This window comes from Streptomyces sp. UF-297, from assembly GCF_058245575.1.
In genome coordinates, this window is sequence record NZ_JBSIBZ010000025.1 from 1 (window position 1) to 57,671 (window position 57,671).

Annotated in this window: 45 protein-coding genes (1 of these 45 running past the window's edge); 21 read left to right on the top strand and 24 right to left on the bottom strand. The window is 71.8% G+C overall.

Going from position 1 to position 57,671, the window contains the following annotated elements:
• Positions 1-241: 241 nt before the first annotated feature.
• From AC4IJH_RS16860 to AC4IJH_RS16880, 5 genes are all read right to left on the bottom strand, one after another.
• The gene (locus tag AC4IJH_RS16860; protein ID WP_490852533.1) at positions 242-1,141 is read right to left on the bottom strand and encodes a GNAT family N-acetyltransferase; all 900 of its coding nucleotides are present in this window, start codon (positions 1,139-1,141) and stop codon (positions 242-244) included.
• Between the two features lie 42 nt (positions 1,142-1,183).
• Positions 1,184-2,326, bottom strand: a complete 1,143-nt coding sequence (locus tag AC4IJH_RS16865; RefSeq protein WP_490852534.1) for an acyl-CoA dehydrogenase family protein — start codon at positions 2,324-2,326, stop codon at positions 1,184-1,186.
• Positions 2,327-2,433: 107 nt separating this feature from the next.
• Positions 2,434-3,180: a thioesterase II family protein gene (locus AC4IJH_RS16870; RefSeq protein ID WP_490852535.1), complete on the bottom strand. Its 747-nt coding sequence runs from the start codon at positions 3,178-3,180 to the stop codon at positions 2,434-2,436.
• Between the two features lie 5 nt (positions 3,181-3,185).
• A complete protein-coding gene (locus AC4IJH_RS16875; RefSeq protein WP_490852536.1) occupies positions 3,186-4,832 on the bottom strand; it encodes a GMC family oxidoreductase in 1,647 nt (548 codons plus the stop codon).
• A complete protein-coding gene (locus AC4IJH_RS16880; protein ID WP_490852537.1) occupies positions 4,829-8,254 on the bottom strand; it encodes a non-ribosomal peptide synthetase in 3,426 nt (1,141 codons plus the stop codon). The genes AC4IJH_RS16875 and AC4IJH_RS16880 overlap by 4 nt, the downstream gene beginning before the upstream one ends.
• 329 nt (positions 8,255-8,583) lie before the next feature.
• Between AC4IJH_RS16880 and AC4IJH_RS16885 the strand changes: the two genes are divergently transcribed.
• Positions 8,584-9,171, top strand: a complete 588-nt coding sequence (locus tag AC4IJH_RS16885) for a flavoprotein (RefSeq protein WP_490852538.1) — start codon at positions 8,584-8,586, stop codon at positions 9,169-9,171.
• A complete protein-coding gene (locus AC4IJH_RS16890; RefSeq protein WP_490852539.1) occupies positions 9,168-9,668 on the top strand; it encodes a group II truncated hemoglobin in 501 nt (166 codons plus the stop codon). The genes AC4IJH_RS16885 and AC4IJH_RS16890 overlap by 4 nt, the downstream gene beginning before the upstream one ends.
• 205 nt (positions 9,669-9,873) lie before the next feature.
• Here AC4IJH_RS16890 and AC4IJH_RS16895 read toward each other — a convergent pair whose 3' ends face one another.
• The 4 genes from AC4IJH_RS16895 to AC4IJH_RS16910 form a co-directional block, all read right to left on the bottom strand.
• On the bottom strand, positions 9,874-10,758 hold the full coding sequence (locus tag AC4IJH_RS16895) for a class I SAM-dependent methyltransferase (protein WP_490852540.1): 885 nt from the start codon (positions 10,756-10,758) through the stop codon (positions 9,874-9,876).
• 48 nt (positions 10,759-10,806) lie between these two features.
• Positions 10,807-11,139 carry a thioredoxin gene (trxA, locus tag AC4IJH_RS16900; protein ID WP_490852541.1) on the bottom strand — a complete coding sequence of 111 codons (333 nt, stop codon included), beginning with the start codon at positions 11,137-11,139 and terminating at the stop codon, positions 10,807-10,809.
• 131 nt (positions 11,140-11,270) lie between these two features.
• On the bottom strand, positions 11,271-12,728 hold the full coding sequence (locus AC4IJH_RS16905) for an MFS transporter (RefSeq protein ID WP_490852542.1): 1,458 nt from the start codon (positions 12,726-12,728) through the stop codon (positions 11,271-11,273).
• A 56-nt stretch (positions 12,729-12,784) separates the two neighbouring features.
• The gene (locus tag AC4IJH_RS16910; protein ID WP_490852543.1) at positions 12,785-13,750 is read right to left on the bottom strand and encodes an NAD(P)/FAD-dependent oxidoreductase; all 966 of its coding nucleotides are present in this window, start codon (positions 13,748-13,750) and stop codon (positions 12,785-12,787) included.
• A gap of 194 nt (positions 13,751-13,944) precedes the next feature.
• On the opposite strand from AC4IJH_RS16910, the gene AC4IJH_RS16915 reads away from it, so the two are divergent.
• Positions 13,945-14,544 (top strand): helix-turn-helix domain-containing protein, encoded by a 600-nt coding sequence (locus AC4IJH_RS16915; protein WP_490852544.1) that lies wholly within the window; start codon positions 13,945-13,947, stop codon positions 14,542-14,544.
• 7 nt (positions 14,545-14,551) lie between these two features.
• On the opposite strand, the gene AC4IJH_RS16920 is transcribed toward AC4IJH_RS16915, so the two are convergent.
• Both AC4IJH_RS16920 and AC4IJH_RS16925 read right to left on the bottom strand, forming a co-directional pair.
• Positions 14,552-17,434, bottom strand: a complete 2,883-nt coding sequence (locus AC4IJH_RS16920) for a BREX system ATP-binding domain-containing protein (RefSeq protein WP_490852545.1) — start codon at positions 17,432-17,434, stop codon at positions 14,552-14,554.
• Positions 17,435-17,643: 209 nt separating this feature from the next.
• Complete coding sequence (locus tag AC4IJH_RS16925) at positions 17,644-18,246, bottom strand: TetR family transcriptional regulator (protein WP_490852546.1); 603 nt, start codon at positions 18,244-18,246, stop codon at positions 17,644-17,646.
• A 227-nt stretch (positions 18,247-18,473) separates the two neighbouring features.
• Here AC4IJH_RS16925 and AC4IJH_RS16930 point away from each other — a divergent pair, with 227 nt between their 5' ends.
• The gene (locus tag AC4IJH_RS16930) at positions 18,474-19,724 is read left to right on the top strand and encodes an IS701 family transposase (protein ID WP_490852547.1); all 1,251 of its coding nucleotides are present in this window, start codon (positions 18,474-18,476) and stop codon (positions 19,722-19,724) included.
• Between the two features lie 47 nt (positions 19,725-19,771).
• Here the strand turns inward: AC4IJH_RS16930 and AC4IJH_RS16935 are convergent, their stop codons facing one another.
• Entirely contained in the window at positions 19,772-20,401 is a 630-nt protein-coding gene (locus AC4IJH_RS16935) for a ScbR family autoregulator-binding transcription factor (RefSeq protein WP_490852548.1), read from the bottom strand.
• Between the two features lie 333 nt (positions 20,402-20,734).
• Between AC4IJH_RS16935 and AC4IJH_RS16940 the strand changes: the two genes are divergently transcribed.
• The 4 genes from AC4IJH_RS16940 to AC4IJH_RS16955 all read left to right on the top strand — a co-directional run bounded on the left by AC4IJH_RS16940 (position 20,735) and on the right by AC4IJH_RS16955 (position 24,281).
• A complete protein-coding gene (locus tag AC4IJH_RS16940; RefSeq protein WP_490852549.1) occupies positions 20,735-21,754 on the top strand; it encodes a ScbA/BarX family gamma-butyrolactone biosynthesis protein in 1,020 nt (339 codons plus the stop codon).
• 70 nt (positions 21,755-21,824) lie between these two features.
• On the top strand, positions 21,825-22,598 hold the full coding sequence (locus AC4IJH_RS16945) for an SDR family NAD(P)-dependent oxidoreductase (RefSeq protein ID WP_490852550.1): 774 nt from the start codon (positions 21,825-21,827) through the stop codon (positions 22,596-22,598).
• Positions 22,599-22,897: 299 nt separating this feature from the next.
• On the top strand, positions 22,898-23,470 hold the full coding sequence (locus AC4IJH_RS16950; protein WP_490852551.1) for an RNA polymerase sigma factor: 573 nt from the start codon (positions 22,898-22,900) through the stop codon (positions 23,468-23,470).
• Complete coding sequence (locus AC4IJH_RS16955) at positions 23,451-24,281, top strand: hypothetical protein (RefSeq protein ID WP_490852552.1); 831 nt, start codon at positions 23,451-23,453, stop codon at positions 24,279-24,281. Before AC4IJH_RS16950 ends, AC4IJH_RS16955 begins: the two co-directional genes overlap by 20 nt.
• A gap of 8 nt (positions 24,282-24,289) precedes the next feature.
• Here AC4IJH_RS16955 and AC4IJH_RS16960 read toward each other — a convergent pair whose 3' ends face one another.
• Entirely contained in the window at positions 24,290-25,504 is a 1,215-nt protein-coding gene (locus AC4IJH_RS16960) for a DUF1266 domain-containing protein (protein WP_490852553.1), read from the bottom strand.
• A 213-nt stretch (positions 25,505-25,717) separates the two neighbouring features.
• Between AC4IJH_RS16960 and recQ the strand changes: the two genes are divergently transcribed.
• A complete protein-coding gene (recQ, locus tag AC4IJH_RS16965; RefSeq protein ID WP_490852554.1) occupies positions 25,718-27,670 on the top strand; it encodes a DNA helicase RecQ in 1,953 nt (650 codons plus the stop codon).
• 243 nt (positions 27,671-27,913) lie between these two features.
• On the opposite strand, the gene AC4IJH_RS16970 is transcribed toward recQ, so the two are convergent.
• Both AC4IJH_RS16970 and AC4IJH_RS16975 read right to left on the bottom strand, forming a co-directional pair.
• A complete protein-coding gene (locus tag AC4IJH_RS16970; RefSeq protein ID WP_490852555.1) occupies positions 27,914-29,194 on the bottom strand; it encodes a sensor histidine kinase in 1,281 nt (426 codons plus the stop codon).
• Positions 29,191-29,901 carry a hypothetical protein gene (locus tag AC4IJH_RS16975; RefSeq protein WP_490852556.1) on the bottom strand — a complete coding sequence of 237 codons (711 nt, stop codon included), beginning with the start codon at positions 29,899-29,901 and terminating at the stop codon, positions 29,191-29,193. Before AC4IJH_RS16975 ends, AC4IJH_RS16970 begins: the two co-directional genes overlap by 4 nt.
• A 258-nt stretch (positions 29,902-30,159) precedes the next feature.
• On the opposite strand from AC4IJH_RS16975, the gene AC4IJH_RS16980 reads away from it, so the two are divergent.
• Together AC4IJH_RS16980 and AC4IJH_RS16985 are read left to right on the top strand one after the other, a co-directional pair.
• Positions 30,160-30,438 (top strand): hypothetical protein, encoded by a 279-nt coding sequence (locus AC4IJH_RS16980; RefSeq protein WP_490852557.1) that lies wholly within the window; start codon positions 30,160-30,162, stop codon positions 30,436-30,438.
• Positions 30,439-30,689: 251 nt separating this feature from the next.
• A complete protein-coding gene (locus AC4IJH_RS16985) occupies positions 30,690-31,505 on the top strand; it encodes a pentapeptide repeat-containing protein (RefSeq protein WP_490852607.1) in 816 nt (271 codons plus the stop codon).
• Between the two features lie 225 nt (positions 31,506-31,730).
• On the opposite strand, the gene AC4IJH_RS16990 is transcribed toward AC4IJH_RS16985, so the two are convergent.
• Together AC4IJH_RS16990 and AC4IJH_RS16995 are read right to left on the bottom strand one after the other, a co-directional pair.
• Positions 31,731-33,593 carry a DUF8823 domain-containing protein gene (locus AC4IJH_RS16990; protein ID WP_490852558.1) on the bottom strand — a complete coding sequence of 621 codons (1,863 nt, stop codon included), beginning with the start codon at positions 33,591-33,593 and terminating at the stop codon, positions 31,731-31,733.
• A gap of 177 nt (positions 33,594-33,770) precedes the next feature.
• Entirely contained in the window at positions 33,771-36,602 is a 2,832-nt protein-coding gene (locus AC4IJH_RS16995) for a serine hydrolase (RefSeq protein ID WP_490852559.1), read from the bottom strand.
• 254 nt (positions 36,603-36,856) lie between these two features.
• Here AC4IJH_RS16995 and AC4IJH_RS17000 point away from each other — a divergent pair, with 254 nt between their 5' ends.
• From AC4IJH_RS17000 to AC4IJH_RS17010, 3 genes are all read left to right on the top strand, one after another.
• Positions 36,857-37,636 carry a GOLPH3/VPS74 family protein gene (locus AC4IJH_RS17000; protein ID WP_490852560.1) on the top strand — a complete coding sequence of 260 codons (780 nt, stop codon included), beginning with the start codon at positions 36,857-36,859 and terminating at the stop codon, positions 37,634-37,636.
• 515 nt (positions 37,637-38,151) lie between these two features.
• On the top strand, positions 38,152-39,018 hold the full coding sequence (locus AC4IJH_RS17005) for a helix-turn-helix domain-containing protein (protein ID WP_490852561.1): 867 nt from the start codon (positions 38,152-38,154) through the stop codon (positions 39,016-39,018).
• Positions 39,019-39,209: 191 nt separating this feature from the next.
• Positions 39,210-39,419, top strand: a complete 210-nt coding sequence (locus tag AC4IJH_RS17010) for a DUF397 domain-containing protein (protein ID WP_490852562.1) — start codon at positions 39,210-39,212, stop codon at positions 39,417-39,419.
• A gap of 185 nt (positions 39,420-39,604) precedes the next feature.
• On the opposite strand, the gene AC4IJH_RS17015 is transcribed toward AC4IJH_RS17010, so the two are convergent.
• Complete coding sequence (locus AC4IJH_RS17015) at positions 39,605-40,480, bottom strand: hypothetical protein (RefSeq protein ID WP_490852563.1); 876 nt, start codon at positions 40,478-40,480, stop codon at positions 39,605-39,607.
• A gap of 161 nt (positions 40,481-40,641) precedes the next feature.
• Between AC4IJH_RS17015 and AC4IJH_RS17020 the strand changes: the two genes are divergently transcribed.
• The 4 genes from AC4IJH_RS17020 (at position 40,642) to AC4IJH_RS17035 (ending at position 44,948) form a co-directional block, all read left to right on the top strand.
• On the top strand, positions 40,642-41,856 hold the full coding sequence (locus AC4IJH_RS17020; protein ID WP_490852564.1) for an aminotransferase-like domain-containing protein: 1,215 nt from the start codon (positions 40,642-40,644) through the stop codon (positions 41,854-41,856).
• 121 nt (positions 41,857-41,977) lie between these two features.
• Positions 41,978-42,763 carry an SDR family oxidoreductase gene (locus AC4IJH_RS17025; RefSeq protein WP_490852565.1) on the top strand — a complete coding sequence of 262 codons (786 nt, stop codon included), beginning with the start codon at positions 41,978-41,980 and terminating at the stop codon, positions 42,761-42,763.
• Positions 42,764-42,840: 77 nt separating this feature from the next.
• A complete protein-coding gene (locus AC4IJH_RS17030; RefSeq protein ID WP_490852566.1) occupies positions 42,841-44,409 on the top strand; it encodes a sodium:solute symporter family protein in 1,569 nt (522 codons plus the stop codon).
• Positions 44,410-44,552: 143 nt separating this feature from the next.
• Positions 44,553-44,948, top strand: a complete 396-nt coding sequence (locus AC4IJH_RS17035; RefSeq protein WP_490852567.1) for a hypothetical protein — start codon at positions 44,553-44,555, stop codon at positions 44,946-44,948.
• 13 nt (positions 44,949-44,961) lie between these two features.
• Here AC4IJH_RS17035 and AC4IJH_RS17040 read toward each other — a convergent pair whose 3' ends face one another.
• The 6 genes from AC4IJH_RS17040 to AC4IJH_RS17065 all read right to left on the bottom strand — a co-directional run bounded on the left by AC4IJH_RS17040 (position 44,962) and on the right by AC4IJH_RS17065 (position 54,748).
• Positions 44,962-46,656, bottom strand: coding sequence for an ABC transporter family substrate-binding protein (locus AC4IJH_RS17040; RefSeq protein WP_490852568.1), 1,695 nt, complete (start codon positions 46,654-46,656; stop codon positions 44,962-44,964).
• Between the two features lie 113 nt (positions 46,657-46,769).
• Complete coding sequence (locus AC4IJH_RS17045; RefSeq protein ID WP_490852569.1) at positions 46,770-48,857, bottom strand: dipeptide ABC transporter ATP-binding protein; 2,088 nt, start codon at positions 48,855-48,857, stop codon at positions 46,770-46,772.
• Positions 48,854-49,927, bottom strand: coding sequence for an ABC transporter permease (locus AC4IJH_RS17050; protein ID WP_490852570.1), 1,074 nt, complete (start codon positions 49,925-49,927; stop codon positions 48,854-48,856). Before AC4IJH_RS17050 ends, AC4IJH_RS17045 begins: the two co-directional genes overlap by 4 nt.
• A 60-nt stretch (positions 49,928-49,987) precedes the next feature.
• Entirely contained in the window at positions 49,988-50,968 is a 981-nt protein-coding gene (locus AC4IJH_RS17055) for an ABC transporter permease (RefSeq protein WP_490852571.1), read from the bottom strand.
• A gap of 432 nt (positions 50,969-51,400) precedes the next feature.
• The gene (locus AC4IJH_RS17060; RefSeq protein WP_490852572.1) at positions 51,401-52,525 is read right to left on the bottom strand and encodes an ADP-ribosylglycohydrolase family protein; all 1,125 of its coding nucleotides are present in this window, start codon (positions 52,523-52,525) and stop codon (positions 51,401-51,403) included.
• 279 nt (positions 52,526-52,804) lie between these two features.
• Entirely contained in the window at positions 52,805-54,748 is a 1,944-nt protein-coding gene (locus AC4IJH_RS17065; protein ID WP_490852608.1) for an anthranilate synthase family protein, read from the bottom strand.
• A 366-nt stretch (positions 54,749-55,114) separates the two neighbouring features.
• Here AC4IJH_RS17065 and AC4IJH_RS17070 point away from each other — a divergent pair, with 366 nt between their 5' ends.
• The 3 genes from AC4IJH_RS17070 to AC4IJH_RS17080 all read left to right on the top strand — a co-directional run.
• Positions 55,115-56,323 (top strand): 3-deoxy-7-phosphoheptulonate synthase, encoded by a 1,209-nt coding sequence (locus AC4IJH_RS17070; protein ID WP_490852573.1) that lies wholly within the window; start codon positions 55,115-55,117, stop codon positions 56,321-56,323.
• 14 nt (positions 56,324-56,337) lie between these two features.
• A complete protein-coding gene (locus AC4IJH_RS17075) occupies positions 56,338-56,598 on the top strand; it encodes an acyl carrier protein (protein WP_490852574.1) in 261 nt (86 codons plus the stop codon).
• Between the two features lie 67 nt (positions 56,599-56,665).
• Positions 56,666-57,671, top strand: the 5' portion of a protein-coding gene (locus tag AC4IJH_RS17080) for an AMP-binding protein (protein WP_490852575.1). The gene runs 524 nt beyond the window's last position; the window shows 1,006 of its 1,530 coding nt (coding positions 1-1,006); it begins with the start codon at positions 56,666-56,668; its stop codon lies off the right edge, out of view.

Below are 57,671 nucleotides of genomic sequence, written 5' to 3' on the forward strand. Positions count from 1 at the left end.
ATGTCACCGCTCTTGGCGGCCCAGCCGAGCAGCGCGCCCAGGACGAGGCCGAGCAGGATCTGGGCCCAGAAGGGGACTTGGGGGATCGGCGTACGGGAGGACCGGGGCGCCTTCGGGGACGCGGGGGTCTTCTCGGCGGGCGGGGCCATGCGAGCACACTCCTGTGACTGGAACACCTCCCAGCGGCGGCTGGGGGACGGGAAGTTGGGGAGGGTGGGGACTCCGGGGCGGGCGGTGGGGGTCAGCCCAGTTCGAGGGTGGTGGTGGCGAACACCCGGTGGGCGTGGGTCTCGGGGACGGGGCCGGTGTACATCCGTACGGTGTGGAACTGCGGCACCAGACCGCGGGAGGTGAGCAGGGCGGCGGAGGCCGTCCGCGGCTCGGGGATGTCCAGGGAGACCTCGTCGTCGGGGCCGAGGTGGGCGGTGAGGCTGTCGAAGAGGGCCTCGGCGTCCTCGGGGGTGTCGGCGAAGAGGGGGCCGATGCGGTAGCCGCGGCCCGCCGGGCGCAGTACTCCGTAGCCGGTGATCTCGCCTTCGGCCAGGCGGGCGTAGGCGATCCGGTCGGGGGTGGTCAGCCAGCGGTGCACGAAGGCGGAGCGGTCGGCGGGGAAGCACTCCTGGTCGTAGGCGGCCAGGGCGGCGTGGTGGTCGGCGGTGACGCGTACGGTGCCGGCGGCGGTGTCCGTGGCGGCGGAAGGGGCGGCACTCGCCTCCGTGGCGGCCGGGCGCTGGGGGCGGCCCCCGTAGTGGACGGTGTTGTGGGCCGCCTTGAAGCCGTTCTTCTCGTAGTTGGCCTGCTGGGCGGGCATCGCGTCCAGGGCGACGGTGCGCGAGCCGGCGTGCGGGAAGGCCGCCTGCCAGGTCGCGTGGCCGTATCCCTTGCCGCGGTAGGCGGGGTCGGTGAGGTAGTGGCCCAGTACTGCGTATTCGGGCGAGTAGTTGACGATGGAGACGGCGGCGACCGGGCGCTCGCCGAGGCGGCCGATGAAGAAGCCGGACGGGTCGGTGGGGTGGAAGCAGGCGACATCGCCGCGGCCGACGTTCCAGCCTTCGCCGTCGGCCCACTGCGCCACCTCGTACCACTCGTCCAATGTGGCGGTGGAGACGGTGAATCGGTCGGCGGGGGGCGTCGCGTTCATGGGGAATTCCTTAGAGAGCACGGGTACGGGGGAAGGTGCGGATCACAGGCCCAGCGAGCGGCCGATCAGTTCCTTCATGATTTCGGTGGTGCCGCCGTAGATGGTCTGTACGCGGCTGTTGGCCCAGTCCTTGGAGATCGGGCTCTCCTTCAAGTAGCCGTATCCGCCGTACAGTTGCAGGGCGCGATTGGCCACCTCGACCTGGAGTTCCGTACTCCACCACTTGACCTTGGCGGCGCCGGGCACGGTCAGTCGTCCGGCGTTGAGTTCCGTGATGCAGTGGTCGAGGAACACCCGGGCGATGGTGATTTCGGTGTCCATCGTGGCGAGCTGGAATTTGTTGTGCTGGAAGCTGCCGATGGACTGGCCGAACGCCTGGCGGTCGCGGGCGTACTGGAGGACGTCGGCGAGCATGCGCTCGGCGGAGGCGACGGCCACGGTGGCGATGCTCAGGCGCTCGCGCGGCAGGCCCGACATGAGGTAGGCCATGCCGAGGTTTTCCCTGCCGATCAGGTTGGCGGCCGGGACGCGGCAGTCGTCGAAGAACAGCTCGCAGGTGTCGCTGGCCTGCCAGCCCAGCTTCTCCATCCGCTTGCCGCGGGAGAATCCGGGCGCTCCGCGCTCGACGACGATCAGGCTGATGCCCTGCCCGCCGCGCGGGTTGGGGGTCTTGGCGGCCACGACCACGACGTCGGAGTTCTCGCCGTTGGTGATGAAGGTCTTCTGGCCGTTGAGGACGTAGGAGTCGCCCTCGCGTACGGCGGTGGTGCGGATATCGGCGACATTGGAGCCCGCGTCCGGCTCGCTCATCGCGATGGCGGCGATGTGCTCGCCCGAGCACAGGCCAGGCAGCCAGCGCTCGCGCTGTTCGGGGGTGGCGCGCTCGTACAGATAGGAGGCGACCACGTCGTTGTGGGCGACGAATCCGGGGGCGGTGACCCCGGCCTTGATCAGCTCGTCGGCGAATATCGCGTGGTAGCGGAAGTCCGGTTCGCCGCCGCCGCCGTATTCGACCGGGACGCCGACGCCCAGCAGACCGGCGGCGCCGGCCTTCCGCCACAGTTCGCGGTCGACGATGCCGTCCTTTTCCCACTGGTCGTGGTACGGGACCGCCTCGCGGGCCAGGAAATCGCGGCACAGGTTACGGAAGTCCTCGTGCTGCGGCTCGTATTGCTCGTTCGCCATGTCACGGCTCTCTTTTGCTTCAAAGGGCCCCGTAAGCCGCGGGTACGGCGTTACGGGGCACACATCGGTGCGGTGGGAAAGGGGAAAGGGGCCGGCCGCCCACAGGGCTAGGCGGCGACGCCCGGCCACAGGTCCTCGGCCGCGAGGGCGAGGACCTGCTCCGGCTGCTGCACGGCCGCGAAGTGCCCGCCGGGGATCGCGACACGGCGGCTGGCGGCACTGCTGTGCCGCGACCACTGCCACACCTGGTCGGGGGTGGCGTGGGCGTCGTCCTCGGCGGCGACCAGCGTGAGCGGGTAGTCGACGCGCAGCGACGCGGCCTGGTGGAACTGCAGCTTGATCGCGTAGTCCTCGCGCATCAGCTGGACCAGGAGCTTGGCCATCGTCTCGTTGGACAGCAGGGCGGGTGCCGTGCCGCCGTCCGCGACGATCTTTTCCAGGAGTTCCCGGTCGGTGAAGTGCGCGGTGTTGTCCGCTGTCTGGAGGTGCGGGGGCAGCGCCGCGGAGAGTACGGCCGCGGCGGGCGCCTCCCCCATGGTGCGGGCCACGGCGGCGCCCACGGCCAGGCTCATCGTCGCGCCGAAGCTGTGCCCGAAGGTCGCGTACCGCACGTCCGGCTGCCGCTGCCGGGCCTTGTGCAGGTCGGCGATGACGAAGTCGGCCATGGAGTCGACCAGTTGGGAGAAGTCGCCGGTCTTGGGCTCCCGCAGGCGGGGGCCGCGCCCCGGCTGGTCGACGCCGACCAGCTGGAGCGGGAGTCCGTCCGGGGCCTTCCAGGAGCGGTACGCCAGGGAGGAGGCGCCGGCATGGGCGAAGAGGTAGAGCCGTACCGGCGGCTGCGAGGAGAACTGCACGGCGCTCAGCCCTCCTTGGCCTGGCTGGAGATGCGCTCGGCGAGCATGAGCGTGGTCATGTTCGTCGGCACGCTGGGGATGGCGGGGAAGACGGAGGCGTCGACGATGCGCAGGTTCTCGATGCCGTGGACGCGGCAGTCCTGGTCGACGACGGCCATCGGGTCACCGGCCGGGCCCATCTTGGCCGAACCGGTCGCGTGCCAGCCGGGGTTCATGATGTTGCGGACGCCGTTGCGCAGCACGGTGTCGTTGCCGATCATGCGGTCGGTCCAGAACTGGGTGCGGTCCATCCGGTCGGCGATGTCGCAGGAGCGCAGGATGCCCCAGGCCTTGCGGACCCCGTGCATCAGGCGGTCCACGTCCGCCTCTTCGGTGCCCAGCCCCAGCTCGATGACGGGCGCGCGGTGCGGGTCGGCGTCCTCGATGAAGACGCGGCCGGTGGACTCCGGGCGCAGCAGCATGATGGAGATGCCCACGACCATGGGCCAGCCCAGGCGGTCGACGAAGCCGGGGATGGTGGTGGCCTCGACGTTGTTGAGCAGGCCGATCTGTACGTCGACATCGTCGTCGTAACCGCTGGACATCCGGGCGGCGACCTGCCGCCAGGGCAGCCCCGGCTCGCACACGCCGGGCTTGGGCAGCGACCAGATGACCACGGAGGGGTGGTCGGCCAGGTTCTCGCCGACGCCGGGCAGGTCCACGACGGGGGTGATGCCCAGGGCCCGGGACAGCTCGGCACTGCCGACGCCGGAGCGCTGGAGGATGACCGGGGTGCCGATGGCGCCCGCGCTGAGCACGATGTTCTCGGCGCGTACGGTCTCGGTGCCGCCGTCCTGGAGCAGTTCGACGCCGACCGCACGCCGCCCCTCGAAGAGGACGCGGGTCACCCGGGAGCCGGTGCGCACCTGGAGGTTGGGCAGCTGCCGGGCCGCGGTGAGGTAGGCACTGGCCGCGTCCACCCGCTCGCCGTCCACGGCGTTGGCCGGTACGGGGCCGACTCCGGCCTCACCGCCGCCGTTGAGGTCCGGCAGGTCGTCCAGGCCCAGGCTGTTGCACTCCTTCCAAAAGGCGACCTCCAGCTCGTGCAGCTGCCCGGGGCCCGGCCTGCGGATGGGCAGCGGACCGCGGTCGCCGTGCGGGCCCTCGGGGTAGTCGGCGTCGTTCTCCAGCTGCTGGTAGTAGGGCAGCACGTCCTTGAAGGACCAGTCGGGGTTGCCGTGCGCCACCCAGGCGTCGAAGTCCCGCGGCAGGCCGCGCATGGCGATGGCACCGTTGACGGCGGAGGAGCCGCCGACGACCTTGCCGAGCTGGTAGGGGAAGCGGGTCCACAGGGCCCGGGAGCGGCGCGCGTCGGAGGCGGGGACCTCCTTCTCCTCGGCGCCGGCCTGCGGGTTCAGCAGGTCCGCGAGCCGGTCGCTGGAGCGCAGGTTGGCGCGGTAGTCCCAGTTGTAGCCCTCCAGGATCAGCCGGCTGGCGTCCCGCAGCGGGTTGTCCTGCGCCTCGGCGGACGGCTGGTCGGCGCCTGCCTCAAGGAGCAGTACGCGCTGGGTGCCGTCGGCCGCGAGGCGGGAGGCCATCACGGACCCGGCCGATCCGGCGCCGATGACGATGTGGTCCCACACGGTGTCGGTGGTGGTGTTCTGCTCGGTCATGCCGCCAGCTCCTTGGTGGACTCGACGATCTCGGCGAAGGTCGCGATGGTCGCGTTCATGAACAGGGCCTCGATGACTTCCTGTTCGGCGGCGGAGTCGATGCCGAACTCGGCGCGCAGGTGGCTGATGATGCCGACGGCGTGCAGCGAGTCGCCGCCGACGTCGAAGAAGCCGTCCTCGATGCCGAAGTCGCCGTGGCCCAGCTGCTCGGTCCACAGGGCCAGCAGCCGCTCCTCGGTGGCGCTCCTGGGGGCCGTACGGTCCGCGGGCTCGCTGTCCTGGCTCCAGGGCGAGGGCAGCGCCGCGCGGTCGATCTTCCCGTTGGGGGTCAGGGGCAGCGCGTCCAGGGCGAGGTAGTGCGTGGGCACCATGTAGCTCGGCAGCAGGTCCTCCACGGCCGTGCGCAGCACCTTGGGCTCCAGGGCGCCGGGCTCCTCGGGCACCAGGTAGGCGGTGATCTGCCGCTGTCCGGTACGGGGGTGGGCGGGGGCGGTGACCATCACCGTGCGCACACCGGGCTGCCGGGCCAGGGCGGCCTCGATCTCGCCGAGTTCGACCCGGTAGCCGTTGATCTTCACCTGGAAGTCCTCGCGGCCCAGGATCTCGATGTCGCCGCCGGGCAGGTAGCGGCCCAAGTCGCCGGTGCGGTACAGCCGTTCGCCGGTTGCCGGGTGCACGATGAACCGCTCGGCCGTGCGCTGCTCGTCGCCCCAGTAGCCCTGGGCGACGCCGGTGCCGCCGATGAAGATGTCACCCGTCACCCCGGTCGGGGACGGCTCAAGCCACTTGTTGTAGACGTGCAGCGTCTGGTTGGCCAGCGGCTTGCCGTACGGAATGCTCGACCACTGCTCGGGCACCTCGCCGATCGGGTAGCACACCGACCAGATCGAGCCCTCGGTGGCGCCGCCCAGGCTGATCACCCGCATCCCGGGCACCTGCGCGCGGGCCTGGTCCGGCAGGTCGACGGGGATCCAGTCGCCGCTGAGCAGGGCCAGGCGCAGGCTCGCGCCGTGCGCGCGCTCGCCGCCGGCCTCGCCGAGCGACTCGATCCACATCCGCAGCGGCGCGGGCACGCTGTTCCAGATGGTGATGGAGTGCCGGTCGATCAGCTCGGTCCAGTACGCGACGTCCGTGCTGCGGGCGGGCTCGGGCACGACGACGGTGCCGCCCGCGCCCAGGACGCCGAACAGGTCGTACACGGACAGGTCGAAGCCGGTCGGGGCCAGCGCCAGCACGCGGTCCTGCTCGTCGACCTCGAAGCGCCGGTTGATGTCCTGGACGGTGTTGGCGGCGCTGCGGTGCGAGATCATCACGCCCTTGGGCTCGCCGGTGGAGCCCGAAGTGAAGATCACGTACGCGAGGTCGTCGAGACCCTGGCGGGACTCCAGCGGCTCGGCGCTGCGCCCGGCGGTGGCGGCCTCGTCCACGGCGACCACGTCGATGTCCGCGGGCCAGATCAGCCCGTCGCGCAGCTGCGCCTCGGTGACCACGGCCTTGGCGCGGCACTGGCGCAGCAGCTTGTGGCGGCGCTCCTCGGGGAGTTCGGGGTCGATGGAGACATAGGCGGCGCCCGCGTGCAGCACACCCAGCAGCGCGGAGATCTGGGCGGCGCCCGGCCGCATCGACACCGCGACGATCGAGTTGGGCTCGGCGCCGCAGCTCTCCCGCAGCCGGCGCGCGACGCGGTGCGCGTCCTCGGTCAGCTGCCGGTAGGTGCACTCGGCGCCGTCGGAGACGACGGCCACCGCGTCCGGGCGGCGCACGGCGGCCTCGGCGACCAGCTCGTGCAGCCTGCGCTCGGGAAGGTCCAGCGCCGTGGCGTTGGCCTGCGCCCGCTCGTCGGCCTGCTCCTCGGGCAGCGGTACGACACCGCCGGTGCGGCCCCACAGCGTCTCGTCGTCGATCAGGTCGTTCAGCAGCGTCCGGTACGCGTCGAACATCGCGTCCAGGGTGCCCGCGGGGAACAGCTCCTCCACCGCGTTCCAGTTGATGGAGAGGCTGCCGCCCTCCTCGAAGATCTGGTTCTCCAGCCAGACCTGCGGCGTCTGGCTGGCGCCGTGCACCAGCTCGCCGAAGGCGCTCAGCGCATCGCCCTTGGTGTCGGCGCCCAGCGTGCTGGAGAAGACCACGGGCATCGCGACGCTGCGGCCGTCGCCCTGGCGGCGGGTGAGCTCGCGCAGGACCCGGATGCCGCTGAAGGTCGAGTGGGCCAGGTCGCCGAGCATCTGGCGCTGGACGCCGATGGCGCGCTCGACGAAGGACTCCGGTGCGCTGCCGGTGACGGCCAGCAGGCTCGGGGAGAGGAAGTCACCCATGATCTGGTCGACCTGCGGGTGCAGCGGAAGCCGGTTCAGGGAGGTGAGGGTGACGGTGAAGTCCTGGCGCTTGGACCAGGTGCGCAGCACCTCGGCGTACGCGGCGAGCAGCAGCGCCGAAGGGGTCAGACCGCGGCGTGCGGCCGCCTCGGTCAGGGCCGCCGAGCGCTCCTGGCTCAGCACCGCGCGGCGCCGTACGAAGGAGGGGACGCCGATCTGCTCGGGCGCGGTGGCCAGCGGGAGGTCGGGGGCCGGCGGCAGCTCGTCCAGGCGCGCCTGCCAGTACGCGGCGGCGCGGGTGCCGACGGGGCCGCTGTGCAGCTCCTCCTCGGCCAGGACGTAGTCGCGGAAGGACAGCTCCAGCGGCGCGGGCGTCCAGAACGGGTCGTCGTAGAAGTGCCGCCACTCGTTGAGCAGCAGGAAGAAGCTGCGCGCGTCCAGCATCAAGAGGTCCAGGCTCAGGTGCAGACGCACCGTGTCCTCGGGCAGGACGCTGGCGCGGATGTCGAACAGCGGCCACCGGTCGGTGGGCAGGACCTGCGCGTCGAGTTCGGCGCGGATCTGCTCCAGCGTGTGCGCCCGCTCCTGCTCGCCCGCCGCGCGCAGGTCGGTGACGGCGATCTCGTACGCCGGCACCTCCGGCAGGACGCGCTGGCTGCCGTCGGTGTCGACGACGGCGCGGAGCATGTCGTGCCGGTCGATGACCTTGCGCAGCGCCTCGTTCAGGCGCGCCACGTCCAGGCCCTTGCCGTCGAACTCGAAGGAGAAGTGGCTGGAGACCCCGCCCAGTTCGAGGCCCTTGTGGCGGCCGATCAGGTACGCCTGCTGGATGTCGGTGAGCGGGAAGGCGTCGTGGCGCGAGGCGTTCTGCGGGGTGATGCGCGGCAGGTCCCGCGGGTGCGGGGTGCCGCGGAGCAGGGCGATCAGCCGGTCGTGGTGCTCGGCGATGGCGTCGCGCAGCTCCACCGTGAGGGCGCCGTCGGGATCCTCGACGCCGAGGCCGTCGCTGTCGAGGCGAAGGTTGACACGACGATTCATCAACTCGACAAGAAGGTCTTCCATAATGTCCAGGACTCTCTTCAGTACGTCGCGGTGCTCGGGTCTCATGGCCGCGATACGGGTGAATGGGCGCTGGGGCCTTTCCTGATTCCAACCTAGGAACGGCGCTCCGCGGGCTCAATACGGTGGCACCACAGGGCCGACCGTAGGATCACCGAAGCACCACCGAAGGACTGGGATCTGCGGTGCTCATCGGTCTGGACGGCGGGGAATTGGGCCGCTACGTTGACTGGCGTACGGCAGTCGCCGGCAGTTCACCGCCCGCTTCGACGGGACGGACTTCTCAGCGAACTCGCATATATTCGGCGGCCGTTACCCAAGACCCGTGGTTCGTCCCGTATTTCAGCGGGTCCGAACCGTGCGAATGATTGGTCCCCATGGAAAAGCAGACTCCTTTGCCGGCGAGCGGGAAACGCATTCTTGTCGCCGCCACCGGTTCGGTCGCGGTGACCACGCTTCCGACGTATCTCACCGCCATGCGCGAGCAGCTAGGCGGCACCTACACGGTGCTGATGACGCACACCGCGGCCAGTTTCCTGCCGCCGGAGACGGTGGGGCTGTTCGCCGAGCGGGTGGTCAGCGGGGAATCGCCGTCCGACTGGCCGACCGACAAGCCGTCCCGGCTGACCGGCGACCACGACATCCTCGTCGTGCTGCCGGCCACCGCCAACACGCTGTCCATCGCGGCCAACGGCGCGGCCCCCAACCGCCTGGGGACCATCATTCTCGCCGCCACCTTCCCGGTCGTCTTCTTCCCGGTGATGGGCGCGAGCATGTGGAACAAGCCCGCGGTCCGGCGCAATGTCGAGCAGATCCGCGAGGACGGCCACCACCTTCCCGAGCCGGTCTGGCACGACAGCTACGACATCGTCTCGGGCGGCTATTCGCACCACCCCTCGCTGCCCGAGCCCGGGCACGTGGCAAAAATCGTCGGCGAACTGCTTTCCGCACAGGGGGAGAAATGACCACGCACGCATCGCCTATCGAGGGCGTCACCATGCCGGAATCGGTTCCGACCATGTACGAGTGGGCCGGCGGCATCGAAGCGCTGGAACGGCTCACCGAGGAGTTCTACCGCACCGTCCGCGAGGACGAACTGCTCGCCCCGCTCTTCCAGTACATGACGGACGACCACCCGCAGCATGTCGCGATGTGGCTCGGTGAGGTCTTCGGCGGCCCCGCCGTCTACACCGCGGAGCGCGGCGGGTTCAAGCGCATGCTGAAGACCCACCGCGGCAAGGGAATTCAGCCCGAGCAGCGGGCCCGCTGGGTGAAGCTGATGATGGAGGCCGCCGACACGGTCGGGCTGCCCGCCGACCCGGAATTCCGGTCCGCTTTCATGGCGTACATCGAGTGGGGTTCGCGCCGGGCGATGGCCAATTCCCAGCCGGACGCGAAGCCGTCTCGGCGGGAGACGGTGCCGGTGTGGGGGTGGGGGCAGGCGCCGCCCGGGATGGCCTGACCGTTCTCCCTTCCCGGCCCGGCCCGAGCGTTCTGCTGGAAACGCGGTCATGACACCGCGGGCCGGTGGGGGCTGGTCGCGCCCACGCGGCGGAGCCGCATATCGCCACAGTCCCGCGCCCCTTACGGCGCGCCGAAGAAGTCCGAAGCACCCTGTGGGGCTTCGGACTTCTTCCGTATGAGCGGACCGACGTGCCTCCCTGCGGTCAGCGGCGGGTGCAGGCGCGCGCTGTGTGCACGGTGGTGGCGCTCCAGTAGTACGCGTCGGGGCGCCAGAGGATGCCCGCGCACGCGTCGTCGTCCAGCAGGCTCTCCAAGCTCGCGCGGTCCTCGGCGTCGAGGCGGTCGCCGGCCCGTTCGCGTACCCGCGTCAGGTAGGCGTGCAGCCGTTCGCGGGCCGCAACGCCCAGCGGGGCCGGGTGGTCGGTGAGGAAGGTGCGCGTCCCGGTCGGTACGAGCCCGGCCCTGGCCAGCAGCGCGGGCCAGTCCTCCACCACGGCGACCGAGCCGGGCAGCCGCCGGCGCGCGTCGGTGAAGACGTCCTCCATGGCGGCGTCCAGCCGGGCCTGGAGCCCGGGGCGGCCCAGGCCGATGTCCCGGGGCAGGAAGCGCGGCGCCGGGCCGCGTTCGACGACGGCGAGCAGCCCGCCGCGGCGCAGCGAGGCGGCCAGGGCGCCCAGGGCCGCCTGCTGGTCGGCCAGCTGCTGGACCACGCCGTGCGTCCAGATGACGTCGGCGGGGCCCAGGGAGGCGAACTGGTCGGGCAGGACGGCCCGTTGGGTGGTGACGCGGGCGCGCAGCAGCTGCCGGTCCGCCCGTACGCGCACCTCTTCCAGCGCCGGTGCCGAGCGGTCGACGGCGACGACCTCGGCGGCGGGGAAGGCGCGGGCCAGCAGGCAGGTGGCCGCGCCGGGGCCGCTGCCCACGTCGAGCACCCGCAGGACCTCGGCGTCCCGCCCGTCGCCGGTGCGCAGCAGCTCCCGCAGCCAGCCGGTGGCCTGGTTCAGGAAGGGCGCGTCCGGTTCGGCTTCGTGGTCCGGCCGGGTGTCCAGTGCGGGGCCTTCACGGTCCCCGATGTCCTCTGGTGGCACGAGCGGCTCCTGTTCCTGGCGGGGAAGGGGCGGGCGGGGCGCGGCAGTTCAGCGCAGGTAGGCGGCCAAGGTGCGTTCCATCGCGGGCTTGGGGGCGGCGCCGACCCAGGTCTCGCGCCGCTCGCCGCCCGCGTAGACGGTGAAGGCCGGGATGGACGCGACGCCGTGCTCTGCGGCCAGTTCGGGCTCCTCGTCGACGTTGACCTTGACCACGTCCAGTGCGGCGGCGTGCTCTGCGGCCAGTTGCTCAACGACCGGGCTGACCTTGCGGCACGGCCCGCACCACTCCGCCCAGAACTGGATCAGTACGGGCCGGTCCGCCTGCAGGACGCGGCCGGCGAAGGTCGTGGCGGTGATGCTGTCTACGGCTGCGGTGGCCATGGTGCCGTTCTCCTTGTACGGAAGGCGAGTTGGGAAGGGCCGGGGCCCCGCACCCACGGGGGAGGTGCAGGGGCCCCGGCCCGGTTTCAGGGGGGACGTCAGACAGACGCCAGACAGACGCCGGAGGGACGTCAGTCGTCGGCGGAGGCGCGGCGGACCGCGACCGTGGCCGCGACGGCGGCGAGGAGGTAGACGGCCGCGCCGGCGCCGAAGGCCCAGGCGTAGCCGACGACGACATCGGCCTGCGTGGCCGCGACGGCCATCAGGGCGGCGAGGCCGACCGTGGGGCCCAGCTCCATGGCGGTGTTCATCACGCCGCCCGCCAGTCCCGCCTGGTGCGGCGGCACGTTCGTGGTGGTCAGCACCGCGGCTCCGGAGAAGATGAAGGAGGTGCCGGCGGGCAGCAGGATCAGGCCGGGCAGCAGGCCCAGCGCGAAGGAGCTGTCGGGGGCGATGCCGACCAGCAGCGCGAGCCCCAGGGCGCCGATCACCAGGCCCGCGACGGTGACCCGTACCGCGCCGAAGCGGCCGACGAGCGGCCCCGCGGCCCGGTTGGTGACGAGCAGCGCGACGGTGAAGGGCACGAACGCGCCCGCCGTGGCCAGCGAGGACCAGTCCCGCTGCTGCTGGAGGTAGAGGGAGAGCAGGAAGGTCACCAGGCCGGTGCCCGCGGAGGCGAGCAGGATGCCGACCAGGCCCACCAGGCGACGCGGCTCCAGGGCGAACCCGGGCGGCAGCAGCGGCTGGCCGACCCGGCGCTCGACCGCGAAGAACGCGCCCAGCAGCGCGATGCCGACGACGAGCGGCACGAGCACCTGCGCGGAGCCCCACCCGTAGTCGCCGCTGGCGATCAGGCCGTAGCTGCCGATGGAGATGCCGAGGGTGGCCAGCACCGCGCCGACGGGGTCGAGCCCGGGGCGGGCGCCCTGCGGTCCTTCCGCGGTGCCCGAGGGCAGCAGCCAGCGGGCCGCGGCCAGGCCGAGGAGGGAGACCAGGACGGGTACGGCGAACATCCAGCGCCAGGACACCCAGGTGGTGACCGCGCCGGAGGTGAGGGTGCCCACCGAGGCGCCGAGCACGGACACGCCGCCCCAGGTCGCCATCGCGCGGCCGAAGCGGGCCGGGTCGGGTATCGCGACCCGCAGCACCGCGAGCGCGGCGGGGGCTGCCATCGCCGCGCCGACGCCCTGGAAGAAGCGCACCGCCACCAGGCCGGCGAAGTTGGGCACCAGGGCCGCGGTCGCCGAGGCGAGGCCGAACACCGCAAGGCCGATCACGAACATCGGCTTGCCGCGGTAGCGGTCGGCCAGGCGTCCGCCGAAGAGCAGCAGTCCGCTGTACGGAAGCCCGTACGCGGCGTTGACCAGCACCAGTTCCGCCGGGCTGAGGCCGAACTCCCGCCCGATGTCGGGCAGCGGCACCGCGATCAGGGTGATGGTGAAGATCAGCGTGGCCTGGACGACGGCGAGCACCGCGAAGACGAGTCCGGTGCGGGGGGCCGGTCCTGCGTCGCTCTGCGCGCCGGTGGCGCCCGTCGTGAGCGGCGGTGCGGACTCGTCGGCGACGAGCTCTCCGGTGGAAGGGGGCATGGCGGTGTTCTCCTTGGAGGGCGACCGGGGTGGGTCGGTGAGGCGGCTGCGGCGTACTACCGCTGCGCGCCGGCGGCGGACAGCTCGTTCTCGCACTGACGGCTCTTGACGGCCAGCTCGATGTCTTCCTGCACCAGGTCGTGGTTGATGGCGAACGCGGCCGCCGAGCCCATGCCCGCGGTGCTGATCACCAGGGCCCGCGGGTCGACGACATTGCCGATGGCCCACACCCCGCGCACGCTGGTCAGGCCACTGCGGTCGGTGGTGACCCAGCCGCGCTCGTCGCGCTCGCAGCCCAGCCCGGCCAGCAGGCCGTCGTTGGGGATCATGCGCGGTACGACGAAGACGGTGCTGCGGGGGACGGCGTGGCCCTCGGCCAGCTCGACGCCGCGCAGCCGGTCCTCCTCCACGACCAATTGCTTGACCGTGCCCTCGACGATGTGCACGCCGCGGGCGGCCAGCCGCTCGCGGTCGTTCTCGCTCAGCTCCAGGGTGTGCGGGAACAGCACGACGTCGTCGGACCACTGGCGGATCAGCAACGCGTGGTCCACGGCGGCCGGCTGGGTGCCCAGCACGCCGATCGGCTCGTCGCGCACCTCGTAGCCGTGGCAGTACGGGCAGTGCAGCAGGTCCTTGCCCCAGCGCTCGCGCACACCGGGGATCTCGGGCAGCTCGTCGCGCAGGCCGGTGGCCACCACGACGCGGCGGGCGTCGAGCACCGGGCCGCCGGCGAGCCGGACGGTGAAGCCGTGCTCGACGCTCTCGACCTGACCCTCGATCACCTCCACGCCGTACCCGGCCAGTTCGGCGCGGCCGACCTCCAGCAGGGCCTTGGGGGACATGCCGTCCCGCGAGAGGAAGCCCTGCATGTGGGCGGCGGGCGCGTTGCGCGGCGCGCCGGAGTCGATGACGGCGACCCGGCGGCGGGCGCGGGCCAGGACCAGCGCCGCGTTCAGGCCGCCGGCGCCGCCGCCGATCACCACGACGTCGTACCGGGCGTCTTGCGTGGCTGAGTTCTGCATGTGCTGCCTCTTCTTCCTTGATGTGGTGCGACTCGATCTCGATGTGGTGCGACTCGGTGTGGTGCGACGCGGCGTGGTGCGATGCGGCTCACGCGGATCGCCGTCGGCGACCGCCTGTGTCCACAGGTTCTGGCCATCTTCCAGAATGAGCAACTTTTGTTGCCGTTTCCGGAACAGCCCTGTCCAATGGGGGTATGGAACATTCACTTGCGATCGCCCAGGTGCTCGACGAGGTCGGCCCGCGCCTCAAGCGGCTGCGCACCCAGCGCGGCGTCACGCTCGCGGCCCTGACCGAGGCCACCGGTATCTCCAAGAGCACCCTGTCCCGGCTGGAGTCCGGCCAGCGCCGCCCCAGCCTGGAGCTGCTGCTGCCCATCGCGCAGGCCCATCAGGTGCCGCTGGACGAACTGGTCGGCGCCCCCGAGGTCGGTGACCCGCGGGTGCGCATCACGCCCAAGGTCGTCAACGGCAACACCGTGCTGCCGCTGACCAAGCAGCCCGGGCCGATGCAGACCTTCAAGATGGTGCTCCCGGCCACCCGCAGCACGCCCAAGCTGTGCCATCACGAGGGGTACGAGTGGCTGTACGTCCTCTCGGGGCGGCTGCGGCTGGTGCTGGCCGACCGGGATCTGGTGCTGGGCCCGGGCGAGGCCGCCGAGTTCGAGACCCGGCTGCCGCACTGGTTCGGCAGCACCGGCGACGGCCCCGTGGAGGTGCTGAGCATCTTCGGCGGCCAGGGCGAGCGGATGCATGTGCGCGCCCAGCCCGACCGCGGGGACAAGCACGGACATTGACGCACCGTCAGACATGCTCGGGCCGCCGGACCTGCTGGGGCTCCCGGGGGCGGGGGACGGCACCGAGCCCTTCCAGGGCCGGGGCGCCGGGCTCCTCCTGCCGCTCGGGGAAGAACCTCACCAGCTCGCGGCGCCCGCCGATCCGCAACTTGCGGTAGGCGTGCGTCAGATGCGACTCGACGTTGCGCAGGCTCACGTGCAGCATCCGCGCGATGCCGCGGTTGCTCAGTCCCTGGGCGGCGAGCCGGGCGACCTGGCGCTCGGCGGGTGTCAGCAGTGACTCCACCGAGGCCTTGCGGGGGTCGGGCCGCCCGCCCGCGCCGCGCAGCGCCCGCTGCGCCAGCTGAACGAGGTCCTCGGCCCCCAGCGAGATGCCCATCTCATTGGCGCGGTGCAGCAGTTCGCGGGCGCGGACGCTGTCGCCGCCCTCCTGGTGCGCCTGCCCCGCCGCGTACAGGGCGCGGGCGAACAGCAGCGGGGCCTGCTGCGGTTCGAGGAGCTCCACGGCCCGTACGGCAGGCCCGGTCCGCTCGCCGCCCGAGGTGACCGACGCCAGCGCCGTCAGCGCCCGCCCCAGCGCGAACGGCGCGGCGAAGCGCCGGGCGCACTCGGCCTCCTCCTTGGCCAGCCGCCGGGCCGCGGGCAGATTGCCGGTACCGGCGTACAGCAGCGCCTTGGTCGAACGCCAGGGCAGGATCGCCGGGTTGGTCACCTCCCTGCGCCGCAGCTCCTTCTCGCAGTACGTGATCAGGCCGAAGGCCCGCTGCGTCTGGCCGAGGCGGCCCAGGGCGCGCGCTGCGCTGTGCATGAGGTGGATCCGCCACCAGGTCACCGCGTGGCTCGGCAGCGGAAGAACGGACTGAAGCAGCTCGCCGACCCGGTCCACCTGGTTCCTCTCCAGGGCGACGTCGATCAGCACGCTGCGGGCGAGCGCGCCCACGTGGTGCCGGTCGGCGCCGATGCCCTCAAGCAGCTCGGCGGCCTGCCCGGCATCCTCGCCGGCCGCCTCCAGCAGCCCGCGGTGCAGCTGGACCAGGCTCCGTACGGCCAGCGCCTCCGCGACGCGGGTGGCGCCCCCCTCGGCGCGGGCCAGCCCCACCTCCGCATCCAGGTGCCGCAGCGCCTCCTCGAAGCCGCCGGCCCACAGCAGGGCGAGCACCGCGTGGTACCACGAGGGCGAACCGTGCGCCGAGCGCGGCGTGGCCAGCAGGGTGTGGCACATCCGCCGCACCGCGGGCGCCGCCTCGCCCCTGGCCGTACGCAGCAGCACCAGCGACTCCAGCCGCTCCACGCCCGTCGGCACCCCGGCGCAGGTGCCGTCCTGGAGGCGTACGTGGGCCAGCAGCTCGCGCAGGCGGGCGGCGGCCGCCTCGTCGTGGCCCCGGACCCGCTCGTGGGCCCGCTCCAGCGCCTGGCGCGCCTTGAGGGGCTCGTCCAGGCGCAGCAGGAGGCCGGCCAGCAGCAGCGCCTCCTCGGCCCGCTCCCGGTGCCCGGCGACCCGCTCCACCAGCGCCGTCCGCACCCGCACCGCCTCCGACAGGTCCAGCTCGGTCAGCGCCCGGGCGCGCAGCCTCTCGGTCCGCAGCTCCAGCTCGTAGGCGGCCTCCTGCCCGTACCGCACGGCCCCGTCGCCCTCGTCGGCCCTGAGGACCTTGTCGATCAGCACCATGGCCTCCTCGGCGTCGCCGGGCAGCAGGTCCTGGGCGGCGTCCAGCAGCAGGTGCGCCATCCACGGCTCGTCCAGCCGGGCCGCCCGCAGCAGGTGCGGGGTGGTCTCGGCGCGGGCCGCGCCCCTGCGGTGGAGGCAGCGGGCGGTGAGCAGGTGCAGGTCGGCGCGGTGTGCGGCGGGGATGTCCGCGTACAGCAGGCGCGCCAGGATCGGGTGGCGGAAGGCCGGCTCCGTGCCGTGCAGCAGGCCCGATTCGGTCAGTACGCCGAGGGCGGCGGTCACCTCCGCCAGCGAGCTGCCGCACAGCTCGGCGGCGAGTTCGGGGTGCAGTGCGCGGCCCGCGACGCTCGCGGCGTAGGCGACGGGGACGGCGTTGGGGTCCAGGCGCTTGATGAAGCACAGCATCCGGTCCTTGACGGCGTGCATCCGCGCCATCAGCTCCGCCGACTCGTGCCCGGCGGGATGTTCCGGACCCGCACCCGGGTCCGTCAGCGCGGATGCGGCCAGGACCTGCTCGGTCAACAGGCCGGGATTTCCGCCGCTTTCGGCGATGAGCGGGCCAACGGGCCCCGGCACCCGCACGCCGAGCGAGGCCACCAGGTCGGAGGCGGCGCCCGCGGGCAGGTCGGGCAGGTGGATACGGCGCTCGGGGCGGATGCCCTCCATGAACTCCACCAGGAGGTGCTTGTCGCTGGCCGGTTCGCCGCGGCGCTTGCTGGCCAGCAGCACCACGGGCAGACCGTCGAGCCGACGGCTGAGGAAGCCCAGCCAGAGCAGGGACTGGGGGTCCACGCAGTGGATGCAGTCCACCGTGATCAGGAGGGGTCTGTGCTGGGCCACCTCGCTCAAGGCGGCTACGGAGTCGGCGAGTTGGCCGTAGTCGGGGAAGTCGTGGCCGATGCCCTGCGAGGGCTCTGCGGCCCGCTCGCGGGAGCGTTCCCCGACAAAGAGGCCCAGGTCGCGCCCCGCCCGGTCCAGGCCGTCGAGGATCTGGTGCATCACCCCCATCGAGAAGCGGCGTTCGGTGGGCGCCGCCGTGGCGGAGAGCACCAGCATCCCGCGCTGGCGGGCCATCTCCTCGCCCCAGCGCAGCATCGAGGTCTTGCCCGCCCCGATGATGCCCTCCACCAGGGCCGACGCCCCCGTCCCCGCCATCGCGGAATCGAGCATCTCCCCGATGATCCGCGCTTCTTCGGCCCGGCCGAACAGCTCCCTGGACACCGCGCTTCCCCTCCCACTCGGCACTTGACGCCCCTCGCCCGCCACCGTGCGCACCGCTCCCCGGGCAGGCGGACATACGCCCCCTCGGAGCGCACCCTCGCTTCACACCCCTGAAACAATACAGAACGCTCTCTATGTTTTCGAGGGCTGGAGCTGCCCGGCCGAGAAAAGCCCTCGGTCCGCCGCGTACCCGCGCGGCGCCGCGGCGGTCAGCCGGCCCGGCCGGAGACCCCCAGCAGGAGCAGCTGCCAGACGCGCTCCATCTCCGCCTCGGCGCGCCCGGACTCCGCCCCGGCCCCCGACTCCCGGGTGCTTACGCGCAGTTCCGCCCCCGCCATCAGATACGCGACCAGGGCCGTGACCCCCGCCGGATCGGCGGCCGGGTGCAGCTGCCCCTCCTCGCACGCCCGCGCCAGCAGCTCCCGCACCCGCGGCAGCCAGGCGTCCGTCCAGTCCGCCGCGCCGTCGTCCTGGCGCTCGCGCGCGAGCCGGGCGGCCGAGCGGACGAAGACGTCCTCGGCCAGCAGCCGGGTGAGCCCGACGGTCAGGTCGATGACCGAGCGCAGCGCGGGCGTCCTGGCCTGCGCCACCCGGTCCCGCAGCGCGGCGACGGCCGCCAGCCCCTGCGCCCTTACGGCGTCCGCCAGTTCGGCCTTGGTGGAGAAGTGGAAGGTCAGCGCCCCCATGGACACCTCGGCTGCCCGGCATATCCGGCCGAGCGAGGTGCCCTCGTACCCGTGGCGGTCGAACTCCGCCGCGGCGGCGCGCACGAGCGCCCCGCGGGTGCGCTCCGCCCTCTCCTGTTTCGCCATGGCCTCTCCGGATCGTCCTCAGCGGTGGCCGGCACAGCGGCTGCACCGGTGGGGAGGGCCAGCCTGCGCAGCCCAAGAGCGGTCTGACAACGGCGACTTAACGAATATGCGGGCTTTCCCTGGAGCCCGGCACGGCACCGGTCCGCTCAAGGAGTCGAAAATAAAGCGATCGTTCTGTATCGTTTCGGCGACGAGGCTCGGATACGGATCGAAGGGGGGCACCCACCATGGCCGCGCGTGCGACAGCGCCTGCCCAGGCGCAGCCCACCCCCGTCACCGAGGAGCTCGCCGCTTTCACCGAGGAGCTCTTCGCGCATCTGCCGCGGGCCGACCAGCGCCGCTGGGCGGCCGCCTATCTGCGCGGGCTGCTGACCTCGCGGGGCAGGAAGTCGGTACGCCGACTGGCCGCGGCCGTCTCCGACTCACCGACCGCGGCGCAGTCGCTGCACCAGTTCGTCAACGCCAGCCCCTGGGACTGGAACCCCGCCCTGGAACAGCTGGTCCGCTGGACCGAGCGGCGGTTGACGCCGACGTCGTGGACCGTGGGCCTGGCCGTCCTGCCCAAGCGCGGCAGCCACTCCGTCGGCGTGCACCACCGCGCTGGCCAGGAGGGCAAAAGGTCCGTCAACTGCCAGGTGGCGGTGGGCCTTTTCCTGTCCGACGGGCAGCTGCACCTCCCCGTGGACTGGCGGCTGCTGCTGCCCGAGCCGTGGTCCCGGGACCCGGGCCTGCGGCGGCGCACGCGCATCCCGGACGATGTGCGCCATCGCCCCGTACGGGCGCTGGTGCTGGACATGCTCGACTCCCTGGCCGCCCGCAGCGCGGTCGCGGTGCCGCTCGTGGCGGACCTGAGCGCGGAGGGGACGCAGGGCGCGGCGGTCGCGGAAGGCACAGAGGGTACGGAGGAATCGGAGGGCGCGGCGGCTCAAACGGCCGCGCTGCTGGCCGGGTTGAGCCGCCGCGGCCAGGACTTCGTCGTCGCGGTGCCCGGCTCGCTGCCGGTGCTGCCCGTCGGCGGAGACCGCAGCACGCCCGCGGCCGCCGCGCTGTACGGCGAACAGCGCCTAGGGCATGGCGGTCTGCACCCGTACGCGATCCCAGCGCTCGCGCACGGCGGCGGCATCGGCCGCGTACAGATCCGCTCGGCGCTGGTCCGGCTGCCCGAGGGAGCGGACGCTCCGGCGCGCCCGTACCGGCTGTTCGCCCGGACGGGGCCGGGCGACGGGCGGCACGCCCGCCTGTGGATCACCAGCCTGGTGGACGGCCGGGCCGACGAACTCCTCCGGTTCACCGGGCCGTCCGCCGCCACGGCGGCCACCCTCAGGACCCTCCGGACCGGTTTCGGCCTGCTGGACTTCGGGGGCCGCTCCTACCCGGGCTGGCACCACCACATGACGCTGGCGTCCGCCGCGTACGCCTACAGCCGGCTCGCCGAAGGGGACGGCCGCGCCCTCTCACCCGGCCGCCGGTCCGCCTGAACCGGCGCGAGCGCGGGGCCCGGCGTGCGCATCGGGCGCGGGCCGTCTCAGACCGAGGCGGCCTGTACGCGCTCCGGGTTGACGGAAGTGCGCGCCACTACGGCGGGCACCGCGATACCGGGAAGCAGCAGCTGCCACATCCGTACCGTGCGCTCCGTCAGATCCTCCCGCCCGCAGACCACCGCGGAGACGGTCTGCATGCCGGTGCACGCCTCGACCACGAACTCGGCCACCTCCTCGGGCTCCACCCCGGCCTGCAACTCGCCCTTGTCCCGGGCGACCTGAAGGCACTCCCCCATGATCCGCTCCCAGTCCCGGAAGGACGTGGCGTCCTGCAGGCCGAAGGTGCTCTGCTCCGTCGCGAGCCGAACGCCCGCCCGCAGTACGGGATCCACCCTCAGGCGGTGGGCCCAGATCAGGGTGATGTCCACCAGGCGCTGCAGCCCCTCGGACGCCAGAAGCGGAATGATGGTCTCCGGCTGGGCGTTCATCACCGCCCGGGCCAGCCCCTCCTTGGATTCGAAGTGGAAGTACATCGCCCCCGAGGTGGCACCGGCACGCTGGATGATCTTGTTGATGCTCGCGCCCGAGTAACCGAACTCGTCGAAGATCTCCGCTGCCGCGCGCAGGATCACCTCGCGGGTCTGCACAGCTCGTTCCTGCTTCGGCCGCGCCACCAGACACCCCTCCAGAAAAATTAGAACACTCTTTATGGTGCCTCTTGACACTACCTGCTCCGCGCCCACACGGGGAGCTCGTGACCCGGCACTTCACTCCCTCGCCGCCGACTGCGGAAGCGGCGTCTCGCCCAACACGCCGCGAAACTTGGCATAGTCCCGCAAAACCACTGCAGTGTCCAGATCTTGGACAGCGGTGGGAGATGTGGCAAAGTCATGATCAAGAGATCTCGGGAAACAAAACGAACACTCTTTATTCTCGCGCATCGGCATCAGCCCGACACCGGCGCTCCTGACGCGCCGGATCTTCTCACGCGCCTTGGGGGAACTTCCATGTCCGTACTGTCCGCGCACGACGGCACCGTGGCACAGGAGTACGTGCACAAGCTCGAGCGTTCCGAAGTACTGCTCACCGGCTGGCGCGCCACGGGCCCCGACACCTACCGCGTCACCGCCCAGTGGCCGCACCGGCACCCCTTCTACGCCTCCGGGCACGGCGTCCACGACCCGCTGCTGGCCGCGGAGTCGATACGCCAGACCGTCCCCCTGCTCACCCACCTCGCCTACGGCGCGCCCCTGGGGCACCGCCAGGCCTGGCGCGACTTCCGCTTCGCGCTCGACCCCGCGGCGCTGGCCGCCGCCACTTCCGGCGCGATCGAGCTGCGCATCACCTGCACCGACGTCGTACGGCGCGGGGGCCGCCCGGCTACCGTCGACATGCGGGTGGACATCCTGTGCGACGGGCGCCCGCTGGGCACGGCGCGCACCAGCTTCTCCAACCAGTCCCCCGCCATCTACCAGCGGCTGCGCGGCCCGTACGGGGATCTGGCCGAGGCCACGTCGCGGGCCCTGGCCCCCGCGCCCGCCCTGGCGGCGCACCTGGTGGGCCGCGACCGGCCCCAGGACGTGGTCCTCTCCCCCACCGGCGTGCCGGGCCGCACCCGGCTGCGCGTGGACCTCACCCACCCCGTGCTCTTCGACCACCCCGTCGACCACGCGCCGGGCATGCTGCTGCTGGAGGCGGCGCGGCAGGCCGCCCAGGCCACGGCCGCTCCGGGGCAGGCCCTGGCCACGGGCATGGACTGCGACTTCATCCGCTACGCCGAGCTGGACGCGCCCTGCTGGATCGAGACCGAACCGCTGCTCGCCGGCGACGGCGGCCCCGACGGGCAGTTCCGCGTCCTGGTCCTCGCGCGCCAGCACGAGAGCGTCATCTTCTCCGCGGCCGTCACGCTCACCCCCGCGGCGGCCCTGCGCACGGGCGTGCCCGCACTCGGCACCGCCGGGCCCGTGCTGCCCCGCGTGCCCGCCCAGAAGCGGCGCCACATCGCTCCTCGTACGGGCCGGTCCTGAGCCTGTGCCCCGTCCAGGACACCTCCCACCGCCCGCTGCCGTGCGGGCGGGAAAAGCCGAAAGAGTTCTGATGAGCAGTGAGCAGAAGTTGCTGAGCGGCAAGGTCGCCATGATCACCGGGTCTTCCAGCGGGATCGGCGCGGCGGCGGCCGAGCTGTTCGCCGCCGAGGGGGCCGCGGTGGTGCTGATGGCCCGGCGCGCCGACCGCCTCGACGCCCTCGTCGAGCGGATCCGCGCCCGCGGCGGTCGCGCGGTGGCGGCGGCGGGCGATGTGACCCGCCCGCAGGACGTCGAGCGGGCCGTCGCGGCGGCCGTGGAGCACTTCGGCGGGCTGGACGTGGCGTTCAACAACGCCGGCTGGGCCACGGCCGGTCCCTCGCTGCACGAGACCGGTGACGAGGTGTTCGCCCGCACCATGGCGGTCAATGTGGGCGGCGTGTGGAACTGCCTGCGCCAGCAGATACCGGTGATGCTCGGCTCCGGCCGGGGCGGTTCGATCGTGAACACCGCCAGCGTCGCCGGGGTGCTGGCCACCGGGGCCAGCGCGCCGTACGTGGCCGCCAAGCACGCGGTGATCGGGCTCACCAGAGCCGCCGCAGCGGACTACGGGCAGCGGGGCATACGGGTCAACTCCCTGGTGATGGGCAGCGTCCGCACCGAGCTGATGGACGAAGTGCTGGGCAATACACCGGAGTTGGAGGAGTCCTTCGTCACGCGCTCGGTGCAGAAGAGGATGGCGGCACCGGCGGAGGCGGCCGAGGCGGCGGCCTGGCTGTGCAGCGACCGGGCCTCCTTCGTCACCGGTACGGCGATGCCGGTGGACGGCGGCTGGACGGCGGCCTGAGGCGTCTCGCACGGGGCTCGCCACAGGCGGGCATTCCGGACCTGACGGGGGTAACCGGCCAGTAGCGCTCCGTAAGATTTTGCCTTCATTCATTGCACGGTTGAGCGTTCCTGAACGCTATTGGGGTCAGAGAGTGCGAATACTCTCGGTGTCGTGTGAGACGGCACCGCCCACACCAACCGGAGGGGAACCGAAGGTTCCGTGATTCTCGAGATCCTGTGCGACACAGCCGTGCCCGCGGTGCGCGCGTCCGGCGCCGATGTGCCCATACCGCCACGACGGCGCGGGGACGGCCGCCGATGAACGAGGAAGACCACCACCGGCATTCTTCCGTGACTGCCCTGCCCGGCCTGCCGGCCGACTTCCGCGCGTTCCACCAGCTCTACCGCGGCGACTACGTCCGCTGGGCCGAACTCCACCTGGGGTCACGGGCGGACGCCGAGGAAGCCGTCGACCTCGCCTTCGAGCAGCTGATGCTCTCCTGGCCGACCGTACTGGCCCAGCCGGTCCCCGAGGCGTATGCCTGGCGGGTGGTCAAGAACCGTACGGTCGACCACGCGCGAGCCCGCGGCAGGCGGCCCGTGGTCGTCGACGTCGCGGCCTTCGAGACGCAGTCGCTGTCCAACACCATCGATCCCATCGGGGAGTTGGAGGCGTCCATCGCGCTGTACCAGGCCGTCAAGGCGCTGCCCGAACGGCAGCGCGACGTGATGGTGCTGCGCTTCGGGCTGGGCAACACCACCAAGGAGACGGCCCGCATCCTGGGCATCACCGAGGCCGGGGTCCGCTCGACCGTCCGCTATGCACGGCACCGGCTGCGGCAGGCCTTCGGCCTGGAGGAAGGGAAAGGCGATGAGCGCCTCGCGGAGTGAGCGGATCGACGGGCTGCTGGCCAGGGCCCGGCTGAACTCGCCCCCGTACAGCGCGCGCGAACTGGCCGCCGCCGAGGGCCGGTTGGCCGCGCGGCTGGGCGACCGCATGCTGCACGGCGCACTGTCCTTCGACGATGCCGTCCAGGCCACCCAGTGGGCGGCACAGGAGCGCCCCGAGGCCGCGGCGGCGGGCCAGGACCGCCAGGAGCCGGCTCCCGCCGCCTACCGCAGGGCGGTCGGGCCCGATCCGGCCGAGCGGCGGCGGATGCGGGAGGCCGCGGCGGACCTGCGGCGGCTGTGCCGGCTGCTGGTCGGGCAGCCCGACGCGCTGCACCAGATGGTGACGTTCATCGGGGACCGCGTGCTGGAGCCCAGCGGCGCCCGCGTGCTGGCGTGTGTCCTGCAGCTGGCCGGGCGCGAGGACTCCGCCCGCTTCTGGTGGCAGTACGCGGCCGGGGCCGGGGACACCTGCGCCGCGTACTGCCTCTACCTCCACCACATGGCGCTCGCCGAGGTCGGCGAGGCGCACTGGTGGCACGCCCAGGCCGACCCGGACCGCACGGATCACTCTTCGCTCCCCGGCCGCACCGCGCGCACCCGGCCGTGCGCCAAGGCGTACGACCTGGTCATCACCTGGGCGGTCGGCCTGGAGGTCGAGCTGGCGGAACTGGCGGCCCAGGCCGTGCCGTCCGCCGCCTCGGCCGCGGTGGTGGGCTATGTCTCCACCGCCGTCGAGTACGTCGACGAACTCGACCTCCCCCTGCTCCCGGCCGGATTCGCCCAGCGCATAGAGGAGTTGACCGGCCCCTAGTCCTGTCGTCAAAGTGCCTGGGCGTTCAGGTGGAAGGGGACGGTGTTCCAGGGGCTGTCGGGGCTGCCGGCCAGGACCCGGTGCGGAGTGAGGGCCGAGCCGTACATGGGGCCGAAGGCCTCCTCGTCGTAGCGCAGGGCCCGGCCCAGGATGTAGCCCGCCGAGAAGTCGTCCCAGGAGGTGTACCGCTCGCGGCACAGCCGGCCGGCCCGCAGCACGGCCTGCTCGACCTCGGGGCGCTCGGCGTAGCGGGCGCCCAGGCCCCAGCGGGCGAAGCTGACCGCGCGCCCGTAGTCGTAGCCCAGCGCGGAGGTGACGTACCCGTCGGGGGGCAGCAGGTCGTCGGCGCGGAAGCGGGACTCGTACCGGGTGATCCGGCCGATCAGGGACCCGGAGGCGGCGACCTCCAGCTCGTCGGCGCCGCGTTCGCGCAGGGTGTTGGCCGTCACCCGGCGCCACAGCTGCGGGTCGGTGTGCGCGCCGGGATAGCGGCGGGCGATCTCGCGGCGCACGCCCAGCGCGAACTCCTGCAGGGAGGGGGCGGCGGGCTCCTGGAGCAGCTGGGTGAGCTGCTCGCGCCAGCCCGCGCGGTCGAAGACGCCCCAGGACTCGCGCAGGATCGCGACGTCGCGGAGGTAGTCGCCGCAGACGTCGCCCAGGTCGTTCCACAGGACCTGGTTGTGGACGGCCAGGTGGGTGCCGCAGGCCAGGGCGTGGGCGAGCGGGCCGTGCAGCGGGCCGGTGTATTTGGTGAGCAGCGCGCCATCGCCCCGGGCGCGCTCGGGGGCCTCCACCGCCAGCGCCCGCCAGTGGTGGTCCTGGCCCTGGTCCGCGGGGAAGTAGGCCTCGTCGGGCGTGCCGGGGTTGACCAGCAGTCCGGGCGGGCCGTCCAGGCCGTCGAAGGCCGGGCCCGGGGGCAGCGGTACGGCGCACAGGACGAGGTCGGGGTGGCGGGCCGGGAGCTGGCCGCGGGTGTGGACGACGAAGCAGCGGCCGCCGTCGGGGGCGTTGAACAGCAGCATGGACGCGGCCGCCCCCACCTCGTCGACCTCGTCCTTCACGGCGAAGGTGAGCGTCTCGGCGCGCAGCAGGACGCGCTTGTAGCCGTCCCAGTCCGCCCGCGACTTGGCGTCGTACAAGGCGCGTTCGACGTCGGTGGGCGGGGTCCAGGCGGCGCTGCGGTCCGCGTCCCCCGGCTCCCCCGTACTGGCCGTGTCACCCATCTCCGCCGCACCCCCGTGTCCCTGTGTCCCTGGATTCCTGTACCGCTGCGTCTCTGTGTTGTTACGGCTCCTGCCATCGGCACATGCTGCGTGCCGTGGCGCACCTCTATATTTCCCACGTTTCCGGGCTTCCCCACCTCTCCCTCGCGTGGGCCGGTCCGGAGTTGTCCACAGGCTCAGCGGGGCGCGGCGCGAAGCTCGTACGCTTCAGGAATGACTGATCTCGACAACGGTCCCGGGGCCGAAGAAGCGAACGAGGCCGGTGCGGCGGGCGGTGCCGCGGGCGAGGCCGTGGGGGTGCTGCGCCGCGTCTTCGGCTACGACGCCTTCCGCGGCAGCCAGCAGGAGATCATCGAGCACGTCATAGGGGGCGGGGACGCGGTCGTGCTGATGCCGACCGGCGGTGGCAAGTCGCTGTGCTACCAGATCCCGGCGCTGGTCAGGCCCGGGGTCGGGGTCGTGGTCTCACCGCTGATCGCGCTGATGCAGGACCAGGTCGACGCGCTGCGCGCGGTGGGCGTACGAGCCGGTTTCCTCAACTCCACGCAGGACTTCGAGGAGCGGCGGCTGGTGGAGGCCGAGTTCCTGGCGGGCGAGCTGGACCTGCTGTATCTGGCGCCGGAGCGGCTGCGGGTGGAGCAGACCCTGAGCCTGCTGGACCGCGGGAAGATCTCGCTGTTCGCGATCGACGAGGCGCACTGCGTCGCGCAGTGGGGCCACGACTTCCGGCCCGACTACCTGGCGCTGTCGATGCTGCGCGAGCGGTGGCCCGAGGTGCCGAGGATGGCGCTGACGGCGACCGCGACCCGGGCCACCCACGCCGAGATCACCTCCCGGCTGAGCATGGAGCAGGCCCGGCACTTCGTCTCCAGCTTCGACCGGCCCAACATCCAGTACCGCATCGCGGCGAAGAACGACCCGAAGAAGCAGCTGCTGGCGCTGCTGCGCGAGGAGCACTCCGGGGACGCCGGCATCGTCTACTGCCTGTCGCGCGCCTCGGTGGAGAAGACCGCCCAGTTCCTGGTGGACAACGGCATCCCCGCGCTGCCGTACCACGCGGGCCTGGATTCCCGTACGCGCGCCGAGCACCAGTCGCGGTTCCTGCGCGAGGAGGGCATGGTCGTGGTCGCCACGATCGCGTTCGGCATGGGCATCGACAAGCCGGACGTACGCTTCGTGGCCCACCTGGATCTGCCGAAGTCCGTCGAGGGGTACTACCAGGAGACCGGGCGCGCGGGGCGCGACGGGCAGCCCTCGACGGCCTGGCTGGCCTATGGGCTCCAGGACGTCGTCCAGCAGCGGAAGATGATCGACGGTTCGGAGGGCGACGACGCCCACCGGCGGCGGCTGTCCGCGCATCTGGACGCGATGCTGGCGCTGTGCGAGACGGTGCAGTGCCGCCGGGTGCGGCTGCTGGACTACTTCGGGCAGCAGAGCGCAGCCTGCGGCAACTGCGACACCTGTCTGACCCCGCCGCAGACCTGGGACGGCACGGTCGCCGCGCAGAAGCTGCTGTCGACGGTGGTGCGGCTGCAGCGCGAGCGCGGGCAGAAGTTCGGGGCGGGCCAGATCATCGACATCCTGCTGGGCAAGAAGACCGCGAAGGTCATCCAGTTCGACCACGACGCGCTCAGCGTCTTCGGGGTGGGGGCCGATCTGCGCGAGGCCGAATGGCGGGGCGTGGTACGGCAGTTGCTGGCGCAGGGCCTGCTCGCCGTGGAGGGCGACTACGGCACCCTGGTGCTGACCGAGGCCAGCGGCGAGGTGCTGGGCGGGCGGCGCGAGGTACCCATGCGCAAGGAACCCGAAAAGGCCGCGAAGACCGCGAAGGCAGCGAAGGCCAAGCGCTCGGCGCCGGTGGACCTGCCGCAGGAGGCGCTGCCGGTCTTCGAGGCACTGCGCGCCTGGCGGGGCCGTACGGCCAAGGAGCAGGGCGTCCCCGCGTACGTGATCTTCCACGACGCGACGCTGCGCGAGATCGCCGTGGCGCAGCCGACGGACACCGCCGCCCTCGGCTCGATCAGCGGCGTGGGCGAGAACAAGCTCGCCAAGTACGGCGGGCAGATCCTGGACGTGCTGGCGGGGCGGGACGGCGACGAGGAAGCCCTGCCGGAGGAGCCCGCCGACGCGAGCGGGGACGGCCACGAGGAAGACGTGGACTGGTAGCCGACGGCGATCCCGCCGGCGGGCGAGGGAGCCTCACCACGGCGGTACTCGCCGGGGCGGCGGCCGCGACGACGGCGGCCTTGCATCCCTGCATGCCGGTGGCAGCTTCTTCGGTCGTTGCGGCGGCGGCCTGCCGGGAAGGGGGATCCGGCAGGACGCCGACGCCGCACCTGCGTGCACGGCCCATCCTGCGGCCCGGCGCTCACGTCCCGCTGACGTTCCGCTGACGCCGGTATCCCCTGGTCAGGCAGGGGGCGGCGTCGACTCCGCGGGGAGGCAGAGGCGCACGAGCGCGCCGCCGTCCGGGGCGTTGGCGAAGGTCAGCTCGATGCCGAGGACGGCCGCCTGGCCGACCGCGATGGTCAGGCCGAGGCCGTGGCCCTTGCCGCGCCCCGGCGCGTCGGTGCGAAAGCGCTGCGGCCCGTGGTGCAGCAACTGCTCCGGCAGGCCGGGGCCGTGGTCGCGGACCTCGATGACCGGAGCCGGGCGGGGCCCCCGGGGCTCGGCGCCCACCGTGATCACGACCGGCGGTCTGCCGTGCCGGTGCGCGTTGATGACGAGGTTGGCCACGATGCGGTCCAGGCGGCGGCGGTCCGTCTCGACCCGCGTCTCGCGCTCGACCCTGACCTCGGTGTCCAGCCCGGTGGCGCGTACGGACCGCTCGACCAGCGCGCCCAGTTCGTACGTGCCCATCTCCGCGCGCTCGGTGCCCGAGTCCAGCCGGGAGATCTCCAGCAGGTCCTCGGTGAGCCGGTGCAGCGCCCGCAGCCGGTCGTTGATCATCTCCTTGGGGCGGCCCTCGGGGAGCAGCGCGGCCGAGGCGAGGATGCCGGTGAGCGGGGTGCGCAGCTCGTGGGCGACATCGGCGGTGAAGCGCTGTTCGGCCTCCAGGCGGCTCTGCAGGGACCCCGCCATGGAGTCCAGCGCCACGGCCACCGCGCCGACCTCGTCCTGCCCCGCCGCCCCTTTGCCCGTACGCCTCTTGACGCCGACCCGCGCGTCCAGGTCGCCCGCCGTGATCCGGCGCGCGACATCGGCGGTGGCCCGCAGACGGCGGCTCGTACGGTGCGCGAACAGGACACCGGCGAGCGCGACGGCGGTGGCGGCCAGGACGGCGGAGCCGAGGATGGCCCGGTCGAAGGACTCCAGGGAGCGGCGGGTGTTGCCGTAGGGGGACCAGACGGCCAGGATCCGGTCGCCCGCGGGCGCCGCCGCCCACATCACGGGCTGCCCCTTGTGCGTACCGACCATGCTGCCGGTGTTGCCCTCCAGCACCAACTCGCGCAGCTCTCGCGGGAGTTCGTGCGGGTCCAGGAGGGTGTTGAGGCCCTCGCCCGAGATGCCGTACTCGAAATAGCCCAGCGCGGTCTCCAGGTCGGCGCGGGTCTCCTTGCGGACCTGGCCGACGGTCTGGCGGGCGACGGCGTTGTGCACGAGGACGCCGAGGACGGCGGCGACCGCGCAGCACACCGCCGTGATGGTCAGCGCGATCTTCCAGCGCAGGGAGACCGCGGGGCGCCTCACCGCGCGTTCCCCGCACTCGGCTCGACGCTCGGTCCCGCACTCGGTGTCTTGGGCCCACTCCCCTGCCGCCCCTTGTGGTAGTCGTCCAGGGTGATGCTCCAGGGACCCATCACCCCGTCGTCCCACACATAGTCCGTGACGCTCACATAGCGCGGGTCCTTGGTGGGCTCGCGTACGACGAGGTACCCGGCGGCCAGCTCGACCCCGGCCAGCACCGCGCGCAGCCCCAGGATCCGGGTGACGACCCGGTCGCGGACGCTGTAGACGCGCAGTTCGCTGGTCCGCCCATCGGCCAGGTCGACGGCGATGATCAGGTCACTCTTGCCGTCGTCGGTCAGATCGTGCAGGACCGGAGCGCGTACGGCCCTGGGGTCCGGCGCCCGCTGCCCGTCGGAGGTCAGGTCCGCGGTGACGACGTCCACCGGCCTGGCGTCCTTCATGTCGCCGGAGGGGATGCGGGGGACGCCGGGTACGGGCTTGAGCGCTCCGGGGTTCTCGTCGCGGCCCGGCGGAGCGGGCGTGTGCCGGGGCCACAGGGCGAGCGGGGCCTTGACGTCCTCGGCCCGGCCGTCGCTGTGCAGCCCCTCCGGGCTCGCGCAGCCCGACGCCGGGGCGAGCGGGGCCAGGACGGCGAGCGCGGCCAGCGCGGCCCGTACGGCGGCGGCCGGCGCGCTCCCGCCCGTCCGCCGCCTCGCGTACCTCGCCATCGCCCGCCGTCACCGCCTTCCGGGCCCTTCCGGCACAGAGCGCGAATAAATCACCACTTAACGACATCAAACTACCCACATCGGTGGCGCGGTGAATCCCGGGAGGGCCCCGTCGTGACACGACTGACCACAGAGCTCGGGCCCGCTGTTACACAACCTACGGATCGCCGCAAAGCTCGGTCCGTAGCGTCTTCCTTGTCAGAACGCACCACCCCAGACCCCATGGCGGTCAGGCCGCCCACGACGAGGAGTACTCCCATGCGGACCAAGCGCCGCTCCGTGATCCGTACCGCCACCGTGGCCGCCGGCGCGCTCGCCGTCCTCTCCCTGCCGGTCGGCGTCGCGGTCGCCGCGGACTCCACCACTCACTCGATCGGCCGGACGTCCGTGCTGCCCGACAACGGCATCGCCGGGCTCGCCGAGAAGGCCGGCCAGCTGCCCCCCGCGGGCCTCGCGGGCGGAGCCGCGGGCGCTGCCGCCGTCGTGGGCCTGGGCGTCGTCGTGCACCGCCGCCGCCAGTCGGCCCAGCAGCACTGACCCAGCCCCTCTCCCGGGACCGGCCAGGAGCCCCTCCCGGGACCGGCCCGGGGGCTCGGGCTCCGATCGGGGACAATGGTCACCGTACGGAGCGCGACGGGAAGCCGTGCTCACCCTGCGGCAGGAGTTCACGCGCGTTGTCCCGGTCCAAGCCCGAGCCCCGGTCCCAGTCCAAGCCCCGCGCCAAGCGCCGGGCCCCCGCCCGGCCGCAGCCGCGCGCGACGGCCGCGGCCTCCCCCGCAGCCCCCGACCTGCCCGTCTCCAGTGACGGGCGGCCGGACCTCCTGGCGGACTGCGGCAGCTGCTTCGGGCTCTGCTGCGTCGCACTCCCCTTCGCCGCCTCCGCCGACTTCGCGGTCGACAAGGACGCCGGGAAGCCGTGCACGAACCTCCAGGCGGACTTCCGCTGCGGCATCCACACCCAGCTGCGCGACAAGGGCTTCTCCGGCTGCACCGTCTTCGACTGCTTCGGCGCCGGGCAGAAGGTCTCCCAGGTCACCTTCGGCGGGCAGGACTGGCGGAAGAACCCCGGCAGCGCCCGGCAGATGTTCGCGGTCTTCCCCGTCATGCGCCAGCTCCACGAGCTGCTCTGGTACGTGACCGAGGCCCTCGAACACCCCGCCGCCCGCCCGATCCACCGCGACCTGCGGCGCGCCCTGGACAACCTCGACCGGCTCACCCGCGGCAGCGCCGACTCCCTGACGGAACTGGACGTGGCGGCGCTGCGCCAGGACGTCAACACGCTGCTGGTACGCACCGGCGAACTGGTACGGGCCAAGGTGCCGGGCCGCAAGAAGAACCACCGCGGCGCCGACCTCATCGGCGCCCGGCTCGCCGGCACCAACCTGCGCGGCGCCAATCTGCGCGGCGCCTACCTGATCGCGGCCGACCTGAAGAACGCCGACCTGCGCGAGGCCGACCTGATCGGCGCCGACTTCCGCGACGCCGACCTCACCGGCGCCGACCTCACCGGCAGCATCTTCCTCACCCAGGCCCAACTCAACGCCGCCAAGGGCAACGCCACCACCGTCCTCCCCCCGACCCTCAGCCACCCCACGCACTGGTAGCCCTGGGCCGGCCGAGGCCCGCCGCACGCCCGGGCCCCGTCGGGGCGCAGGGCCCCGTCAGGGACGCAGGGCCGCGCAAGGGACGCGGGGCCACGCAAGAAGCGCAGGGCCACGCAAGAAGCGCGGGACCGCGTCACTGTGCGGCCCCGCCGCGCGGGCGCGAGCGGAGCCCCCACCGGCCCGCGGCGTCACCACCGCCCGACCAGCGAAGCGCTCGGCAAAGCCCTACCGCACGCCCTCCGGACAAGCCGTCCCCCGCGGCAGCTGATACGGCGCGGCCAGGCGATACGTCCCGGCGCGCGGGGCGTGCAGCACCGTCCACTCGTCCACCGGCAGCCGCTCACGCTCCGCCGTCGCCCGGTCAGGCGACGGATCGGCCTTCGTCAGACAGCCGTAACGGTTGACCGCGGGCCCGCCCCGCTCGCCGGGCCGCGGCGCCTCAACACCCTTGCCCCGCTCGTCGACCAGCCCCAGCCACGGCGAATACGGAACCCGTACCACCACGGGCCCCGCCTTCTTCACCGTCACCGTCACCTGCGCGGACCCCTCACGGACCGCCTCCGCACCCGGAGCGGCCAACGGCGTGGGGTTCTTGACCTGGTAGAGCCGCCAGTGCGAGTCCGACCAGACCTCGTCCAGATACGGCAGCCCCGAGGCAACCAGCCGCGCCTCCTCCCGCGCCGAGCCGTCCGGCTCGGCGCCCACCGGGAGCACGACGTAGCGCACCGCCCAGCGGTCCAGCCACTGGCGGTAGGTGGTGGCGTCGAGCGTGCCCTTGTAGAAGAGCGGGTTGCGCCCGACGTCGGCCTGGCGGTTCCAGCCGCGGGCGAGATGGACGTACGGGGAGAGCGCGGAGGACTCGCGGTGGCTGCGGGCGGGCACCACTTCCACCCGGCCCCGATCGGTGTCCCGGCGCTCCAGCTGGTCCACCAGGGGCGCCAGCTCGCGCGCCCAGGACGCGGCGGGGGCGGTGTGCACGATGTCGTCGACGGTCTTGAAGCCGTGCCAGACGGTGACGGTGAGCAGCGCGGCCAGCGCTCCCCACCACTGCTTGGACCGGGCCGGGTACAGCGGCAGCAGCGCGATCAGCACCACGCCGGAGAAAATCATCGCGAGGCGTACGACATTGGTGCCGACCTGCGAGTCGATGGCCGCGGTGGCCAGCACCCCGGCCGCGTAGACGGCGGCGCCGAGGCGGACCGTGCGCCAGTCCACCGGCTTCCTGGGGGCCAGGACGAAGACCGCCAGCGCCAGCAGCAGCGGCAGCGCCGCCGAGGCGAACGTCATCGGCTGCGTACCGCTGAAGGGGAACAGCAGCGCCGAGGCGCCGATCACGGCGGCCGGGGCGAGCGCGAGGGCATAGGCGGCGGGCCGGCGGCGGGAGAGGAACAGCGCGCCCGCGACCACCCACAGGAACAGCGCCGCCACCGGGCTGCTCACCGTCGCCAGGCCCGCCAGCAGCGCCACCAGCGCGGCCCGCGGGAGACGGTGCGAGCGCCTGCGCGTACGCCATCGCGCGGGCCACGCGAACACCGCCGCAACCGCGGCCAGCGCGAACATCTGCCCCAGGCCGTAGGTCACCCGGCCCGAGATGGCGTTGCAGGTCAGCGCCACCACCCCGTACAGGGAGGCGGCCAGCGGGTGGGGGACGGCCCGGCTGCGGACCAGAATCAGCGCGAGCAGCCCCGCCGAGACGGTGCCCGCGATCATCATCGTCGTCCGCACACCGAGCGCGACCATCAGATACGGCGAGAAGACGCTGTAGGACGCCGGATGCATCCCGCCGTACCAGGTCAGGTTGTACGCAGAGTCCGGATACCGCGCCACGAACTCCGTCCACGCATCCTGCGCGGCCAGATCCCCACCACTGTTGGCCAGAAACACAAACCACAACAGATGCAGCACCGCCGCACTGAGCACGGCAGCGGGAACGGGCCGGGCCAACGCCCGCACGGCGCCGCGCAGGCGCCCGTCACGGGCGGCCGTTTCCGGCGCCGCACCGTCACTCGTGCCGGTAGCGCCGGACACCGGTATTCGCCCGTCGGATGCTGCGGTTTTCTCGGAGCGGGACGGCTCCACGGTGGTCACTACGACTCTCCCCGTCTTTCCCCATCTGGTCCTCCCCCGCCCCACGCCACCCCGGCCAACGTGCCGGACACAGCGGTCGGCCGACGCTAGCACGCGCATACGGCCCGGACACGGGCACGGCCCGGCCGGGGTGTCCCGGCCGGGCCGCGTGGGCCTACCGGCCCTGGCTGGTGCGCGTCAGCTGATGCGGGTCAGCTTGGAGCCGAAGGACGGTTCGGTGAGGTCCTTCTGGAGGGCTACCGGGACCTTCTGGGCGGTTTCGCCGGTGCCGACGGTCAGTTCGCCGACGACGGTGCCGGCCTTCGCCTGGTGCGGGACGGGCTTGTCGCCCTTGCCGACCTTGAGGTCCAGCTTCTGGCCCGCGACGCCGATGGCCGACAGGTCCTTGGTGGCCACGACCGGGGTCTGGCCGCCCAGACCGTCGTCGACGTAGCCGACGACCTGGCCCTTCTTGACGGCGGTGGCCGAGGTGAGGGCGTTGCGCACGGCCTCGATGACCTTCTTGCTGTTGTCCTGCACCATCGTCAAGCTGTTGGCGCCGTTGGGGTCCAGGCCCTTGAAGTGCTGGTCCATCATGGTGCCGATGATCAGCGGGGTCTTGTCGCCCACCGACTTATAGGCCGCCCACGACAGCGTGCCGCCGGCCGCCGAGCTCGAACCGGTCTTGATGCCCTTGATGCTCAGTCCGGCCACCAGAAGGCGGTCGTTGTTGTTGTTGATCCGTCCCAGGCCCGGAATATCGGCGTTGGGGAGCGCGACTACCGGGCGGAAAGCGTCGAACTTCATGACCGCCTCGGCCAGCTTGAGCTGGTCCACGGCGGTGCTCACGGTCTTGGCGTCCAGACCGCTGGGGTCGGTGTAGGTGGTGTTCTTCATGCCCAGGTCCTTGGCGGCGGCATTCATCTTGTCGACGAATGCCTTCTCGTCCTGGGACTTGGTGTCCCAGCGGGCCAGGAGTCGGGCGACGTTGTTACCCGAGGGGATCATCAGCATCTTCAGCATGTCCTGCTGGCTGAACTTCTGGCCCGTCTTGAGGCCCTCGATCCGCGACTCGTCCTCGGACTTCCCGTCCTCCACGGTCTTGGCGTCGACCTCGATCTGCGGCCCCTTCTCGTCCTTCTTGAGGGGGTGATCCTTCAGAATCACGTATGCCGTCATGATCTTGGCGACGCTCGCCGTCGGTACGGGCTTCTCCTCGCCGAACGTCCCCAGGGAGCCGGAGCCCACAACCTTCACCGCCGCCTGCCCCTTCTCCGGCCACGGGACGGAGAACTTGCCGCCGCCGAAGGTGTAGGAGGACTTGGCGTCGCCGACGGTGAGGGTGGGGTCGGGGAGGGGGCGGAAGGTCTGGACCACCACGAAGATGACTCCGAGGAGGATGACGATCGGGGTCCAGATCTTGAAGCGGCGGGTGACCGTCCGCATCGGGGTCTCGGCGGGCGGCGGGGTGTTGGTGAGCTGCGCGAGCAGGTCGAGCGGGGGCAGCGGCTGCTGCTTGGTGTGCTCGGAGGCGGGCAGGGCGCCCGGCTCGGCCTGGGCCGCGGCGGCCTTGGAGCCCGCCTTGTCCGCGGGCTTGGCTTCGGAGGGGGTGGCGGACTGCTGGTCGGTGGCCGGGGCGGCTGCCGCGTTGTCGGCCGACTTCTTGTCCGTCTTGCCGGTGGCCGGGGGCTTGAGCGGGGCGCCGGGGGACACCGGGCGCGGGGGCTTCATCGGGGGCGCGTCGGTCGACTTCAGCGCCACGAACTGGCTGGTCCGCTCGGCGTCCGACTCCGAGGCCGGCTTGTCGCCGTCCTTCTTGTCGTCGGCGGGCCGGACGGCCTTGATCGCCGTCGTCGGCTGATCGACCGGCTTCGGCTTCGACTTCGCGATGGCAAACGTCTTGGTGGCGTTGTCGACCGGCGCCTCGTCGGCGTCGAGGGTGCGGAAGACGGCGGTCGCCCGGTCCACGGGCTGCGAGCCGTCGGCGTCCTTGTCGGCGTCGGCTTCGGAGGTGCTGTCGGTGCCGCTGTCGCTGTCGGACGTGGGCTTCGTGGGCTTCGTGGGCTCCGCGGCCTTGGCGTTCTTGGCTTCAGAAGCGCGGTCGGCGCTGCCCTCGGGCGTACGGGCCGAGTCTGCCGGTGCCGAGCCGCGGGCCCACGACGGGCGCTTGCCGCCGTCGGTGTCCGTGTCGTCGTCGCCGGTCAGGGTGTCGGAAGAGCCGTTGGAGGCGGCGGCGTCGGAGGCGGGCGCACCGGCCTCGGCGTCGTCGTCCGCGGTCGCCACCCACGCGGCCACGGCCGCCCGCAGCCGGTCGTCGCCCTTGGGGCTCGTACCGGACTCGGCCCCGGAAGCGGAGGGCGTGGAAGGGGCGGAGGAGGTGGAGGAGGTGGAGGAGGTGGAGGAATCCGTGGCCTCGGGGGGCTTGGGGGAGCTGGGCGTCGAGGCGTCGCTCTCGTCGTCCGCGTCGCTCGCGTCTTCCGCGCCTCGGGACTTCGCGGCTGCGGCCGCGTTCGTACCCGCGTCCGTGGACGCCCGGTCCGTGCCCGAGGCCGAACCCACGCGCGGGTCCGCGGCCGTCTTCGTACCGGACGCCGCGGAGGCCTTGGACCCCACGGACGTCTCAGCTGCCTTGGACCCCTCGGACGCCGCGGACGTCTCAGATGCCTTGGGCTCCCCGGACTCCCTGGACCCCTCGGAGGTCTCGGGCGCCGCTGAGCCCTTCGGCGACCCGGCGGATCGTCCCTGCTGGTCCGGCTCGCGGTCGGCCGTGGGATCGTCCGAGGAGGTGCCCGTACGGGCCGTCTCGGGGGCCTCAGGGGTTTCGGAGGCCTTGGATGCCTTGGAGGTCTCGGAGGCCTTGGACGTCTCGTCCTCGGCGTTCCGCTCCGGCCCGCTGTGTTCCGTGTCGCCGTCGCCGAAGGCCGCGAGTCGGGGATCGCGTTCGCCGTTCGCCGTCTTCGCCGTCTCCCCCGACGACTGCTTCTGCTCCGACTTGTCGGGGGACTCGCCCGCCACCGATGTCTCCTTCATACGTCGCGCTGCCGCCTTGCCCGTCTTGCCCGTACCTGGTGCCGTGCCCAGCCAGACTTCCCAAGTGTCCTGTGTCCGCGGGGCGCCGGCTCGCCGCCACGCGTACCGGGGCTGTCAGCACCCCGAAAATGGGGTCGCCCCCGTGCTAGACGAGAACGACATACCTGCCGGTTCCCTACCGAACCCCCCACGCACTCTCGACAGATGAATGTGAGAGGGGTCACCCTGTCATTCATCCACGCGGGGAGGCATGGATGGGCAGGAGCCGCAGAACAATTCCGGAGGAGCTTCTGCTGCTCGCTTTGGACCCGGCCACGGGAACCACAGCGCAGCCGCAGTCGCTCGACCTCGGTCTTGCCGGGGCCCAGCTAGTAGAGCTGGCCCTCGCAGGACGGATAGCCCCAGACGGGGATCGTATCGCCGTGGTACTCCCACGGCCGACTGGAGATCCGACACTGGACTCGGCGCTCGAACTGCTGCGACGTCGCGGCAGTCCGGTGCGTGCGGTCCACTGGATCGGCGGGCCCCGCCTGGGGCTGCGCCAGACGTATCTCACGCATCTGGAGCGGTGCGGCATGGTGCATGCCGTGGCCGGTCAGATGTGCGGGGTGCTGCCGACGACTCGCTATCAGGCGACGGACACGGCCATCAGCCGGGAGATCAGGGCCCGGCTGGACAGCGCGATCCGTACCGGCGTCCCGCCGGACCCACGGACCGCGGCGCTCGCCGCTCTGGCCCATGCGGTCGGACTGGGCAAGCATCTGTATCCCGGAAACGAGGGGCGTTCATCGCGCTCCCGCCTCCGGGATCTGATCCGGCACGACCCGATGGGCGGGCTGGTCGCACACGCCGTCATGGATGTGCAGAACGGCGTCGCGGCGCAGCCCAGGCGCGCCACGGCAGCAGCCGTCGGACCGGGGCACGCCCCGGTACACGGGCCGTCCCGTCAGACGGCGGCCCGGGCCACGGCCGATCCGGCAGGTGTGCCGGCGCAGTCGCGGCGCGGCAGCATGGCCCGCGTCGGCGCCCGGTGACACCGGGTACGCACGGGCCCGCCCGGCACCGCCCGCAGGGCGGTCACGGCGAGCACCACAGGCACGGCGAGCACCACAAGAACAGCCAGCACGGCAGGCACGACACGTACCGCACGCACGACGCGTAGTGCGGCGGCCGTCGCGTCATACGGCTGCACGGCACGTACGCGGGCACGGGATGCACATCGGGTGCGGCGGCGGCACACAGCGCCGCGGCAGCTCGGGGTGCACCACCGCACCGCCATCGCACCACCGCCGCACCTCGTACGAGCGCACCACCGCACCCCTTCGTACGAGCGCACCACCGCAGTTGTGCACCACAGTCCCCACAGTCCCGTTCGGGAGCCGCAGCAAGCGCGGGGTGGCGGACCGGCCGATCCGGACGACGGCCGGGGCGCCACCCCGCGCGTACGCGCACTCGCTTTCTGTGTCCATTTCACTGCGCAGTGCCGACGTGTGGTGGCAGTCTGCTGAGCAGGACTAAACAGCAGTACGGAGCCGGAGGTGCACGTCCCGTGGCGTCCAACGTCAATCCCACCGTCAGGCGACGCCGGTTGGGCCAGGAGCTGCGCAGGCTCCGCGAGCTTAAAGGCATGACGGCGGAAGAGGTGGCCGAACGACTGCTGGTCTCGCAGTCGAAGATCAGCCGCCTGGAGAACGGCCGCCGCAGCATCAGTCAGCGCGATGTCCGCGACCTGTGCGAGGTGTACGAGGTCGGCGATCACCGCATGGTCGAGTCGCTGATGCAGATGGCCAAGGATTCGCGCCAGCAAGGGTGGTGGCACGCCTTCGGCGACATCCCCTACAGCGTCTACATCGGCCTGGAGACCGAGGCGGCCTCGCTGCGGGTGTACGAATCCCTGTTGGTGCCGGGGCTGTTGCAGACGCCAGGTTATGCCGAGGCGGTGATTCCGGGGACCGTCCCGGAGCTGGCCACCGAACAGCTGGAGAAACGTATCCAGGTGCGGATGCGCCGCCAGGAGCGGGTGCAACACCCGGACAACCCGCTGCGGCTGTGGGTGGTGCTCGACGAGAGCGCGCTGCGGCGCGTGGTGGGCAGCCATCTGATCATGCGCGAGCAGCTGGACCACCTCGTGGAGATCAGCCGGCTGCCGCATGTGACGGTGCAGGTGCTGCCGTACGACACCGGGGCGCACGCGGGGATGTCGGGGACGTTCTCGATCCTGGAGTTCGACGACGCGGCCGATTCGAGCGTGGTCTACATCGAGGGTGTCACCAGCGATCTGTATCTGGAGAAGACCAACGATGTGCACAAGTACACGATCATGTACGAGCATCTTCGCGCCCAGGCGCTGAACGCCGACCAGAGCCGGGAGTTCATCGCCGGCGCGGCGAAGAAGCACGCCGACAGCATGGCTTGAACTGCCGCCGAAATTGGCTGAATCCCGGATTCCGCAAAGGAGTTCCGCACCGTACACCTGCCCGACCCTCCTTGGAAAGCGCTCAAGGAATATGCCATTCGGACGGGTGAACTCCCCCTGCCACCAGTGATGTTGGCGCGTAGCGTCAGCACTACCGAATCCGCGGCAACTCAGATCAAGTCGGAGGAAACATGTCCATTCAGCCCAATTCCGCGTTTTCCTGGACCAAGTCCTCGTACTCCGGTGGCAACGGCGCCTGTGTCGAAATCGCCGTCCCGGCGGCCGAGGCGATCGCCGTCCGCGACTCCAAGGACCCCGAAGGCCCGCGTCTGACCTTCGACAACGCCGCCTGGAGCGCCTTCGTGGCGGAGGTCGGCAGCGGGTCGTACGACCTGGCCTGATACGCGGCCACCCAGAGCCGAGTATCGGCCGCAGCGGCCGGGACAACCGAATACGTCAGTTCAGCACCACATCGCAGTACCGCGGAAGAGCCCTCTCGACTGGATCGCCGTCCCGGCCGAGGGGGCTCGGCCCTTTCCGCCGACGGACGAGCCCCGTCGACATTCGTCCCCACTGCCCCGCGCTTCTACCGCAGTTGGTCCACGTAGCGGTCGGTTCCCGGGACCGTCGGAACGAACGGCGCGGCCAGCTCCAGCCGCCCCAGCCCCGACCCGGCCACCTCCTCCCCCAGGCCCGCGAAGTGCGCCTCCCAGCACGCGCGGGGGTCCCGCTCCAGGAACCACAGCAGGGTGAGCCGGGTGTGCACGCCCGCCACCTGCCGCACGTACGACATCCGGTCCACGGGCAGCGGTGTCGGCCTGAAGACTGTGACCAGCCCGGCGGGTGAGCCCGCCAGCCGCCCCGGCAGCCACCGCTCGCGCAGCCACTGCAGCAGGGGCCCGCGCAGGCCGGGTTCCGGCGCCTCCAGGACGGTCAGGACCAGCCCGGCGTACGGGTGGTCCAGGGCGTGGAAGTCGCGCGGCCCGGCCGCACCGTCCCGGTAAACGCTCGCCTCGTGGTCGTGGAAGGCCGTGAAGATATGGGTGCGGGCCTGGTGGACGCGGCCGTCGCGGTGGAGGCGGCGGTTGATGCCGACGGTCCAGCGCATGTGGTCGGCGTAGCGACCCTCGGTGATCCAGTACGTGGAGAGATAGCAGCCGGCCGTCACGGGGTCGGCGACGGCCGACCGGGCCGGGTAGCGCAGCAGTTGGAGGTCGCGGGTGGCCACCCAGCGGCGGCCCGCGAAGATCCAGGGCATCGCCATGGCGCCCGCGATGTAGTGGTCGTCCTCGTACCAGCGGTTGTAGGCGTGCTCCTGGCCCGGATGCGGCTCGACCATGGTGATCAGGGCGTGGCCGGGGCGCACTCCGTACGGGCCGACGGCGGCCAGTTCGGCGTAGGCGGCGCCGCCGGTGTCCGCGCGGGCGGCGGGGGTCCTGTCGTCCTTGTCGTCTTCGGTCATGACAGACAGCTCTAGCTGATGGGGCGTCAGATGGGGAGGGGTGCGGCGGACCCCGTGCGGCCGGCCCCGTGCGACGGACCCCGCACAACCGACCCCGCACCGCCGTACCCCGCTGGCTAAGATCCCTGCACCGTGCACCCAACCTGAGCGGGAGCGTCGCCATGCAGGATTCCACCGTCCCCTCCGCAGCCGTCCCGGCCCTCGCCGGGCGGGTGGCCACCACCGGCGGCTCGCCGGTGCGCGAGATCCTCGCGCTGACCTCCCGCCCCGAGGTCATCTCCTTCGCCGGCGGGCTGCCCGCCCCCGAACTCTTCGACGAGCAGGGCATAGCCGAGGCGTTCGGGCACGTCCTGGCCACCGAGCCGCGGCGGGCGCTGCAGTACTCCACGACCGAGGGCGACCCGGCGCTGCGCGCCTTCGTCGCGGCCCGCCTGACCGGGCGCGGGCTGCCCACCGGCCCCGAGGACCTGCTGGTCACCACCGGCTCGCAGCAGGGCCTTTCGCTGCTGACGACAGCGCTGCTGGAGCCCGGTGACGTGGTGCTGGTCGAGGACCCCTGCTACCTGGCCGCACTGCAGGCCTTCTCCTTCTCGGGCGCGCGGGTGGTGCCGGTGCCCTGTGACGACGACGGGCTGGACCCCCAGGCGCTGGACGCGATCGCCGCGCGCGAGCGGCCCAAGCTGCTCTACACCGTGCCGACGTTCCAGAACCCGACGGGCCGCACGCTGGACGCCGGGCGGCGGACGGCGCTGGCCGGGGTGGCGGCCCGGCGCGGGCTGTGGATCGTGGAGGACGACCCGTACGGCGAGCTGCGCTTCGAGGGCGAGGCGGTGCCGTGGGTCGCCTCCTTCCCCGGCGCCGAGGACCGTACGGCGCTGCTCGGCTCGTTCTCCAAGATTCTCGCGCCGGGGCTGCGGCTGGGCTGGCTGCGCGCCCCGGCCGCGCTGCACCGGGCGTGCGTGGTGGCCAAGCAGGCGGCGGATCTGCACACCTCGACGGTCGACCAGGCAGCGGCGGCGCGGTACTTGACGGCGCGGGACCTGGACGCGCATCTGGAGCTGGTGCGCGGCGCCTACCGCGAGCGGCGCGACGCGCTGGTGGAGGGGCTCGGCGGCGCGCTGCCGCAGGGCTCGCGCTGGAACCGGCCCCAGGGCGGCATGTTCGTGTGGGCCGCGCTGCCGCAGGGGTACGACGCGACGGCCCTGCTGCCCGGCGTGGTGCAGCGGGACGTGGCGTACGTGCCGGGCGCCCCGTTCTTCGCGGGGCCCCCGGACGCGGCCGCGCTGCGCCTCTCGTTCGTCACCCACTCCCCGGAGGAAATACGGGAGGGACTGCGGCGCCTGGGCGACGCGCTGCGCGATCTGGGGCCGCGCTGAGCGGCGCGGCGCCGGCCGCGGCCCGGCACCGGGCGGTTGACACCTCATCTGGCCAACCCACCCGCCACGCCCTATTCTGACGCCTCATCAGTTACGGCTCCTTCCTTCTCCGGAGGTGCACATGCTGTTGCGGGGCAGGACCGTGGTCGTCTCGGGTGTGGGCGCCGGGCTCGGGCACCAGGTCGCGGCGGTGTGCGTACGCGACGGAGCGAATGTGGTGCTCGGGGCGCGTACCGAGGGCAATCTCGCCCGGTGTGCCGCCGCCGTCGACCCCTCGGGCGGGCGGACGGCCTGGCGGGTGACCGATATCGCCGACGAGGAGCAGTGCGGGGCGCTGGCCGCGCTGGCGGTGGAGCGCTTCGGCGGGATCGACGCGGTGGTGCATGTGGCCGCGCTGGACTCGCACTTCGGGGGGCTTGAGGACGCGGACTTCGCGGCGTGGCGGCAGGTGCTGGAGGTCAATCTGCTGGGGACGCTGCGGATGACGCGGGCCTGTCTGGAGCCGATGAAGGGGCGCGGCGGCGGGTCGGTCGTGATGATCGGTACGCAGTCGTCGGTGGCCGCGCCCTCGCAGGTGGTCCAGGCGGCGTACGCGGCGTCCAAGGGCGCCCTGGTCTCCGCGATGTACTCGCTGGCGCGCGAGCTGGGGCCGTACCGCATCCGGGTCAACACCGTGCAGCCGGGCTGGATGTGGGGGCCGCCGGTGCAGGCCTACGTACGGATGACGGCCGATGCCGAAGGGGTGCCGCAGGAGCGCGTACGGGAGCGGCTGGCAGCGCGGATGGCACTGCCGGAGCCGGCCACGGACGGCGATGTGGCCGAGGCGGCGCTCTTTCTCGCCTCGGACCGGGCGCGGGCGATCACGGGCCAGTCGCTGCTGGTGAACGCGGGGGAACTGATGCGCTGAGCGGGGCGGCAGGGCGGACGGACAAGCCGTACGGGAGCGTGACCTGCACGTTCACCGGACGGACCCCTGGAGGGGGCATGAACACTCTCGACTGGGCCGTGCTCATCGGCTACTTCGGTGTGATGGTCGCCATCGGCGTGTGGTCCCACCGGCGCGTGGCCGACGTCAGCGACTTCTTCACCGCGGGCGGCCGGATGCCCTGGTGGCTGTCGGGGATCTCGCACCACATGTCGGGCTACAGCGCCGTGATGTTCACCGGCTACGCGGGCATCGCCTACCTCTACGGCGTCACGTCCTTCGTGACCTGGTCACTGCCCATCGCCATCGGCATCTTCATCGGCGCCCGGCTCTTCGCGCCCCGGCTCAACCGGCTGCGCTCCCGGCTGCACGTGGCCTCGCCCCTGGAGTACCTCAAGAGCCGCTACAACATCCCCACCCAGCAGGCGCTGGCCTGGTCGGGGCTGCTGCTCAAAGTCGTGGACGTGGGCTCCAAGTGGGCCGCGATCGCCACCCTGCTGTCCATCTTCACCGGCATCACCCTGAACCAGGGCATCCTCATCACCGGGGTCGTCACCGGCGTCTACTGCACGATCGGCGGGCTGTGGGCCGACGCGCTCACCGAGCTGGGGCAGTTCGTCATCCAGCTGCTGGCCGGTGTGGCGATGCTGGTGGCGGTCATGGCGAAGCTGGACGGCTTCGCCACCCTGTGGACGGTGTGGGACCGCGAGGAGCTGCGCGGCCACGCCGACGCCACCGCGGGCCCGTACACGGTGACCTTCCTGCTGGCTTTCCTGTTCATCAAGACCTTCGAGTACAACGGCGGCATGTGGAACCAGGCCCAGCGCTACATGGCCACCGGCAGCGCCCGGGAGGCCACCAGATCGGCCCGGCTCTCCGCCGCCCTGTGGCTGATCTGGCCGCTGGTCCTCTTCTTCCCCATGTGGTGCGCGCCGCTGCTGGTGACGGCGGCCCGGCCGGACGCCTCGGACGCGTACGCGCTGATGACCGAACAGCTGCTGCCGCACGGCCTGTTGGGCCTGGTCGTCGTCGGCTTCTTCTCGCACACCATGGCCATGTGCTCCTCCGACGCCAACGCGATCGCCGCCGTCTTCACCCGCGACATCGCCCCGGCGCTCTCCCGGCGCGCCCGCGGCTGGGGAGAGCGGGCGGGCCTGTACGCGGCGCGCTGGACCACCGTGGCCTTCCTGGCGCTGTCGATGGCGGTGGCCACCCAGGTCAACTCGCCCACGTTCAAGGACATCATCACCGTGGTCATCAAGTGGGTGGCCGGGCTGATGGGTCCGATCGCGATCCCCTTCATGCTCGGCCTGCTGCGTCCCTTCCACCGGTCCGGGCCGACCGCCGCGCTCACCGCCTGGGGCTGCGGCCTGCTGGCGTTCTGGCTGGTCAACTACCCGCTGAACTGGGCCGTCCAGGGCGGGGTACCGCTGCAGTACCAGGTCTCGGCGCCGCTCGCGGTCTCCCTGCTCCTGTACGTACTGATCGGGCTGGTCAAACCGGAGGACACCCCCGAGCGGGACGCGGTGCTGGCGCGGATCAACTCCGATGGCGACGGGGAGGGTTCGGCGGCGCTGACCGTACCCGGGCAGGGGCAGGCGGCCGGCGACCTGCCCAAACGGGTCTGACGTCGCCCCGTCGACCCAGGGTCGGCCTCATCCGACCGTTCGGGTGTATTGCGGCGCAGGTGGGGCGGCCGGAGCGGATCACGCTGTCACGATCTTGCTGTCCGCGCGGCACCGGGCCCGGGACACGAGAGAGAGGCCGGCACGTGAACGGTACGGGTGGCAGGGCACGCACGGCGCTGCGTACGGCGATGGGCACGGCGGGTGTGGCGGTGCTGCTGATGACCGGGGCGCCCCCGGCGAACGCGGGCGCGACGGGCTGCAACCAGCGCACGTGCATCGACGTGGAGGGCAGCGGGCTGCGGGTGGAGCGGATCGGCGCCTCCACCACCTGGAACGGCGACTTCACCGGGCACTTCCACGTCTGGGGCGGCGGGATCGACCAGAACAGCGCCACCCAGTTCTGGGGCTACCACCAGAAGTACACGGTCCCGGTCGGACGCGACCTGCCCAACGGGTCGGTGCTGTGCGCCGAGGGCTGGGAGCACACCGGCGGCGGGATGCAGTCGCGCGGCCGGGCCTGCGCACAGGTGCACTTCTGAGGTCCGGCGTGTCTCACTTGGTGTAGCCGATGTGCTCGTAGGTGATGTCGGCCATGCCGTTGGCGCCGAGGTTGGCGATGTTGGACTTGACCGCCTTGATGTCGGGGCGCTGGTAGAGGGTCAGCACGCCGGCCAGCTGCCAGATCGCGGCGTCGGCCTCGTTGACGTGCTTGAGGGACTCGGCCGGGTCCAGGGTGGTGCCCGCCTTGTCCATCAGCTCGTCGACCTTCGCGCTGCCGACCTGCGCGTCGTTGTTGCCGCCCTTGGAGTTGTAGATGTTGAACGCGCCGGTGGCCGCGAAGGGCGTGCCCATCAGGGCGTAGACCGTGAGGTCGAAGTCGTGGCGGTAGACGTACTTGTCGAAGAACTCGTTGCCGCCCACCGTCTGGATCTTCAGCTTGATGCCCACCTGGCCCAGCATCTGGGTCAGCATGGAGCCCTCATTGGCGGAGACGGGGGTGCCCGAGGGGATCACCAGGCGCAGGGACAGCTCCTTGCCGTCCTTCTTGCGCACATCGCCGCTGAGCTTCCAGCCCGCCTCGTCCAGCAGCTTGGCGGCTTCCTTGGGATCGTACTTGCTCAGGCCGTTCGAGTTGTCCTGGTACCCCTTCTGGTTGTTGACCAGGAGGTGGTTGTTCATGACCGTGGGGTTCCAGCCCAGGTTCTTCAGGTCGGACTTGGCGATGGTCTCGCGGTCCACGGCCTTGAAGATGGCGTGGCGCACCTTCACGTCGGAGAGCAGCGGGCTCTTGGTGTTGATCGTCAGGTGGCGGTAGTTGGGGCCGCCGGCCTCGCGGATCTTGGCGTCCTTGACCTTGGAGGCCTGCTTGTACGCGGAGGCGTCCGGGCCCACCTCGAAGTAGTCCAGCTCGCCGTTGCTGAAGGCGCCCGCCATGGCCTGGTTCTCCATGGCATGGAAGACGATCTTGTCGAGCTTGGGCTTGTCGCCCCACCAGTTGGGGTCGGCGACGACGGTGACGGTCTGCGCCGTCTTGTCGAAGCTGGAGAACTTGAAGGCGTTGCCGGTGACCGGGATCTTGTTGACGTAGGCGGTGTTGAACGTCTTCGCGTCGGAGAGGTACTTGGCCGGGTACAGCGGCTGGTTGTTCGGCGCGCTGAACATGGCCTTCCAGTCCGCGAAGGGCTTCTCGAAGGTGATGACGGCCTCGTAGTCGTCCTTGCCCTTCTCCACCTTCTCGACCCGGTCGTACCCGGCGGTGGCCGCGACCTTGAAGTCCTTGTCCTTGCCGCTCTGCGCGTCGACGTTGGCCTTGACGTCCTTCCAGGTGATCGGGGTGCCGTCGGACCACTTGCCCTTGGGGTTCAGCTTGTAGGTGACGACCTGCTTGCCGCCCTCGGTCTTGGAGGAGGCGTCCTGGAGGAACGCCTTGTTCATGATCTGCTCGCCCGCGGGCCCCGAGTGCCAGAAGGAGGGCATCAGCGCCTCCATCACATCGCCGGTGTCGCGCGTGGCACCGTCGATCTCCAGAACGTTCCACTGGGTGGAGAACTGCTCGATCGCCCAGTTCACCGTGCCGCCCTGCTTGAGCTTGGCGGGCTCGGTCTTGTTGATGTCCAGCGCCGACGTCTTGGGGGCGTCCTTGGCCTTGGGCGCGTCGTCGCTGCCGGAGCCGCCGCAGGCGGTCAGGGCGAGCGAGGACACCACGACGGTGGCGACGAGGGACAGCGGAACTCTGGAGTGCTTCATGGGGAGAATCCCCTTCCTTCTGGGCTTCCTTATGGGCGTAAGTGCCTTACACATCAAGCGTGTTCGGGACGGTTCTTTCCGCTGCGGGACGGATCACACGGCTACCGGGCGCCTCATACGACCTCCAGCGCCGCGGCGTAGTGGCAGGCCGCCTCGTGGTCGGCGGCCAGCGCCGCGGCGGCCGGGTCCTCCTGGCGGCAGCGCTGCTGCTCCTGCTCGCCGAGCGTGGCGAACTTGGGGCAGCGGCCCTGGAAGCGGCAGCCGGCCGGGACGTCCGCGGGACTGGGCAGATCGCCGCTGAGCAGGATTCGGGTGCGCTCGCGCTCCTTTTGCGGGTCGGGCAGCGGGACCGCGGACAGCAGCGCCTGGGTGTACGGGTGGGAGGGCGCGGTGAAGACCGCGTCGGCCTCGCCCGACTCCACGATCCGGCCCAGGTACATCACCGCGATGCGGTCGGCGATGTGCCGTACGACGGACAGGTCGTGGGCGACGAAGAGATAGCTCAGGCCCATCTTCGTCTTCAGCTCGTCCAGCAGGTTGAGCACACCGGCCTGGATGGAGACGTCCAGCGCGGAGACCGGCTCGTCCAGGATGACGAGCTTGGGCTCCAGGGCGAGCGCGCGGGCGATGGAGATGCGCTGGCGCTGGCCGCCGGAGAACTCCTGCGGGTAGCGGTCGGCGTGCTCGGGCTCCAGGCCGACCATGTCCAGGAGTTCGGGGACACGGGCCGCGATGCGGTCCTTGGCCCAGCCGTGGGTCTTCATCGGCTCGGCGAGGATGTCGCCGACCGGCATCCGGGAGTCCAGCGCGGCCATCGGGTCCTGGAAGACGATCTGCATGTCGCGGCGCAGCGCCCTGCGGTCGGCCCGCCCCAGGCTCCGTACGTCCTTGCCCAGCACGGTGACGGTGCCCGCCTGGCCCTTGCTGGGCAGGTCCAGGATCTCCAGCAGCGTGGTGGTCTTGCCGCAGCCGGACTCGCCGACCAGGCCGAGCGTCTCGCCCTCGCGGATGTCCAGGCTGATGCCGTCCACGGCGCGTACGGTGCCCACCGTGCGCTTGACGACGGCGCCCTTGGTCAGCGGGAAGTGCTTGACCAGTCCGTCCAGTTCGAGGACGGCGGGCCGCTCGGCGCGCGGCAGCCGCTCGGTGGCGTTGGGCGCGGGCAGCTCGGGGACGGGGAAGACCTGGGTACGGGGCAGCGTGTCCGTACCGATCTCGTGGGCGCGGTGGCAGGCGGTCGGGTGCGTCGCGCCTTCGGCGACCGCCAGCTCCGGCTCGCTCTCATGGCAGAGGTCCACCGCGACGGGGCAGCGCGGGGCGAAGGGGCAGCCGGGGGCGAGCGCCGACATGGCGGGCGGGTTGCCGTCCACGGGGGTGAGGGCGCCGCGCCCGGTGTCGTCCAGGCGCGGGATGGAGCCCAACAGGCCGATGGTGTACGGCATACGGGGCCGGTAGTAGACCTCGTCGACGGGGCCCGACTCCACGGGGCGGCCCGCGTACATCACCTGGACGCGGTCGGCGAAACCGGCGATCACCCCGAGATCGTGGGTGATCATGACGATGGCGGCGCCGGTGACCTCCTGGGCGGTCTTGAGGACGTCCAGGACCTGGGCCTGGATGGTGACGTCCAGGGCGGTGGTCGGCTCGTCGGCGATGATGACCTGCGGGTCGTTGGCGATCGCCATGGCGATCATGGCGCGCTGGCGCATACCGCCGGAGAACTCGTGCGGGAAGGCGTCGACCCGGCGCTGCGGGTCGGGGATGCCGACCACGTCCAGCAGCTCGACGGCGCGCTTGCGGGCGGCCTTCTTGTCCAGGTCCTGGTGGACGCGGAGCGCCTCGATGATCTGGTTGCCGACGCTGTAGACGGGGGTGAGGGCGGAGAGCGGGTCCTGGAAGACCATGCCGATGCCCTTGCCGCGGATCTTGGACATCGCGGCGTCGCCGAGGCCCAGCAGCTCCCGCCCGCCGAGCTTGACCGAGCCCTTGACGTCGGCGGAGTCGGGCAGCAGTCCGAGGACGGCCATGGAGGAGACGGACTTGCCCGAGCCCGACTCGCCCACGATGCCGAGGACTTCACCGGGACGGACCGCGTAGCTGACGCCGCGCACGGCGTGCACGGGGCCGGCTTCGCTGGGGAAGGAGACGTGCAGGTCGGTCACTTCGAGAACGGGGGCCGCCCCGTTGCGCTGCTCGGTCACCGTCCGCTGCCTTCCGTGAGGGACTTGCTGGTCGTACGGGGCTGGGGCACCCCACCCTTGGCCGCGCCCTTCGCCTTGCCCGCGGACTTCGTCCGCTTGCGCGGCCCCCGCGCCTTCGCGCCCGACGCGTTCGGGTCCAGGGCGTCGCGCAGGCCGTCGCCGATGAAGGCGATGGACAGGCCGATCAGGACCAGGCAGGCGGCCGGGAAGAAGAAGAGCCAGGGGTAGGTGGGGGCCATGTTGGTGTTCTCGGCGATGACCGTGCCCAGCGAGACGTCCGGGGCCTGGACGCCGAAGCCGAAGTAGGACAGGCCGCTCTCGCCGATGACCGCGGCGCCGGACTGGATGACCGCGTCGATGATCAGCATCGAGGCCATGTTGGGCAGGATGTGCCGGAAGATGATCACCGGCGCCGGTACGCCCATGTACTTGGCGGCCTTGACGAACTCCCGGTCCTTGAGCGTGAAGGTCATGCTCCGTACGACCCGGCCGGTGATCATCCAGCTGAAGGCGCTCAGCAGCGCGACGAACACCAGCCAGCTGGAGCCGCGGAACATCGGCGACATCACCGCGACGATCAGGAAGGCCGGCATGACCAGCAGCAGGTCCACCACCCACATCAGCACGCGGTCCACCCAGCCGCCGAAGTAGGCGGAGAAGGCGCCGACCACGGCCGAGAGGAAGGTGGAGATGATGCCCACGAGGATGCCGATGACCAGGGACTTCTGCAGTCCGCGCATGGTGAGCGCGTACAGGTCGACGCCGCCTTGGGTAGTGCCCCACCAGTGCTCGCCGCCGGGCGGCGCCATGAAGTTGAGGAAGTCGTGGGTCTTGTAGTCCCACTTGGTCAGCAGCGGCCCCACGTACGCGGCGAGGAAGAGCACGATCAGCAGGGCCAGGCCGAAGAGCGCGAGCCGGTTGCGGGTGAAGCGGCGCACGGTCAGGCGGGCGCGGGAGCTGCGGCGGTGACCGGAGGCCGGGTCGGCGGGCGGCATGGCGGCCGCTTCGGCGACGGCCTCGACGGGGGTGACGGGGGCCGGCTCTGCGGCGGGTGGTTGCTGGACGCTCATCGCGCGTTCTCCAGGGGAATGCGGGTTCGGTGGCGGGCTGTCTCGGCGCGGCGGGGCGCCTCAGCGCACCCGTACGCGCGGATCCAGTGCCGCGTACAGCAGGTCGGAGAGCAGTCCCGCGATCAGCACCAGGACCGCGGTGAACAGGCCCACGGCGGCTACCGAGTTGATGTCCTGCTTGAGGATGGAGTCGACCAGCAGCTCGCCCATGCCGTGCCAGCCGAAGGTCTTCTCGGTGAAGGTGGCGCCGGTGAACAGCAGCACGATGTTGTAGACCAGCAGCGGCACCACGGGCAGGATCGCGGTCCGCAGACCGTGTCTGACCAGGGCGTTGCGCCGTCGAAGCCCCTTGGCGCGGGCGGTGCGCAGAAAGTCCGAGCCCAGCACGTCCAGCATGGTGGAGCGCTGGTAGCGGCTGTAGAGGGCGACCTGGACGATGATCAGGGTCAGGGCGGGCAGCAGCATGTGCTGGGCGCGGTTGACCAGGGCGTCCCAGTTCCACTGCCCGGCGTACTGCGCGTCGTACTCACCGAGCACCTTCAGGGTCTGCGAGCCGCCGTTGACCGCGGTGGCGCCGATCTTCAGCGCGACGCCGATGACGAAGACCGGCATGGCCAGCACGAAGAAGGAGGCCAGGGTGGTGAAGCGGTCGAAGAATCTGTACTGCCGGATCGCCCCCAACGCGCCGATGGCGACGCCGAGTACGGAGCCGATGAGGGTGGCCAGGAGCAGCAGCCGGGTGGAGACGCCGACGCGGCGGCCGAAGTCGGCGTTGACGGAGTCGCCGTCGATGGTCTTGCCCAGGTTGCCCTGCGCTACCTCGCCCGCCCAGTGCGCGAAGCGGGTCACCACCGGCACGTCGGGGTTCATGTTGTAGTCGTCGAGCGTCTTGGTGATGGCGTGCTCGGGCAACGGCGGGTTGCGGCCCTCGAATTTGACCCGGGGGTTGAGGCTGAGACCCGCGAGGAAGTACGTCAGGGACGCGGCGACGATCACCAGGACCAGGTAGTTGGCCAGCCGGCGCAGCATGTAGCGGCCCATGTGCTGTTCCCCTCGTACGTACCGCTGTTGGCCGAAGTGCCGTTCTCGGTCGCGGCGGTGCGGTCGGGAGGGCAGCGCCCGTACTGGGGGCGCAACAGCGTCTCGGTATGCGGACGGTCAACTCGTTTTCGGGCCGCTGGTCGGCGGCTTGCGCCACATCTTGCATGGAGGTGCCACGATTGTCGACCAAGCGTTCATCAAAGCTTTCCCCTTGTGAATCCGCCTGCTTTGAAGGGCAATTCGGACGCACCGCTGCACTGCCGCAGGTGGAATCGGGGATCCTCGCGCCCTTTCGCAGGCGGCTCGGGCAGGCCGCGCACGCTGTCCGTTATGCGGACAGCGGCTGGCGCATTCAGGACGTGACGTACGTCACGGTTGGGGCGGGAACTGCCCGTCGGGGGCGGCAACTTGGGCGCCCCGCACCCGCGGGGCCTACCCGCGTGGGTAGCGGGCGAGCCAGGCCGGAGTGGAGTCGGCGGGGGTGTGCAGGGCGGGGCCCTGGGTCATCTCCATGGAGAAGTCGTCGGCGAGCTGGAGGACGGTGCCGCGGCCCTCCAGCTCGACGAGCCAGGCCGGAGGGAGCTGGGTCTCGCCGTGCAGGGCGCCCAGGAGGTTGCCGCACACGGCGCCGGAAGCGTCACTGGGGCCGCTGTGGTTGACCGACAGCAGCAGGCCGTGGCGCAGGTCCTCGGCGACCAGGGCGCAGTAGACGGCGATGGCCAGGGCCTGGGCGGCGGTGGGCTCCTCGCCGAGCGCCTGGACGCGGTCGGCGGTGGGCATGCCCTGGCGTACGGAACCCAGCGCGAGCTTGAGTGCCTCGGAGGTCTCCTCGTGTCCGGCGCGGGTGGCCAGGTGGGCCAGGGACTTCTGTACGGCGCTGTCCAGGTCCTCGCCGCGGGTCAGGCAGTGGACGACGACCGCGAGGGCGCCCGCGGGCAGGTAGCCGGTGGGGTGGCCGTGGGTCTGGGCCGCGCACTCGACGGCGAGCTGGAAGACCAGCTGCGGCTCCCAGCCGACCAGCAGGCCGAAGGGCGCGGAGCGGGTGAGGGCGCCGCAGCCCTTGGCGTCGGGGTTCTTGGGCGTCTCCAGGGTGCCCATCACCTCGTCACCCAGGCCCGTCACGCAGTCGCGGGCCGCATCGCGCCGGGAGTAGAGCCACTCCTCGCGGGCGAGCCAGCCGTCCTCCTTCTTGCGCTCGTCGGGGCCCCAGTCGCGCTGGGTGGCGGCCCAGCGCAGATAGGCGCGGTGCAGATCGGTGGGCGGGTGCCAGGCGCCGGTGTCGCGGCGGACCTGGGCCCGTATGAGCCCGTCGACGGTGAACAGGGCCAGCTGGGTGTCGTCGGTGACCGCGCCGCGCCGCCCGTAGGCCGGTACGAAGTCCGTCACGCCCTCCGCGCCGTACTCCGCGCGGATCTCCTGAAGGGACAGGCCCGCGATGCCCGCCCCGAGCGCATCGCCGATCGCGCCGCCCAGCAGCGCGCCGCGCACCCGCCCGCGGAAGTCCTGCTGTTCGACACGGCCCCATATGGCGGCGCTTGCGCCTGCCGTCGCGCTCACTGTTCCCCTCCCGAAATCCCCGGTCCCCTGTGCCGTACCGCGCCCGCGGGTGCGGTACGGCCAAGCACTCTAACTCGACCGGTAACGGTCCACTTCGGATCGGGAACGGAATGCGAACACTCGTCCCGGAGGCTGCTTTATAGCGCTTTTATGGCAGTTCCCCGGCAGTTCTGCGGCAACTGGTGCGCGGTTATTGAGGAGTTGCGTGAGGGTGGGGTTGGAGAATTGTGGGGATCGTGTGAGGGATTTTCCGGAGTTCCGGGCAGGCGCGGCCGACGGTTATTCACCTGTGGCGGCCGGGACCGCCATCAAGGTGGTCAGTTCGTCCCCGAGTACGGCCAGGCCGTCCTGCGAGAGCAGGGACTCGGGGTGGAACTGGAGCGAGCACAGCCGGGCGCCGCGCAGCGCGTGCACCTCACCGGTGTCCGGGTCGCGGCTGACGTCGATCCCCTCGGGGGCGTACGGCGAGGGGAAGCGGTCGGTGTCGCAGCGGGCCGCGAAGGTGTTGTAGAAGCCCACCGTGGCGGGGCGGCCGAAGTGGTCGATGGTGCGCTGGAGGCCCTGGTGGGGCGGGTTCTTGCGGATCAGCTCCAGGCCCAGCACCGAGCCGAGGACCTGGTGGCCCAGGCAGACGGCGGCGAACGGACGGCGGGATTGAAGCAGTTGGCGCACCGCCGCGCGCAGGGCGGCGATCTTGGGGTGGTTCTCCTCGCGCGGATCGCCCGGCCCCGGCCCCACCAGGACCAGGTCGAAGCCGCCCGGCGCGAAGGGCTCGTCGTAGCGGCGGACGGTGACCACCAGGCCCAGCGCGCCCAGCTGGTGGCCGAGCATCGCGGTGAAGGTGTCCTCGCCGTCCACCACCAGCACGCTGCGGCCGGTCAGCGCGGGGCGCTGGTACTGCCCCGAGCCGGCGTTCGGGGAGTGCAGCCAGTACGGGGCCAGGGTGTGATTGCGGCGCCGCAGCGCACGGCGCACCTCGGGGTGTTCGGCGATGGCGGGCGCCGGGGCGCCGATGGAGGGCAGCGGCCGCACGGGCGCGCGGACGGCCTCCAGGAGGGCGGCGCTCTTGGCGCGGGTCTCGGCGGCCTCGGCGTCGGGCCCGGAGTTGCGTACGAGGGTGGCGCCGACGCTGACCCGCAGCCGGCCGCCCGCGCCGATGTCGGCGGTGCGGATGAGCACCGAGGAGTCCATCCGCCGCGCGCCCGCCGCGTCCCGTCCGATCAGGGCGAGCACCCCGCTGTAGTAGCCGCGCCCGTCGGGCTCGTAGCGCTTGATGACCCGGCAGGCGTTCTCCAGCGGGCTGCCGGTGACGGTGGGCACGAACATCGTCTCGCGCAGGATCTCGCCCACCTCGCGCGAGGAGCGCCCCGACAGGTGGTACTCGGTGTGCGCCAGGCGGGTCATCTCCCGCAGGTAGGGGCCGTGCACTCGGACACCGGGGGCGCAGATGCGCGCCATCATCTTCAGCTCCTCGTCCACGACCATGTAGAGCTCGTCGCGCTCCTTGGGATCGGCCAGGAAGCCCAGGGCGCCGGGGACGGTGGGGCCGGTCGCGGGGTAGCGGTAGGTGCCGCTGATCGGGGTCATGGTCAGGGCGCCGCCGTTCAGGCCCACGTGCCGTTCCGGGGTGGCGCCGACCAGGGTGCGCTCCCCGGTGTGGATCAGGAAGGTCCAGTACGCGCCGGTCTCGCGGGCCAGCAGGCGGCGGAAGACGGTCAACGCGGCCCGGGTGGGCGGGCCTTGGACGGTGGCGGTGAAGGAGCGCTTGATGACGAAGTTGGCGCCCTCGCCGTGTCCGATCTCCTCCGTCATGATCCTGCGGACGATGTCTCCGTAGGCCGCGTCGTCGAGGTCGAAGCCCGCCTCCGCCAGGCCGAAGGGCCGGTCGGGCAGGGCTTCGAGGGTCTGCTCGACGCTGGCGCTCGCCTGCTCGCGTACGGACATCGCCAGCAGCGGTGTGCCGTCGTCCCGGTGGTCGAAGCCGCGCTCGGCGATCTGCCGGAAGGGGACCAGCACCAGCAGTTCGTGCCGGTCGCGGGCCGCGGGGCCAGGCCCGGCGGGCAGCGGCAGCGCGTCCAGGCCGGGGACCGGGGCGAGGTCGCCGGTCAGGATCTCGACCCGGCCGTGGCCCGCCGAGTGCGGGCGGTGCAGCAGCGCGAACGCCGGCGGGCCGGGTGGCCCGCCCGGTGCGGCGGGGCCGGCCGCACCGGCCCCATCAGCCACTTCGACGGCGAGCAGAGCCCCAAGACGTGCGGTTACCGAATCACTCACAAAAGACTCCCCCGGAATATTCCACGTGCCGGCTATACCCAACTCGCCTTTTCCTGCAATTGAGTTTGTCAGGACGCGGCGCGCGGCGGCCACTACTCACACGGGCCATGGCCAGCCCCACGTGCAGGCTTGTCAACGGATCCTGGCTGCTCACATGAGTAGTCTTTTCTGACGCGCCGTCCGGCTACCGTTGGAAAACGCCCGCCCCATGAGCCGGGGCGGCATCGCCATTCATTCGGCTGCTGCACACCAAATGTTTGGAGATACGTTGCGCCTGATACGAGGGCGGTCGACAGCGGCTACGGGGGTCGGTGTTTCATGAACGTCGCTATTAACTGGGCGGGTCTCGACGAATCGCAGGGCACGCTCGCCGAGCACGAGATCCACAGCTGGCGTTACCTGCCGGCCCGCCAGCAGCCCGGCTGGGCCGACGACTGGCTGCTCGCCGAGATCCGCAGGGACCTGGCGGGCCTGCCCGAACTCGTCGACGGGGACGAGGCCGGCGCGCTGCGGCTGCTGCTGGCCGAGGTGGCAGCGGGCCGCCGGCAGGTCGTACAGGCCGGTGACTGCGCCGAGGACCCCGCCGAGTGCGTGCCCGAGGCCCTGGACCGCAAGGTGGGGCTGCTGGACGCGCTGGCCGGGGTGATGCGGATCGGCTCGGGCCTGCCGGTGCTGCGGGCGGGCCGGATCGCCGGGCAGTTCGCCAAGCCGCGCTCGCAGCCCACCGAGACGGTCCGCGGCGCGGAACTGCCGGTCTTCCGCGGGCATCTGGTCAACGGGCCCGAGCCCACTTTTGAGGAGCGCAGGCCCGACCCGCTGCGGCTGCTGCTGTGCCACCGGGCCGCCGCCACCGCCACCGCCCACCTGCGCCGCCAGCACGACGCGGCCGCGGCGCCGGTGTGGACCAGCCACGAGGCGCTGGTGCTGGACTACGAACTGCCCCAGCTGCGCCGGGACACGGCGGGCAGGCTGGTGCTGACCTCCACGCACTGGCCGTGGATCGGGGACCGCACACGGCAGCTGGACGGCGCGCACGTACGGCTGCTGTCGGCGGTGGCCAACCCCGTGGCCTGCAAGGTCGGCCCCAGCATGACGCCCGGGGAACTGCTGCGGCTGTGCGAGGTGCTGGACCCGGCGCGCCAGCCGGGCCGGCTGACCCTCATCGCGCGCATGGGCGCGGGGCGGATGGCCGAGCGGCTGCCGGCGCTGGCCGCCCGGATACGGGACGCGGGCCACCCGGTGGTCTGGCTGTGCGACCCCATGCACGGCAACACCGTGCGGGCACCGGGCGGCCGCAAGACGCGGCTGCTGACCTCCGTCACCCAGGAGATCAGGGAATTCCAGGCGGCGTTACGGAATTGCGGGCTCCATCCGGGCGGGCTGCATCTGGAGACCACTCCCGAACCGGTCGTCGAATGCCTGGACGATGAATCCCAGCTCGAACGGTGCGATGGTCCCTACACGACACTGTGCGATCCGCGATTGAACGTAAAACAGGCCATTGCCGCCGCCGAATCCTGGAATTGAAAGGACCATCCCGCGTGCCCACCGTGCAGAACATCAAAGCACTCGACCGGATTCGGGAAATCGTCGCCACGGTAATGGAGACCGCCCCGGAAGAGATCGCAACCGAAGCCCACTTCTATGACGACCTGTCACTGGACTCCCTGGAAAAGGTGGAGATCGCCGTGCGGATCGAGCGGGAATTCACCGTTCCGCTCAGCGCCGACGAGGCGGCCGAGGTGAACAGCGTGGCCGACGCCCTGGACCTGCTGCGCCGCAAGGGGGTCGTGGACCGATGACGGCAGCGACCCCACGCGCCCGCACCGCCACCGCCGTTGAAGTGACGTCCAGGAGGAGTGGTCCCCGATGGAGCTAGTGGAACGACTGGTGGGCAGGCATCTGCGGGCGGGCTTCGGACACCGCGTCGCCTACGTGGACCCCGACGCCGGCGAGGTGACCTACGCCGGGCTGTACGAAGCCGCGCGCGGGTACGCGGGCGCTCTCACCGAGCGCGGTGTCCCCTGTGGCAGCAGCGCGCTGGTGGTGGCGGACGACTCGGTGGCGACGGTGGCGGCCGTACTGGGCCTGTGGTGGCACGGCTGCGTGCCGGTGCCGGTCAGCCCCGCCCTGTCCATGCCCGAGATCCGCTTCATGGCCGAGGACTGCCGGGCGGCGCTGGCCCACTTCGACGCCCCGCCGGCCAAACAGCAGGCGCTGCTGGAGGAGTTCGCCGCGCTGCCGTACACCACGGGAGAGAGGGTCCGTACGGCCTTCGGACCGCGGCCCGACCCCGGCGCCCACCTGCCCCTGGCGGCGGCAGCGCCCGCCGACTGGCCCGCGGGCCGCGCCGCCCTGGTGCAGTACACCTCCGGCAGCACCGGCTCCCCCAAGGGCGTGCTGCACGCCGCCACCGGCATCGAGGCGGTCAGCGCGGGCGTCGGCTCGCTGCTGCGGCTGGACCGCGAGGACGTGGTGCTCTCCACCGCCAAGCTCTCCTTCGGCTACGGCTTCGGCAACTCCCTGATCCTCCCGCTGGCCGCGGGCGCGCGCACCGTGGTGCTGCGCGGCGGCATGGACGCGCACACCGTCTCCGCCGCGCTGCGGCGCCACCGCCCCACCGTGCTCTTCTCCGTGCCCCGGATGTACGCGGCGCTGCTGGCCCTGGCCGACAGCCACGGCGCGGCGGCCACCGACTCGCTGCGGCTGGCCGTCACCGCCGGCGAGCACTGCCCCGGGCCCCTGGTCGAGCGCGTCCAGGAGACCTTCGGGGTGCCGCTGGTCAACGGACTGGGCGCGACCGAGGCGCTGCACATCGTCGTCGCCACCCCGCCGCACGCCGTCACCGCGGGCGCGACCGGGCGCGCGGTGCCCG

Excerpts from the sequence above, each read along its gene's own strand:
- AC4IJH_RS16860 (WP_490852533.1), bottom strand. The coding sequence starts at position 1,141 with ATGAACGCGACGCCCCCCGCCGACCGATTCACCGTCTCCACCGCCACA.
- AC4IJH_RS16865 (WP_490852534.1), bottom strand. The coding sequence starts at position 2,326 with ATGGCGAACGAGCAATACGAGCCGCAGCACGAGGACTTCCGTAACCTG.
- AC4IJH_RS16875 (WP_490852536.1), bottom strand. The coding sequence starts at position 4,832 with ATGACCGAGCAGAACACCACCACCGACACCGTGTGGGACCACATCGTC.
- AC4IJH_RS16880 (WP_490852537.1), bottom strand. The coding sequence starts at position 8,254 with ATGAGACCCGAGCACCGCGACGTACTGAAGAGAGTCCTGGACATTATG.
- AC4IJH_RS16885 (WP_490852538.1), top strand. The coding sequence starts at position 8,584 with ATGGAAAAGCAGACTCCTTTGCCGGCGAGCGGGAAACGCATTCTTGTC.
- AC4IJH_RS16890 (WP_490852539.1), top strand. The coding sequence starts at position 9,168 with ATGACCACGCACGCATCGCCTATCGAGGGCGTCACCATGCCGGAATCG.
- trxA (WP_490852541.1), bottom strand. The coding sequence starts at position 11,139 with ATGGCCACCGCAGCCGTAGACAGCATCACCGCCACGACCTTCGCCGGC.
- AC4IJH_RS16905 (WP_490852542.1), bottom strand. The coding sequence starts at position 12,728 with ATGCCCCCTTCCACCGGAGAGCTCGTCGCCGACGAGTCCGCACCGCCG.
- AC4IJH_RS16910 (WP_490852543.1), bottom strand. The coding sequence starts at position 13,750 with ATGCAGAACTCAGCCACGCAAGACGCCCGGTACGACGTCGTGGTGATC.
- AC4IJH_RS16915 (WP_490852544.1), top strand. The coding sequence starts at position 13,945 with ATGGAACATTCACTTGCGATCGCCCAGGTGCTCGACGAGGTCGGCCCG.
- AC4IJH_RS16925 (WP_490852546.1), bottom strand. The coding sequence starts at position 18,246 with ATGGCGAAACAGGAGAGGGCGGAGCGCACCCGCGGGGCGCTCGTGCGC.
- AC4IJH_RS16930 (WP_490852547.1), top strand. The coding sequence starts at position 18,474 with ATGGCCGCGCGTGCGACAGCGCCTGCCCAGGCGCAGCCCACCCCCGTC.
- AC4IJH_RS16940 (WP_490852549.1), top strand. The coding sequence starts at position 20,735 with ATGTCCGTACTGTCCGCGCACGACGGCACCGTGGCACAGGAGTACGTG.
- AC4IJH_RS16945 (WP_490852550.1), top strand. The coding sequence starts at position 21,825 with ATGAGCAGTGAGCAGAAGTTGCTGAGCGGCAAGGTCGCCATGATCACC.
- AC4IJH_RS16950 (WP_490852551.1), top strand. The coding sequence starts at position 22,898 with ATGAACGAGGAAGACCACCACCGGCATTCTTCCGTGACTGCCCTGCCC.
- AC4IJH_RS16955 (WP_490852552.1), top strand. The coding sequence starts at position 23,451 with ATGAGCGCCTCGCGGAGTGAGCGGATCGACGGGCTGCTGGCCAGGGCC.
- AC4IJH_RS16960 (WP_490852553.1), bottom strand. The coding sequence starts at position 25,504 with ATGGGTGACACGGCCAGTACGGGGGAGCCGGGGGACGCGGACCGCAGC.
- recQ (WP_490852554.1), top strand. The coding sequence starts at position 25,718 with ATGACTGATCTCGACAACGGTCCCGGGGCCGAAGAAGCGAACGAGGCC.
- AC4IJH_RS16975 (WP_490852556.1), bottom strand. The coding sequence starts at position 29,901 with ATGGCGAGGTACGCGAGGCGGCGGACGGGCGGGAGCGCGCCGGCCGCC.
- AC4IJH_RS16980 (WP_490852557.1), top strand. The coding sequence starts at position 30,160 with ATGCGGACCAAGCGCCGCTCCGTGATCCGTACCGCCACCGTGGCCGCC.
- AC4IJH_RS16995 (WP_490852559.1), bottom strand. The coding sequence starts at position 36,602 with ATGAAGGAGACATCGGTGGCGGGCGAGTCCCCCGACAAGTCGGAGCAG.
- AC4IJH_RS17000 (WP_490852560.1), top strand. The coding sequence starts at position 36,857 with ATGGGCAGGAGCCGCAGAACAATTCCGGAGGAGCTTCTGCTGCTCGCT.
- AC4IJH_RS17010 (WP_490852562.1), top strand. The coding sequence starts at position 39,210 with ATGTCCATTCAGCCCAATTCCGCGTTTTCCTGGACCAAGTCCTCGTAC.
- AC4IJH_RS17015 (WP_490852563.1), bottom strand. The coding sequence starts at position 40,480 with ATGACCGAAGACGACAAGGACGACAGGACCCCCGCCGCCCGCGCGGAC.
- AC4IJH_RS17020 (WP_490852564.1), top strand. The coding sequence starts at position 40,642 with ATGCAGGATTCCACCGTCCCCTCCGCAGCCGTCCCGGCCCTCGCCGGG.
- AC4IJH_RS17025 (WP_490852565.1), top strand. The coding sequence starts at position 41,978 with ATGCTGTTGCGGGGCAGGACCGTGGTCGTCTCGGGTGTGGGCGCCGGG.
- AC4IJH_RS17030 (WP_490852566.1), top strand. The coding sequence starts at position 42,841 with ATGAACACTCTCGACTGGGCCGTGCTCATCGGCTACTTCGGTGTGATG.
- AC4IJH_RS17040 (WP_490852568.1), bottom strand. The coding sequence starts at position 46,656 with ATGAAGCACTCCAGAGTTCCGCTGTCCCTCGTCGCCACCGTCGTGGTG.
- AC4IJH_RS17050 (WP_490852570.1), bottom strand. The coding sequence starts at position 49,927 with ATGAGCGTCCAGCAACCACCCGCCGCAGAGCCGGCCCCCGTCACCCCC.
- AC4IJH_RS17055 (WP_490852571.1), bottom strand. The coding sequence starts at position 50,968 with ATGGGCCGCTACATGCTGCGCCGGCTGGCCAACTACCTGGTCCTGGTG.
- AC4IJH_RS17070 (WP_490852573.1), top strand. The coding sequence starts at position 55,115 with ATGAACGTCGCTATTAACTGGGCGGGTCTCGACGAATCGCAGGGCACG.